This is a genomic window from Anabaena sp. CCY 9402-a (assembly GCF_963920945.1).
GTDB classification, from domain to species: Bacteria; Cyanobacteriota; Cyanobacteriia; order Cyanobacteriales; family Nostocaceae; genus Trichormus; species Trichormus minutissimus.
The window spans coordinates 1-46,150 of record NZ_CAWUDL010000053.1 but is presented as its reverse complement, the minus strand read 5'-3'; the positions used below and the strand labels follow the sequence as shown (position 1 = coordinate 46,150).

Annotated in this window: 37 protein-coding genes, 1 tRNA gene and 4 pseudogenes; 20 read left to right on the top strand and 22 right to left on the bottom strand. The window is 40.6% G+C overall.

Features of this window, described 5'->3' with window-relative positions; all coding sequences use genetic code 11:
* The first annotated feature begins 210 nt into the window (after nt 1–210).
* The gene (gene gyrA, locus ACM0OR_RS18975) at nt 211–2,718 is read left to right on the top strand and encodes a DNA gyrase subunit A (RefSeq protein ID WP_414578016.1); all 2,508 of its coding nucleotides are present in this window, start codon (nt 211–213) and stop codon (nt 2,716–2,718) included.
* Nucleotides 2,719–2,802: 84 nt separating this feature from the next.
* On the opposite strand, the pseudogene ACM0OR_RS18970 reads toward gyrA, so the two are convergent.
* The 3 genes and pseudogenes from ACM0OR_RS18970 to ACM0OR_RS18960 all read right to left on the bottom strand — a co-directional run.
* Nucleotides 2,803–2,946 (bottom strand): annotated as a pseudogene (locus tag ACM0OR_RS18970) (hypothetical protein); the annotation flags it as partial.
* A gap of 120 nt (nt 2,947–3,066) precedes the next feature.
* Nucleotides 3,067–4,023, bottom strand: coding sequence for an XdhC family protein (locus tag ACM0OR_RS18965; protein ID WP_414578014.1), 957 nt, complete (start codon nt 4,021–4,023; stop codon nt 3,067–3,069).
* 37 nt (nt 4,024–4,060) lie between these two features.
* Nucleotides 4,061–4,747 carry an SAM-dependent methyltransferase gene (locus tag ACM0OR_RS18960; RefSeq protein ID WP_414578012.1) on the bottom strand — a complete coding sequence of 229 codons (687 nt, stop codon included), beginning with the start codon at nt 4,745–4,747 and terminating at the stop codon, nt 4,061–4,063.
* 199 nt (nt 4,748–4,946) lie between these two features.
* Here ACM0OR_RS18960 and ACM0OR_RS18955 point away from each other — a divergent pair, with 199 nt between their 5' ends.
* The 3 genes from ACM0OR_RS18955 (at nt 4,947) to ACM0OR_RS18945 (ending at nt 8,374) form a co-directional block, all read left to right on the top strand.
* Nucleotides 4,947–5,159 (top strand): chlorophyll a/b-binding protein, encoded by a 213-nt coding sequence (locus ACM0OR_RS18955; RefSeq protein WP_190707791.1) that lies wholly within the window; start codon nt 4,947–4,949, stop codon nt 5,157–5,159.
* Nucleotides 5,160–5,217: 58 nt separating this feature from the next.
* A complete protein-coding gene (locus ACM0OR_RS18950) occupies nt 5,218–5,457 on the top strand; it encodes a hypothetical protein (protein WP_190707788.1) in 240 nt (79 codons plus the stop codon).
* 496 nt (nt 5,458–5,953) lie between these two features.
* Entirely contained in the window at nt 5,954–8,374 is a 2,421-nt protein-coding gene (locus ACM0OR_RS18945; protein WP_414578010.1) for a sucrose synthase, read from the top strand.
* A 47-nt stretch (nt 8,375–8,421) separates the two neighbouring features.
* On the opposite strand, the gene ACM0OR_RS18940 is transcribed toward ACM0OR_RS18945, so the two are convergent.
* The 3 genes and pseudogenes from ACM0OR_RS18940 to ACM0OR_RS18930 all read right to left on the bottom strand — a co-directional run bounded on the left by ACM0OR_RS18940 (nt 8,422) and on the right by ACM0OR_RS18930 (nt 11,442).
* Nucleotides 8,422–9,021: a peptidoglycan-binding domain-containing protein gene (locus tag ACM0OR_RS18940; RefSeq protein WP_414578008.1), complete on the bottom strand. Its 600-nt coding sequence runs from the start codon at nt 9,019–9,021 to the stop codon at nt 8,422–8,424.
* 522 nt (nt 9,022–9,543) lie between these two features.
* Nucleotides 9,544–9,832 (bottom strand): annotated as a pseudogene (locus ACM0OR_RS18935) (transposase); the annotation flags it as partial.
* Nucleotides 9,833–9,996: 164 nt separating this feature from the next.
* A complete protein-coding gene (locus tag ACM0OR_RS18930; protein WP_414578007.1) occupies nt 9,997–11,442 on the bottom strand; it encodes a glycoside hydrolase 100 family protein in 1,446 nt (481 codons plus the stop codon).
* 874 nt (nt 11,443–12,316) lie between these two features.
* Between ACM0OR_RS18930 and ACM0OR_RS18925 the strand changes: the two genes are divergently transcribed.
* Nucleotides 12,317–13,516 (top strand): Coenzyme F420 hydrogenase/dehydrogenase, beta subunit C-terminal domain, encoded by a 1,200-nt coding sequence (locus tag ACM0OR_RS18925; RefSeq protein ID WP_414578006.1) that lies wholly within the window; start codon nt 12,317–12,319, stop codon nt 13,514–13,516.
* A gap of 39 nt (nt 13,517–13,555) precedes the next feature.
* Here the strand turns inward: ACM0OR_RS18925 and ACM0OR_RS18920 are convergent.
* Both ACM0OR_RS18920 and ACM0OR_RS18915 read right to left on the bottom strand, forming a co-directional pair.
* Nucleotides 13,556–13,933, bottom strand: a pseudogene (locus ACM0OR_RS18920) (GxxExxY protein).
* 78 nt (nt 13,934–14,011) lie between these two features.
* A complete protein-coding gene (locus ACM0OR_RS18915; protein WP_323268363.1) occupies nt 14,012–15,241 on the bottom strand; it encodes a methionine gamma-lyase family protein in 1,230 nt (409 codons plus the stop codon).
* Between the two features lie 86 nt (nt 15,242–15,327).
* On the opposite strand from ACM0OR_RS18915, the gene ACM0OR_RS18910 reads away from it, so the two are divergent.
* The 4 genes from ACM0OR_RS18910 to ACM0OR_RS18895 all read left to right on the top strand — a co-directional run bounded on the left by ACM0OR_RS18910 (nt 15,328) and on the right by ACM0OR_RS18895 (nt 19,422).
* Nucleotides 15,328–16,146: an acyl-CoA desaturase gene (locus ACM0OR_RS18910; RefSeq protein ID WP_190705777.1), complete on the top strand. Its 819-nt coding sequence runs from the start codon at nt 15,328–15,330 to the stop codon at nt 16,144–16,146.
* Nucleotides 16,147–16,367: 221 nt separating this feature from the next.
* Nucleotides 16,368–17,438: a fatty acid desaturase gene (locus ACM0OR_RS18905; protein WP_414578004.1), complete on the top strand. Its 1,071-nt coding sequence runs from the start codon at nt 16,368–16,370 to the stop codon at nt 17,436–17,438.
* 184 nt (nt 17,439–17,622) lie between these two features.
* Nucleotides 17,623–18,690 carry a fatty acid desaturase gene (locus tag ACM0OR_RS18900; RefSeq protein WP_414578003.1) on the top strand — a complete coding sequence of 356 codons (1,068 nt, stop codon included), beginning with the start codon at nt 17,623–17,625 and terminating at the stop codon, nt 18,688–18,690.
* 177 nt (nt 18,691–18,867) lie between these two features.
* Nucleotides 18,868–19,422 (top strand): Uma2 family endonuclease, encoded by a 555-nt coding sequence (locus ACM0OR_RS18895; protein WP_414578001.1) that lies wholly within the window; start codon nt 18,868–18,870, stop codon nt 19,420–19,422.
* Nucleotides 19,423–19,493: 71 nt separating this feature from the next.
* Here the strand turns inward: ACM0OR_RS18895 and ACM0OR_RS18890 are convergent, their stop codons facing one another.
* The 6 genes from ACM0OR_RS18890 to psbZ all read right to left on the bottom strand — a co-directional run bounded on the left by ACM0OR_RS18890 (nt 19,494) and on the right by psbZ (nt 24,742).
* Nucleotides 19,494–21,095: a protein kinase domain-containing protein gene (locus ACM0OR_RS18890; protein ID WP_414578000.1), complete on the bottom strand. Its 1,602-nt coding sequence runs from the start codon at nt 21,093–21,095 to the stop codon at nt 19,494–19,496.
* A gap of 89 nt (nt 21,096–21,184) precedes the next feature.
* On the bottom strand, nt 21,185–22,450 hold the full coding sequence (locus tag ACM0OR_RS18885) for a glutamate-5-semialdehyde dehydrogenase (protein WP_414577999.1): 1,266 nt from the start codon (nt 22,448–22,450) through the stop codon (nt 21,185–21,187).
* 4 nt (nt 22,451–22,454) lie between these two features.
* Nucleotides 22,455–22,862: a hypothetical protein gene (locus ACM0OR_RS18880; RefSeq protein WP_190710362.1), complete on the bottom strand. Its 408-nt coding sequence runs from the start codon at nt 22,860–22,862 to the stop codon at nt 22,455–22,457.
* Between the two features lie 723 nt (nt 22,863–23,585).
* Nucleotides 23,586–23,657: transfer RNA gene (locus ACM0OR_RS18875), tRNA-Gly, on the bottom strand.
* 137 nt (nt 23,658–23,794) lie between these two features.
* Nucleotides 23,795–24,373, bottom strand: coding sequence for a 6,7-dimethyl-8-ribityllumazine synthase (gene ribH, locus ACM0OR_RS18870; RefSeq protein ID WP_323268356.1), 579 nt, complete (start codon nt 24,371–24,373; stop codon nt 23,795–23,797).
* A gap of 180 nt (nt 24,374–24,553) precedes the next feature.
* Nucleotides 24,554–24,742, bottom strand: coding sequence for a photosystem II reaction center protein PsbZ (gene psbZ, locus ACM0OR_RS18865; RefSeq protein ID WP_190710358.1), 189 nt, complete (start codon nt 24,740–24,742; stop codon nt 24,554–24,556).
* A gap of 177 nt (nt 24,743–24,919) precedes the next feature.
* Here psbZ and ACM0OR_RS18860 point away from each other — a divergent pair, with 177 nt between their 5' ends.
* Entirely contained in the window at nt 24,920–27,649 is a 2,730-nt protein-coding gene (locus ACM0OR_RS18860) for a CBS domain-containing protein (protein WP_414577998.1), read from the top strand.
* Between the two features lie 82 nt (nt 27,650–27,731).
* On the opposite strand, the gene ACM0OR_RS18855 is transcribed toward ACM0OR_RS18860, so the two are convergent.
* The 3 genes from ACM0OR_RS18855 to ACM0OR_RS18845 form a co-directional block, all read right to left on the bottom strand.
* Nucleotides 27,732–28,433 (bottom strand): Uma2 family endonuclease, encoded by a 702-nt coding sequence (locus tag ACM0OR_RS18855; protein ID WP_414577996.1) that lies wholly within the window; start codon nt 28,431–28,433, stop codon nt 27,732–27,734.
* Between the two features lie 147 nt (nt 28,434–28,580).
* Nucleotides 28,581–28,691 (bottom strand): hypothetical protein, encoded by a 111-nt coding sequence (locus ACM0OR_RS18850; RefSeq protein WP_414578018.1) that lies wholly within the window; start codon nt 28,689–28,691, stop codon nt 28,581–28,583.
* A 216-nt stretch (nt 28,692–28,907) separates the two neighbouring features.
* The gene (locus ACM0OR_RS18845; RefSeq protein WP_414577995.1) at nt 28,908–29,444 is read right to left on the bottom strand and encodes a hypothetical protein; all 537 of its coding nucleotides are present in this window, start codon (nt 29,442–29,444) and stop codon (nt 28,908–28,910) included.
* Between the two features lie 247 nt (nt 29,445–29,691).
* On the opposite strand from ACM0OR_RS18845, the gene ACM0OR_RS18840 reads away from it, so the two are divergent.
* From ACM0OR_RS18840 to ACM0OR_RS18825, 4 genes are all read left to right on the top strand, one after another.
* Entirely contained in the window at nt 29,692–30,018 is a 327-nt protein-coding gene (locus ACM0OR_RS18840) for a DUF6825 family protein (protein WP_190706570.1), read from the top strand.
* Between the two features lie 122 nt (nt 30,019–30,140).
* Nucleotides 30,141–31,826 (top strand): ABC1 kinase family protein, encoded by a 1,686-nt coding sequence (locus ACM0OR_RS18835; protein ID WP_414577993.1) that lies wholly within the window; start codon nt 30,141–30,143, stop codon nt 31,824–31,826.
* Between the two features lie 18 nt (nt 31,827–31,844).
* On the top strand, nt 31,845–32,564 hold the full coding sequence (locus ACM0OR_RS18830) for a Stp1/IreP family PP2C-type Ser/Thr phosphatase (protein WP_414577992.1): 720 nt from the start codon (nt 31,845–31,847) through the stop codon (nt 32,562–32,564).
* A 767-nt stretch (nt 32,565–33,331) separates the two neighbouring features.
* A complete protein-coding gene (locus tag ACM0OR_RS18825) occupies nt 33,332–33,529 on the top strand; it encodes an NblA/ycf18 family protein (RefSeq protein WP_190706559.1) in 198 nt (65 codons plus the stop codon).
* Nucleotides 33,530–33,981: 452 nt separating this feature from the next.
* Here ACM0OR_RS18825 and ACM0OR_RS18820 read toward each other — a convergent pair whose 3' ends face one another.
* The 4 genes from ACM0OR_RS18820 to mnmG form a co-directional block, all read right to left on the bottom strand.
* Entirely contained in the window at nt 33,982–35,541 is a 1,560-nt protein-coding gene (locus ACM0OR_RS18820) for a serine/threonine-protein kinase (protein ID WP_414577990.1), read from the bottom strand.
* A 359-nt stretch (nt 35,542–35,900) separates the two neighbouring features.
* On the bottom strand, nt 35,901–36,353 hold the full coding sequence (locus tag ACM0OR_RS18815) for a hypothetical protein (RefSeq protein WP_414577989.1): 453 nt from the start codon (nt 36,351–36,353) through the stop codon (nt 35,901–35,903).
* A gap of 206 nt (nt 36,354–36,559) precedes the next feature.
* Nucleotides 36,560–37,882, bottom strand: coding sequence for a hypothetical protein (locus tag ACM0OR_RS18810; RefSeq protein ID WP_414577988.1), 1,323 nt, complete (start codon nt 37,880–37,882; stop codon nt 36,560–36,562).
* Between the two features lie 227 nt (nt 37,883–38,109).
* Nucleotides 38,110–40,032 carry a tRNA uridine-5-carboxymethylaminomethyl(34) synthesis enzyme MnmG gene (gene mnmG / locus ACM0OR_RS18805; RefSeq protein WP_414577986.1) on the bottom strand — a complete coding sequence of 641 codons (1,923 nt, stop codon included), beginning with the start codon at nt 40,030–40,032 and terminating at the stop codon, nt 38,110–38,112.
* A 210-nt stretch (nt 40,033–40,242) separates the two neighbouring features.
* Between mnmG and ACM0OR_RS18800 the strand changes: the two genes are divergently transcribed.
* The 6 genes and pseudogenes from ACM0OR_RS18800 to ACM0OR_RS18775 all read left to right on the top strand — a co-directional run bounded on the left by ACM0OR_RS18800 (nt 40,243) and on the right by ACM0OR_RS18775 (nt 45,733).
* Nucleotides 40,243–41,394 carry an AAA family ATPase gene (locus ACM0OR_RS18800; protein ID WP_414577984.1) on the top strand — a complete coding sequence of 384 codons (1,152 nt, stop codon included), beginning with the start codon at nt 40,243–40,245 and terminating at the stop codon, nt 41,392–41,394.
* Nucleotides 41,395–42,084, top strand: a complete 690-nt coding sequence (locus ACM0OR_RS18795) for a hypothetical protein (protein WP_414577982.1) — start codon at nt 41,395–41,397, stop codon at nt 42,082–42,084. It abuts the gene before it with no gap.
* A 9-nt stretch (nt 42,085–42,093) separates the two neighbouring features.
* Nucleotides 42,094–42,930: a D-alanyl-D-alanine carboxypeptidase family protein gene (locus tag ACM0OR_RS18790; protein ID WP_414577981.1), complete on the top strand. Its 837-nt coding sequence runs from the start codon at nt 42,094–42,096 to the stop codon at nt 42,928–42,930.
* Between the two features lie 155 nt (nt 42,931–43,085).
* Nucleotides 43,086–43,661, top strand: a complete 576-nt coding sequence (locus ACM0OR_RS18785; protein WP_190706540.1) for a TIGR04376 family protein — start codon at nt 43,086–43,088, stop codon at nt 43,659–43,661.
* Nucleotides 43,662–43,756: 95 nt separating this feature from the next.
* A pseudogene (locus ACM0OR_RS18780) lies at nt 43,757–44,613 on the top strand (dienelactone hydrolase family protein).
* A 370-nt stretch (nt 44,614–44,983) separates the two neighbouring features.
* A complete protein-coding gene (locus ACM0OR_RS18775; RefSeq protein WP_414577979.1) occupies nt 44,984–45,733 on the top strand; it encodes an SDR family oxidoreductase in 750 nt (249 codons plus the stop codon).
* 173 nt (nt 45,734–45,906) lie between these two features.
* On the opposite strand, the gene ACM0OR_RS18770 is transcribed toward ACM0OR_RS18775, so the two are convergent.
* Nucleotides 45,907–46,029 (bottom strand): hypothetical protein, encoded by a 123-nt coding sequence (locus ACM0OR_RS18770; RefSeq protein ID WP_414577978.1) that lies wholly within the window; start codon nt 46,027–46,029, stop codon nt 45,907–45,909.
* Nucleotides 46,030–46,150: the final 121 nt, after the last annotated feature.

Below are 46,150 nucleotides of genomic sequence, written 5' to 3'. Positions count from 1 at the left end.
TATCTCCTATAATCCCTTCACAGTAAGCTTTTTATCTTTTATAGACAAGTCTAATGTATGTAGCTACTCGTCATCAAGGATGATACTACGGCTTTTTCTGCTCTGATAATCAAGATTGTGTTATTAATCCCATTTCATCCGTTATGCTTTGTTTGCTGCATTGTTTAGTAACACCGATTTTTGTGTAGTTCAATCTCAGGGAAAAAACTCATGGCAAAACAGTTAAACCTTCTCTCAAAGGGACAGGTAATTACAACAGCCCTGCACACGGAGATGCAACGGTCTTACTTAGAATATGCCATGAGTGTGATTGTGGGGCGGGCATTACCAGATGTTCGTGATGGTTTAAAGCCAGTGCATCGGCGGATTTTATACGCTATGCACGAACTTGGCTTAACACCCGATAGACCTTACCGGAAATGCGCCCGTGTGGTAGGGGATGTATTGGGTAAATACCACCCACATGGCGATCAGGCTGTTTATGATGCCCTCGTGAGACTGGTGCAGGATTTTTCTAGTCGCTACCCTTTACTAGCAGGACACGGCAACTTTGGTAGCGTTGATAATGACCCACCGGCGGCGATGCGCTACACAGAAACCCGTCTAGCATCAATTGGTCATGAAGGGATGCTGACAGAAATTGGCGAAGAAACTGTAGATTTTGCTGGCAACTTCGATAATTCACAACAAGAACCCACAGTTTTACCTGCACAGTTGCCCTTTCTGTTGCTCAATGGCTGTTCCGGCATTGCTGTTGGGATGGCGACAAATATTCCCCCTCATAATTTAGGGGAAATTGTTGATGGGTTGATTGCCTTAATTGACCAACCGGATTTGTCAGATGAAAAGCTCATAAATTTAATTCCAGGGCCTGACTTTCCCACTGGTGGGGAAATAATTGGTGATACGGGCATTCGCGAGGCATATATCACAGGTAAAGGTGGGATTGTCTTGCGGGGAGTCGCCACAGTTGAGGAAGTTCCCGGCGGTAGAGGTAGCAAGCGGCGAACAGCAATTGTGATCACGGAATTGCCTTATCAAGTCAATAAGGCCGGCTGGATTGAAAAAATGGCTGACTTAGTAAATCACGGTCGCCTACATGGTATTTCTGACATTCGGGATGAAAGCGATCGCGAAGGGATGCGAGTTGTCATCGAACTCAAACGCGATACTAACCCCCAAGAAGTTCTCCAGCATTTGTATCACCAAACCGCCTTGCAAACTACCTTTGGGGCAATCTTGTTGGCGATAGTTGATGGACAACCCCGTCAGTTAAGTTTGCGGCAACTTTTATTAGAGTTTTTGCAGTTCCGAGAACATACCCTCAACCGCCGTTACAACTATGAGTTAGAGAAGGCACAAAGTCGCCTGCATACAGTTATGGGGTTACTCAAAGCTTTATCCAATGTGGATGAAGTTATCGAAATTTTGCGACAAGCCGCCGATGGTAGCACAGCTAAAATTAGTCTGTGTAGCCGACTAGATTTAAGCGAAAGTCAGGCTGATGCTATTTTAGGAATGCCATTGCGTCGAATCACGAGTTTAGAACAGCAGAACTTACAGCGTGAGTTTGACGAACTCAGCACACAAATTGCTGTACTGGAAAACCTGTTGACCGATCGCAAAGAATTACTCAAGGCTTTGAAAAAAGATTTGCGATCGCTCAAAAAGAAATACGGCGATTCCCGACGTACTAAGTTAGGGGCTACCATTACAGAGGAATTACCAAAAGGCAAAAGTGCAGACGGACAAAAAAGCTCAAGCAAAGTAGAAGCAGAACCAGAATCAGCCGAACCTTTAGAGGAAGTGATTTTAGAATCTACTCACCGGGGTTATGTGCGTCGGATTCAGCTATCTGGGAAAAAGTCAAAATTAGACAACGGTTTAAATGATCACGACTTCATTATTCAAACCGAGTTGACCGACACCCACAAAGATTTATTAGTGCTGACCAATGGTGGTAAGCTCTACCCTGTCAAAATCGGAGATATTCCCCCCACTACAGGACGTTCACCACGGGGAACACCTCTGATTACCATGCTGACAAGTACAGCTCAAGGTACTCAAGAACCTGTGGTTAGTCGCTTTATACTCCCAACAGATTTAGGAACTCAGCAAATTGTTCTCTTGACTAAACAGGGAAGAATTAAGCGTCTGTCTTTAGAAGAACTTACTAACCTGACACGGCGGGGAATTACGATTATTAAACTCAAAGATGACGATGAATTGTTATTGACACAATTCACCAAGTCTGGGGAACACTTGATTTTAGCTAGTTCTGGGGGGCGGTTGCTGCGGTTTCCAGCTAATGACGAACAACTACCCATGATGGGACGGACAGCGATGGGTTTACAAGCATTACGCATCCTGAAATATCAGCACATGGTTGGCTGTGTGAGTTCATCAACAGCCACACACCTATTATTAGTAACGGAAGAAGGATACGCTAAACGCTTACCTCTGAATCAGTTAAAATCGGCTAACCGTGCCGATTTGGGGACGCAAGCTATAAAATTTGCGACTAAAACAGACAATCTCGCGGGGATGGTAACAGCGATCGCAACGTCAGAAGTGGCACTTGTGACGAATAAAGACCGAGTGGTACGAATACCTATAGATACTGTACCAATTTTGCCCAGAGATGCTAAAGGGGAAAGTATCCTGCAACTCAACCGGGATGAAAAAATTATTACTGTTTCTGAAGTACGTTCATCTTGAGGAGTGCTGTAAAGCCCTGCGGGCATAGCTGCGCTTAGAGCGGTAGCGCGGTGTTTAGGAATGAGGATAAAATAAGATCCATCATTACGGGGTCTCTCGCACTGCTGTATAATTCCATTGCGGCAAATAATCGTCAAATACAATCTCCGTCATCTGCTTAAATTCATCTGTGATCTTGCGACCTGTCTTGTATATGCCATCTAAGATCGTTGTAAACACCTGAAGCCCTGACTTTGCCTTTAGTTAAAGAAAACTCTGAGTATTTTTTGCTATCTCTAAACTGGAAGGCTTCATCTATTATTCACAGCGTATACCCAGTGAGGATTTACCTCATGAGAGCAGGAAATCCTAAAGTATATTTTCTGATAGCGATCGCCCAGTTCCACCCCGACGCACTTTAATTAATTCTGCACAGATGCTAACTGCAATTTCTTCTGGGGTTAAAGCCCCAATATCTAAACCAATGGGTGCATATATCCTTGGTAAATTACCCTGATATTGCAATATTTTGTAAACAGTATCAACGCGTTTTTTACTACCAACCATGCCAATATATTGTGCATGACAATGCTTTAATATTTCTAAAGCTGATACATCTTGTAAATAACCTCTAGTCACTAAAGCAATATATAAATTAGAAATTTGCTGAATATTTTCCAGAATTGAGGTGATAGGTTTTGCTAAAACTAATGAGGCATCGGGAAATCTTTCTGGGGTAGCAAAATCTAGGCGATCGTCTTGTATGATAATTTTAAAACCTGCTATCTTAGCCATCTTAACTAGGGGAATAGCAATATGTCCTGCACCAATAATTAATAGAGTTGGTGGTGTTAGTAAAGGTTCAATTAAAGTATGATTTTTAAGTTGCGGTAATTCGGGGATATTTGCTGTTTCTAAGTAGGGTTTGGCATTGATATTTAAAGGTGTAATAATTGCGCCTGGTTGCCCAGATGTAAGTTTATCGATAATCTCATTCACTAAGCTTAAACTAGCATCACCTGACCATAACTCCAACCATACCAACATTGTGCCACCACAAACACCTTGAATTTCTCGGTGCGGTGCGCCTGATAAATCAATTTCTACCAATTGCTTTTCGCCATTTTGTAAGACTTGCAAAGCTTGTTGATAAACTTTAGCTTCCCCAGCACCGCCGCCAATTGTACCGTAAGTTTTCCCGTCGGCGCAGATCATCATTTTTGCACCTACTTCTCTAGGGACAGAACCTTTGGTACTAGTGACTGTGGCTAAAACTACACCACCTTGTTTTAAAGCGGCTGCTAGTTGTTGGTAAAACTCAACCATGAAAACCTGATTGTTTTGTTATTGACAACTTGATAACTTACCAATTGATTTGCAACATTTGATTCCCATCTTTCTGAAACTCGTAAGCAACGGGTTTCACCTGCACTTTAAAACCTTTGCTAGATAGCTCCTGAATAACTGGCTCAAGGTATGGAGACGTTTCACCATCAAGCTTCAGTAAAGGGAAAATCCTAATTTCTGGAGCGACTCGCAGAAGTTCATGAATCGAATCCATGTGTAAATCCAGCGATAACTGTTCAGAATACAGAAAGAGCAAATGAGAACATACACATAATTCAAACTGATGATTAGCAAATTCTAAGCTTGGTAAAGATTGATTTAAATAACGCCCTACAGCTTTCCCCTTTTCATAATCCCATAAAAATTTTTTCATGGCGGCGAGCCGAGCCTCACCAAGCTCATCAGCATGATGAAAGTTCTTCCAGATATAGCGATGAGCGTTTTGCTTGACCTGTGAAACGACTGTCTCATAAGTTTCTCTCACACGCTGCTCAATCTGTGCAGCAGAAAACTCATAAATCGGATCAATAGACACAACAGAGCATCCTAATTCTGTCATTTCAGCGTTGAAGCTAGCTGGCCCATCGCCACAGCCCAAAATTTTGGTGTTCAAATCTGCCTCTGACAGATTAAACATCAATTTATACTCTTCTAGAGTTCTACCCCAAGGGACAACTTCATTGAGTTTCATTTGTGAACGCATAACAGGTTACTTCATATCTTGCCTGCTTTGAGTTTGAATGTTACCCCGCATCACCAGAGATTTTCAGATTTTCTGGATAATACGGTATCCCCAACCTATTTGCTACGGCTTTCATCACCAGTTTGTTTTGTCAATCCCTTGTAAAAAATATTTACATAATGTTATATTCAGTTACATAAGCAAGCAAAAGAAAAAAGACATGACAAGCAAAGGCTTCACAATGAACGAACTCGGTCAACTCAACAACTTTGCCATTGAACCAAAAGTTTATGTAGATCAAACCCCAAGAGCAGGTTTTACCGAGTACGCGGAGAAACTCAATGGACGCTTGGCGATGATTGGCTTTGTCTCACTTATTGCTGTAGAAATAATCACAGGAAACGGCTTGATTGGATGGCTGACAAACCTGTAACTAAGTTTGCAAGTCAATTTTGAATATTTCACTCAACAAATAAGAAAGCAATAAAACAATGAAAACTGACTTTGATTTTCCGACAAAAGATTTAATTGGAACTGTTGTATTTAGACCTGATTTCAACAACTTTGAAACTATCAATGCTAACCAAGCTTGGTCATTATTTTTCAGTGCAGGTCAAGATGATAAAGGACTGGGAGAAGACACTGAATTAGGCAGATTTTTCACCAACATTTTAATTGCGGTGGGAGTAACAGGAACTCTGTGGGCAACTTTTTTCAGCAATTTGGGGTAAAAAGTTGAGTTCTGCTTGTAAATTTAATAACTTTATCTGAAGTCTTGGTTCTTGTAACTAAGGCTTCTTTAAATATTTAGCGATCATTCAAAACAAAATGAAGAGAGAGTTACTGGTATCTTGCACGATTATCAATAAACTGGTGCAAGATGTTAGTATAAAACATACCTTTCAGAACAGCAAAAATTTATACTTCTAGCTTCTGGAAGCAAATGGGTTTATGAGGCTTCGCAATTTTCACAAATCACGTAGAATCGCCACATAATTTCTTAAAAATAGAAAATATACCAATAATTTAAATATGATCTATCTTTAGTTAGACAGAAAAATACTTATTTTTATTTATTTTGGGTAAAGAATAGCACGATTTAATACGTACAAAAAATACAGTTAGATTAATTTATCTGTGTTTATTTAAGTTTTCACGTGTCTAAATTATAGGGTTTAAGTTTACGCTACCCTAGAATGCAAAATCATCTTTAGGAGTTGACATACTATGTCAGAATTGATTCAGACGATCCTGGATAGTGAAGAAAAAAGTGATTTGCGGGGCTTTGTTAGTCAATTACGCCAAAAAGAGCAGAATTATTTACTGCGGAATGACATCTTGAATGAATATAGTGAATACTGCACCAAATTTGAGAAGCCAGAGACGTTTTATACTTCTTCTCACTTAGGAAAATTAATTTACTATACCCAAGAGATTATTCAAGAAGACTCAAATCTATGTTTCATCATTCGTTCCAAGATTGCTAGTCAAGAAGTTTATCGCCTGACAGCAGACTTAGATGTTGAGTCGATGACGGTACAGGAATTATTAGATTTGCGCGATCGCTTCGTCAATAAATTTCATCCCCAAGATGGTGATCTGCTAGAGTTAGACTTTGGCCCTTTTTACGACTACACCCCAGTCATCCGTGACCCCAAAAATATTGGTAAAGGTGTAGAGTTCCTCAACCGTTATCTATCTAGCCAACTCTTTCAAGACCCCAAACAATGGCTAGAAAGCCTATTCAACTTCCTCCGCCTACATCATTACAACGGTGTCCAGCTGTTAATTAACGATCGCATTCAATCACAACAGCAGCTGTCACAGCAAGTTAAGAAAGCTATCAACTTTGTGAGTGATAGACCCAACGATGAACCCTATGAACAATTGCGGTTGCAATTGCAAACTATGGGTTTTGAACCAGGTTGGGGTAATACAGCCTCTCGTGTGCGAGATACCTTAGACATTCTGGATGAATTAATCGACTCACCCAACCCCCAAACTCTCGAAGCCTTCATCTCTCGTGTCCCGATGATTTTTAGAATCGTCCTGGTGTCAGCACATGGTTGGTTTGGACAAGAGGGGGTTTTGGGTCGTCCTGATACTGGTGGTCAGGTGGTGTACGTCCTCGACCAAGCCAAAAATTTAGAAAAGCAACTACAAGAAGATGCTGTACTCGCCGGCTTGGATGGGTTAAACGTCCAACCCAAGGTGATAATTCTCAGTCGCCTCATTCCCAACAGTGATGGGACTCTTTGCAACCAACGCCTCGAAAAAGTTCACGGTACAGAAAACGCCTGGATTTTGCGTGTCCCTCTGCGGGAATTTAACCCCAATATGACGCAAAACTGGATTTCCCGATTTGAATTTTGGCCTTATCTAGAAACCTTCGCCATTGACGCAGAACGGGAACTGCTGGCAGAATTTCAAGGTAGACCAGATTTAATTGTGGGTAACTATACCGATGGGAACTTAGTAGCGTTCTTGTTAGCGCGACGGATGAACGTTACTCAATGCAATATCGCCCACGCTTTAGAAAAATCCAAATACTTGTTTAGTAACCTGTATTGGCAAGATTTGGAAGATAAATATCATTTTTCTTTGCAATTCACTGCTGATTTGATTGCGATGAATGCAGCCAATTTCGTCATCAGCAGCACCTACCAAGAAATTATCGGTAAAGCCGATAGTGTAGGGCAGTATGAATCTTACAAATGCTTCACCATGCCTGAGTTGTACCATGTGGTGAACGGGATTGAATTATTTAGTCCCAAGTTTAACGTCGTACCGCCTGGGGTAAATGAAAACGCCTATTTTCCCTATACACGTTTTGAAGATAGAGTAGAAAGCGATCGCTCACGGATTGACGAAATGCTATTTACTTTAGAAGACCCTAGCCAAATCTTCGGTAACCTCGACGATCCTCATAAGCGTCCAATCTTCTCAATGGCGCGTCTAGACCGGATTAAAAATATGACTGGTTTAGCAGAATGCTTTGGTAAAAGTAAAGAACTGCAAGAACATTGCAACTTAATTTTGATTGCCGGTAAGTTGCGGGTGGAAGAATCAGACGACAATGAAGAACGGGATGAAATCGTCAAACTTTATCACACTATTGACGAGTACAATCTGCATGGCAAGATTCGCTGGCTGGGTGTGCGCCTATCAAAAACTGATTCTGGGGAAGTGTATCGAGTCATTGCTGACCACGAAGGTATTTTCGTTCAACCAGCTTTATTTGAAGCCTTTGGTTTGACAATATTGGAGGCGATGATTTCAGGATTACCAACGTTCGCTACCCAATTTGGTGGGCCATTAGAAATTATTCAAAATAAAGTCAATGGTTTTTACATTAACCCCACTAATTTAGAGGAAACAGCCCAAAAAATCCTCGAATTTGTCACTAAATGTGAAGAAAATCCACAATATTGGGGTACAGTTTCTCAGCAAGCAATTGACCGAGTATACAGTACCTATACTTGGAAGATTCACACCAATAAACTGTTGTCATTAGCCAGAATTTATGGTTTCTGGAACTTTACATCCAAAGAGAAACGTGAGGACTTGTTGCGCTACCTTGAGTCTTTATTCTATTTAATTTACAAACCCAGGGCGCAAGCACTCCTAGAACAGCATAAGTATCGATAACAATTTCTAATTCGTAATTGTAATTAAAAATTACGAATTACGAATTATTATTGATATACCGTCAACGACCTCCAAGTATTTGGCCCGACTACGCCATCTACTCGGAGATTACGCTGTACTTGAAAGGCTTTAACTGCACTTTCTGTTAAAGCCCCATAAACTCCATCAACGGGAAGAGTATAGCCATTAGCAACTAATAATCTTTGCAAGACTCTCACTGCACTACCTGAATTACCAAAACGTAGATTTGGTACATTTCTGATAGACCTTTGAGAGCGTCTAGCAATAATAATTTCATTACGAATTTGTTGGGCTATAATACGTGGTTGACGCGGAACTTTTACCCTCACAGCCTGAAAATTTCGGAACTCATCTACACTATAAGCATCCTTGATTAAATCTGTTTTTTTAATCGGAGATTGTTGATTTCCAGGATTGAAAGCTAATTTAATATTTGAGGAACTTTCACTTGGTGGCACGAATTCAGGTGGCGTGATTTTTGCAGATGACACTAACTGATATGGCTCAACAGAGGTTGTTTTTTTCACGCCATTGTCAAGCTGAATTACAGGCTGCTTGGGTACAATCGACGGAGGGGTTGGCTTGATTGCTAATACACCCGTCATCAGCAGGACAATATCATTCATGGTAATTGATGTCACTATCACCCATATTTCCTTTGACAGAAAAAATTCATTAATTCCGGAATAGTGCTTACTTAAATCTAATGAGTTAAATTTTGAGCAACTGTAGAAAATTAAAAATCAATGAGTCAGGATTCAAAACATCTTTCCCTTCGGGCTTTTGAGTTCTAGATTCTTTTGATGTAGCAGAGTTTAAATTGCTTTGAGTGATTTTTTGATACTACAAATGACAGCAATTAATCAGTTAATCAACTGCCAAATTGCCTAAATGTAGAATTCTCTGATTAATGTCCTAATAAACTTAACAAGAATAATAAACTCTAGATATCAAAGAAATTATTCCACCTTAAGCGGTATATCCATATGTGTATTTTTTTGATTTGAGAGTTATAAATTACTTATGGGATCAGTGTGGTAATAATTAGTTTGAATAATTGCCAAAAATGTCAAAATTACTACTAAAAATAAACAGTTACTACGAAACTCGTTCAACACACTACAGTCAAATCCTGAATCTGTTAGCTATAAACCAAGTGCATATTTCCAATCAATTCGACTACGTACTGCATCTGCTGCTTGTCTATCTGTTAATCATAAAGGCACATTGCATGACTGTGATTAGTGCCAGTTTCCCTGGAGAGATTGCTGTTTGTCCGCACCTCGCTGGGAATAGGCTGGTAAACTCTCTATCCGCGTATAGCACTCTCAACTCGTCGTACATTTTCATGTACATATTTCCTTTTGGGAATGACGCACGCGCTATTTTTGCTGTTTGTTCTGGTATTTCCCATTGATTTAAAGGATGCAGTGTCATATTCCAATATCAGAAGATACAACCAGTGAAGTCTCTTCTTACTTACTGCTTATTGGCTTATTAGGGGGTCTGTCCCCCTATTCGCCAGCTGTATCCTTCAAGAAGTCGGGGTTATTGGCTTTCAGGAATGATTTAGATTGATAAACCAAAAGACACTATTACTATTATCGATATGGTTCTACACTGCTGATTTCAAATTCACAGGCGCGCGAAACTAATTCTGATGGCAATTTATCAAAACTGACTAACGATAAATAAGATTGGTCTTTAATTAGTTCTTTTGCTAATAAGAAACCAGCAATTGTCCAGGTTTGATATTTTCTAGATTGCTTTCCAATCAATCGTCCTTTCTTCCCATCATAATATTCTGGCCACTCATCTTCAAACAATCGTGTTTGGGCAATTTCAATCGCCTTAGTTGCCAAATAAGGTTTATTAGTTTTTATAGATGCTGCTGTTAACATCCACATCAAAACAGGCCAACTACCTGCATTATGATATGACCAAGGTATATTCTTAGGGTCGCATCCTGTGACAATTCTGTACTCTTCATTCTCTAAAGCTGGATAGCAGATTTTCATGGGCATATCTCCCACTAAATCTTCCCATCTTTCTTCTACAAGATTCATGATTGCTTGAGCTTGTTCTTCTGTAGCTAGGTCTGAAATAATCGCCATCAAGTTACCCAGTGAAAAGAACCGAGTATCTAACTGTGATGGGCCAACATTACCTGCTAAATAACCACCTTTTTTTGGTAGCCATTTATCTAATTCATAATAGGGAATAGAGTCTACATAGATGTTAAAAAGATTGACTGCTGTTTTACCGTATTCTTCACTTTTGAAGCGATAAATAGCATTGAGACGATTGAGATCAATCCAATAATGCTGACGAATATGGGCGCACAAAAGCGGTAAACGATTATCAATTGCTTCTACAACATCTTGATTACCTTTACAAATTAGCATCTCCCGTGCCGCACGCAACGCCGAATAAAATAGGACTTGCAGTTCTAGAGGGTGTCCATAGATACCCATGCGGCGGTCAATCATGCAAGCACCATCGGGAACTAACAGCGTAGGATACATATCAAAGCGATTAGCCAGACAGATTTCCATGATTAACCTAATACCTGTTTGGAATTCAGGTTTATAGGCTAAAGAAAAATCTTTTGTTGCTACTACATAAGAGTGCAATAGAATGATCCACCATAAACAAGAATCTACTGGTGTGACTCTAGCGATCGCGTGTTCACCAAAATCTGCTTCTAAATACTCTTCACCATGCTCTGATACTACTTTAAAACTCGCTGGTATCAAACCCCTACCTGGCTTATAAGCATCTAACTGTCTTTCTTTAGGTTGTAACTTTAAAGTTTCTTCTAAAAAGTTGCGGACAATCTCTGTTCTACCTTTGATCAGAAAAAGCAAAGCTGACGAAACAAAATCCCGAATAAAACATTGGTCGTAATTCAACGCCTCTACAGAAACATCATAGGCTGCTACTGTCCCCACAGGGCGACCTTTATAATATAAAATTGATTTTTCTAGTGCTTCCCAAGCAGATGCTTCTATATTTTCATCTGTTAGTAATTCGTTGATTTTCTGCATCGCCAGACTAACTCCATTGTGGGTATAAATTTTTGGTAGATGCGCTTTCTTCGCGATAATTTGTACTCTTGTTCAGCATAACAGAGAGAATTTTTGCCCTAGCAAAAATTCTCCAACATCAACAGCCCAAACTGATTATCTCAAGCTGTTACTATTTTGTATAATGCGTAATGAACAATTAATTCACTTTATAATCAGTTATTCTTGTGGTAATCTACAGCTAGCTGTGATTCCATACCCAAGTAATAAAAAGATTAATAAAGACAGTCAGATAAGATATATTTTTAGCTTATCCATAGCTCTTTTGTGTGAGCAGAGCTTGCCTTTACCAAACAAAAACATATCTCTCAAACTGTTTAAGGTTTAGATGAAGTGAAGTCTCAATGACTTCTAGTTATCTTTACTTAATTAGGATCTAGTGATCAAGATTATTTTTCCCCTACAAATTAATAATTTATAACTTTTTTTAAAAATTTGCAATACGAATAATTACAAAGTTGAAGTTTGTCAATACCTTTAAAGGATTATATATCTTACACTACAGAAATATAAACTAGTGTGATTACTGGACTGATATCACAAATAAATCATCAACCATCAAGCAATCATGGGGTTATAGAACAGGAGAGAGTTGTTTGCGATCGCGTCTGTAACATCACCATATTTCAGCTTATCTGCTAGCACACACCAAGCTAAAACTTTAACTCCGATTTATAAATTATTCTCTACTCTCTCCATAAGTCAGCATACCGGGAAAATTAATAATTTCAGATAAAAAGTCTTCCTAGCATTGCTTTTTCAATCTCCACCGCCAAGTTTATAACGACTGAAGGTATTGTAATAAAAGCGATGCCTTGATAAAACAAACATTTATATGACTTCTGTTGAATCTAACCAGCATAGAAAAGCCAAAGCCCTAAAACCTACCAGCCGTCGCCCTGCGAAAGAACTATGCAGCGAGTGCGGACTGTGCGACACATACTATATCCACTATGTCAAGGAAGCCTGTGCGTTTATCAACCAACAGATAGACACCCTAGAAGAACAAACACACACCCGTTCTCGAAATCTCGATAACCCCGATGAACTCTACTTTGGTGTGCATCAAGACATGATAGCGGCGCGGAAACAGCAGCCCATCGAAGGCGCACAATGGACAGGTATTGTTAGCAGCATAGCTATTGAAATGCTGAATCGTGGCTTAGTGGAAGGCGTTGTCTGTGTGCAGAACACCAAAGAAGACCGCTTTCAACCCATACCCGTAATTGCCCGCACACCAGAAGAAATCCTAGCGGCGCGGGTAAATAAACCTACGCTTTCTCCCAACCTTTCCATATTGGAACAGGTAGAACAATCAGGGATGAAGCGACTGTTAGTAATTGGTGTTGGTTGCCAAATTCAAGCCTTACGTGCTGTAGAAAAAAAATTAGGACTAGAAAAGCTATATGTCCTAGGTACACCTTGCGTAGATAACGTTACCCGCGCTGGACTGCAAAAATTCTTAGAAACCACCAGCCGATCGCCTGAGACAGTAGTACATTACGAATTCATGCAAGACTTCCGCATCCACTTTAAGCATGAAGATGGCTCAATTGAGAAAGTCCCCTTCTTTGGCTTAAAGACTAACCAACTCAAAGATATCTTTGCTCCCTCCTGCATGAGTTGCTTTGATTACGTCAACTCCCTAGCGGATTTAGTTGTGGGTTATATGGGCGCACCCTTCGGCTGGCAGTGGATTTTAGTAAGGAATGATACAGGGAAAGAAATGCTGGACTTAGTGCAAGACCAGTTAGACACTCAGCCTGTGATGTCTGAAGGGAATCGGAAAGAGGCTGTACAGCAGGGGATTCCTGCCTATGACAAAGGTGTAACGTTACCGATGTGGGTAGCAAAACTGATGGGTGTGGTGATTGATAAAATCGGCCCCAAAGGTTTGGAGTATGCCCGGTTCTCGATGGATTCGCACTTTACACGGAATTATTTGTTTGTGAAGCGGAATTATCCTGAGAAGTTGGAAGATCATGTGCCGGAGTTTGCCAAGCGGATCGTTGGGCAGTATAAGTTACCGGATTGATCACGCAGAGGCGCAGAGGCGCAGAGGCGCAGAGAGTTTTTAGAGGTTATTCACTACGCGGGAGATCCCGTCTTTGATGAGTGTAACGTTGAAGTTGATGAGTAATCCAACTCATTTATCAGCAAGGCGTAGATAGGTTAGTAATTGCTTTTTGTGTACTGGATGAACTGCTTCTACTGATTTTAATTCGACAATCACCTGATCTGCGACTATTAAATCAGCACGAAAGCCTTCATCCAAACGCACACCTTCATAAAATACTGGAATCACTACCTGTCTATTAACCGTTAACTTCCGTCTCCGCAACTCAAAATCCATAACCGACTCATAAACCGACTCCAGCAAACCAGGCCCCAAAGTCGTGTGAACCTTATAAGCAGCATCCACTACCATACCCGAAATCTCATTCTCAATCATTCCTCTTTGCACCTCACTTTCTGCGTCTTTGCGCCTCTGCGTGAGACAATCATAACTCATGTAGCCTGTGTAACAATCCTAAACCTTCCCCACAGCCTCAATCGCCGCCTCAAGAGCGATCGCCACATGAGTCCAATGAGTCCCCCCTTGGCAATACACTACATAAGGCTCACGCAAAGGCCCATCCGCCGAAAACTCCAACGTACTCCCCTCAATAAACGTCCCCCCAGCCATCACTACCTGGCTCTCATACCCCGGCATAGCATCAGGAATAGGGTCTAGATAAGAACCAATAGGAGAATTCTGTTGTATCGCCTTACAGAAGGCAATCAGCTTTTTCGCCGAACCCAATTTAATTGCCTGAATCACATCCCCACGGGGCGCAAGGGGTGCGGGATGGACTGGATAACCCAGCTTGTCAAATACATAACCAGTGAGATAAGTCCCTTTCATCGCCTCCCCTACCATCTGTGGCGATAAAAATAACCCTTGAAACAACAGCCGATTTTGGTCAAAGGTCGCCCCCCCATAACTACCAATCCCAGGTGCAGTCAGCCGACAGGCAGATGCTTCTACTAAATCAGCCCGACCAGCGACATAACCCCCAGCCGTGACGATAGTACCACCAGGATTTTTGATTAATGACCCCGCCATTAAATCAGCCCCGACGTGGGTGGGTTCTTGGATGTCGATAAATTCCCCATAACAGTTATCGACAAAGCAAACGGTGTGAGGATTTTGTTGTTTAACTAGATGTACTATTTTCTCTATATCACTAATTAATAAGCTTGGTCGCCAAGAATAACCACAAGAACGCTGAATTAACACTAAACGCGTGTTATCAGTAATGTTAGTGCTTAAAGCTTCCCAGTCTATAGTTCCTTGGGAAGTTAACTCCAATTGGCGATATTTTATGCCAAACTCAATAAGAGAGCCTTGGCCTTGACCCCGCAAACCAATGACTTCTTCGAGCGTATCGTAGGGAGAACCGACCACTGCTAGCATTTCATCCCCAGGACGGAGTACACCAAATAGGGCGCAAGCGATCGCGTGAGTCCCCGAAACAAACTGCACTCGCACAGCCGCAGCCTCAGCACCCATTACTTCCGCAAAAACTTTGTCTAAAGTTTCTCGTCCCAAATCATCGTGGCCATAGCCACTTACACCTGCAAAATGGTGCGCTCCTACACGGTGATTACGAAAGGCATCCAGCACTCTTTTTAGATTATGCTTGACCTGAGCGTCAATTCCAGAAAAAATCTCTAACAGTGCCTGTTCTGCTTGCCGCAGCTGTTCCAAGCTGTTCATTACTTCCTCGTTAACAAAAAAACTATAAATATGCGGATTTTGGGTTCGCGCAGATTAGGCTGAACAATTTCAATACAGGTTACTGCATGACAATTGCTACTTCAACAAAACCTCAAATCAATTGGGTTAACACCCTGTTTTTTCTTGGTCTACACATCGGCGCGTTGTTTGCCTTTGTTCCTGGTAACTTTAGCTGGGCAGCAGTTGGTGTAGGTTTATTCCTTTACTGGGTAACAGGTGGCTTGGGCATTACCCTAGGCTTTCACCGCCTTGTCACCCACCGCAGCTTCCAGACTCCCAAGTGGCTAGAGTATTTCTTGGTATTTTGCGGAACTCTCGCTTGTCAAGGAGGGCCAATTGAGTGGATCGGTACACACCGCATTCATCATTTACATTCCGATACCGAACCCGATCCACATGATTCCAATAAAGGTTTTTGGTGGAGTCATATGGGTTGGCTGATTTATCATTCTCCTTCTCACGCTGATGTTCCTCGGTTTACCAAAGATATTGCCGAAGACCCAGTTTATCAGTTTTTACAGAAATATTTTATTTTTGTGCAGATTGCTCTGGGTTTATTGCTCCTCTATTTGGGCGGCTGGTCTTTCGTAGTCTGGGGAGTTTTCGCTCGCATTGTTTGGGTTTATCACTGCACCTGGTTGGTGAATAGTGCTACCCATAAATTTGGCTATCGCAGCCATGACGCTGGTGATAACTCTACCAATTGCTGGTGGGTAGCTGTCCTAGTATTTGGCGAAGGTTGGCACAATAACCACCACGCTTTCCAATATTCGGCTCGTCACGGTTTGGAATGGTGGGAAATTGACTTAACTTGGATGACAGTTCAATTTTTGCAAGTGCTTGGTCTAGCTACTAACGTAAAAGTTGCAGACAAAAAACAATAAGTAATTTATGATTAGTCATTAGTTTTTCACCAACAACTAATGACTAAAGATTTTTTTTGGCAAATATTCTAGTCGATTCGGAAATAGTATGCAAAATCTAATTACATCTGTGTTTGTGTAACTTAGATTGCTATAATCCATAACGACCAATGTAAAGAAACTTTGCGGCAAGTTACTAGGATGTAACTTGACGGATGATTTTGTTCGTTTTTCAGGTTTTCATGACTACATCAATCATCAAGACAGAAGAAATTAGTAATAACCTTGGTAGTTCCGAACTAAGGCTGAAAGATATTATCAAAACTTTGCCAAAGGAATGTTTTCAGTTAAGTCGTCGTAAAGCTTGGACTCAAGTAATCATCAATGTTTTGCTGGTGGGTTTAGGTTATTACAGTTTGACAATTTCTCCCTGGTTTCTGTTACCAATTGCTTGGATTTTTACAGGAACTGCTTTAACAGGTTTTTTTGTTATCAGTCATGATTGTGGACATCGTTCATTTGCCAAACGTCGTTGGGTAAATGATTTGGTGGGACATATATTCTTGATGCCGTTAATATATCCCTTTCATAGTTGGCGGATTAAACATAATCATCATCACAAACACACCAACAAGTTAGATGAAGATAATGCTTGGCATCCCATCAGACCAGAGGTTTTTAACAGTTGGGATGAAACTCGCCAATCTGCCTTTGAGTTTTTTATGCGTAGACGCTTTTGGTGGGTAGGTTCAATTGGACATTGGGCTGTTGTACATTTTGACTGGCGGAAATTCAAAGCTCAAGAGCGAGCAGATGTTAAACTATCCGTTGCGGTAGTTGTCATATTTGCAGCAGCTTTTTTCCCAGTTCTCATAGCTACCACTGGTATTTGGGGATTCGTCAAATTCTGGTTTGTGCCTTGGTTGGTTTATCATTTTTGGATGAGTACCTTCACCATTGTTCACCACACTTATGCTGATGTACCTTTTAAGGCGGCGCATAAGTGGAACGAGGCGATCGCACAATTATTTGGTACTATTCATTGTGATTATCCTCGTTGGGTAGAATTCTTCTGCCATGATATTAACGTCCACGTTCCGCATCACATTTCTACGGCAATTCCTTCTTATAATTTGCGTCTAGCTTACAGCAGCATCAAAGAAAACTGGGGTTCTTATTTACATGATGAATTGAAGTTTTCTTGGCCGTTAATGAAGCAAATTACTAATCAGTGTCAATTGTATGTAACCGATGTTGGTTATCAAACTTTTGATGAATACTACGCAGAAAATAAACATTCTGTTAATAGATAACTCTAGTTTATAGAGTGCTGATTATTCCGAAAACTAATAGATATTCTGGCAATTTTCTATCTTAGTTATTGCTAAATAAATTGCCAGAATTATTTGTTGTTTGCAATTTGAATGCAAACAACACGAGGTGAATTTGAATCTAGCCTCAAACATTATCCGCTTTACATAAAAAACCAAGAATCCAGTGCAATCAACGAGCATTAACTTCGATAATTCGCATCTCAGTGAACCCTCTCAGGATACAACTTCACTTCCTTTTACTCTTCAGGATTTGAAAGCTGCCATTCCTGCAGAATGCTTTCAACCCAATGTCAGTAAATCACTGTTTTACTTCTTCCGTGACATTCTGATTATTGGTGTACTTTATGCAGTAGCTAATTACCTAGATTCTTGGTTTTTCTGGCCTATATTTTGGCTAATGCAAGGAACAATGTTTTGGGCTTTGTTTGTAGTAGGACATGACTGCGGACACCAATCTTTTTCTAAGCATAAATGGTTGAATGATTTGATTGGTCATTTGTCTCATACACCAATCTTAGTTCCTTATCATGGTTGGCGTATTAGTCACAGAACCCATCATAAAAATACTGGCAATATCGATAATGATGAAAGCTGGTATCCTGTGACAGAATCGCAGTATAAGGAAATGCCGTTATTGCAAAAAATAGGTCGATATTATGTATTTTTATTGGCTTATCCAATCTATATATTTAAGCGTTCTCCTAATAAAGAAGGCTCTCACTTTGTGCCTAGTAGCTCACTTTTCAAGCCCTCAGAAAAATGGGATGTTATTACTAGCACCGTACTCTGGATTGGGATGGCAGGCTTATTAGGCTTCCTTACCTATCAATGGGGTTGGATGTGGTTGCTAAAATATTATGCTGCACCCTACATTGTGTTTGTAATTTGGTTAGACTTGGTGACATTTCTGCATCACACCGAGGCTGATATTCCTTGGTATCGTGGCGATGATTGGACTTTTCTTAAAGGTGCGATTTCCAGCATTGACCGCAATTATGGTTTATTCAACCACATTCACCACGATATCGGTACTCATGTGGCACACCACATCTTCTTGAATATGCCACACTACAACTTATTGAAAGCGACTGAAGCGATTAAACCGATTATGGGTGAGTATTATCGCAAGTCTGAAGAACCAATTTGGCAGTCTTTGTGGCGTTCTTCCGTTAGCTGTCATTTTGTACCAGATACAGGCGGGAAGGTTTACTATACATCCAACCCTAAATAAATTTCTCTTCAGATTAGAAATCTGAAACTATACAAAAGTTCGCACAGCTTTACTTCTGGAAGTCCGGCTATGCGAACTTTTTTTTGACTCACAATACAATTTGCAGCTTGTCAGCTTATTCCCTGTCGAGAACTTAGGTTAACATAACTGTAAAGTTAAATTTATCTAAAAAGTTGTATGACTCTCACTATTGAAGATGTAGAAAGACTACAACAAAAGCTACAAGAAGAACAGCAGGACTATCAAATAGAACTGCAAGAGGGAAATATTCTAGTCATGGGGCCATCAGATATTGAGTCTAGCGAAATTGGGGCTGAGTTAATCAGGGTATTAGGGAATTGGATAAAACCTCATAAACTTGGGCGAATATTTGACTCAAATGGTGGGTTTATTATGCCAAACACTGATTTACGCGCTCCTGATATTTCTTTTGTAGCGGCCGAAAGATTAAAACGAACTGTCAGAGATTTTGCTCAGTTAGTACCTGATTTAGTTGTAGAAATTAAATCAAAAACAGATAGAGTTTCTAAGTTAGAACAGAAAGTCACATTATTTTTAGATTTAGGTGCAAGGGTAGGATTATTAATTAATCCAGATGAATTAACTGTGAGTGTATATTGTCCTAATGGTGATATGAAAGTTTTAACTAATGAGGATAAGTTAACTATTAATGAGTTATTTCCTGGTTGGGAAATTGCGATTTCTGAACTATGGCCACCTGTATTTGAGTAATTTTAAGTGTGTGTATTAGAAAAAATATACTGGAATATGATAATCATGCCTATACAATCAAAAATTGAATTTTATTTTTTACAAAAGTATTCCCAATATGAATAACCTGCTGTATTTGATTTTACTATTGACACTCCAGGCTCTTTTAAATTAACTTTTCTTTGTACTACACCTTGGGAGTCAATTTCTAATCTATCAAATTCATACAGAATATTAGTGTTACAATTAATACTACTACCCATAATCATTGCTTTGATTCCATCTTTATTTGGATACTGAAATATTGCTAGTTTATTATAAGTAAAAATTTTGTCTTCTTGTACGATTGAATTAACATCAATATAGTATTGATTATCAGAACCACCTGTTGTGATATATACCCAATTATCAGCAAAAGATACTTTTTCTCCATGTACTGAATTTAAAACTGATTGTACTCCTGGTAAACTACTTTTATTTGAAACAGAAGGCACTTGGCTAGTATCTTCAGAATTTATTAATTCAGGATTATTTTCTTGTATCTCAGTTTGTGTTGATCTTGCTACTGGCTGACTTGGGTTAGATTGGAAAGGTTTAAACAGTCCCCTAGATCCAAATTTAACTAAAATTAATATAATCAGACCAATAGCTGTTCCTATAAACTCAGCTATATGATTAGAAGATTTATTATTTTTAGGTTGTGATGATTGCAGTTGAGAGTTTGAAATAATTTGATGATGTGTATAATTTTGAGGTGTTTTTACTATAGTAGATGGTACGGCTGAAGCAGATGTGAAAGATGGATGTGCGGAATTATTAATATCAGATATACATTTCAAAATCATTTCAGCATTTTGTGGACGCTTTCCAGAAAAAGGTTCGATTAGATAATCAATTAACCCAGCTAATGACTTGGATACTTGGAAAGCACTGTCCCGCCAGATTAACTTACCTGTTTGAGAATCTTCAGAAAATTCATCAGGTGTTTTACCTGTAAGCAAATAAACAAATGTACGACCTAGCGCAAAAAAATCTGATTGTGTTACAGCCTTACCGTTTGCTTGTTCTAAAGGTGTATAGCCAAGTGAAATAATTCCTGTTATATTCTGTCCTGCTGCTTTTTGATAATAAGTGCGTGTTATTTCCCTTGCTGTACCAAAATCAATCAATACCAAATTCCCATCAGCCTTAAGCATAATGTTTGATGGCTTGATATCTCGGTGGAAAAAGTTTTGCTGATGTACCTCGTGCAAAATCTTTGTTAGTTGGGTTAGCCATAATATTGCTAATTTTTCATCAATGGGGCGTTTCTCTTTTTGTTCCATATACTGGTGCAAATCTAATCCCTCGATTTTCTCCATCACCAAACAATGCAGTAGTGATTGGCTATTTCTGGGTGAAAAGCTGAAATATTCTTCGGCTTTCGGTATTCCTGGATGATTTAGCTGACTTAATACTCGTGCTTCTTGTTGAAAAAGCGATACTGCCTTAGAATCATCTAACGTCAACACTTTTAATACTTTGAGGGTGTTATTTTGGCTGGCTTCAAAAGTTTTACCAAACCCTCCTTCCCCCAACTGACGAATCACTCGATATCGTCCTTGTAAAAGCAATTCTGAACCACAGGCTTGACAAAACAAGATATTGTCAGAATTTTGGGGCTTCGCACAGTGGGGATTGATGCACAGGCTCATAATTTTTGCTAGTAACAGATGTCTCCACTATCTTACTCTTACTTTTTGTAGCTTTAAATACCTAAATGAAAGAGCGATCGCCTGCTATCCTAAAACCGTCCATTCCCCTGAATTATATGTTTAGCAGTAGTCAGGGTTTCTAAACTAATGAATCCCCGACGGTGGCCTTTTTGGTTAGACATACCTAGAAATACTGAGTCTCCCCGTGAAGGATTACGAGAGAAACGCGGTGAAGTGTTAATGTATGTGGCCGCACTGTTAACCCCTAGGGCAAACTGGCGACTTTCTTGATAGGATTCAGTGGCAATCGAGTCAGCATGACCGCTACTGTATTGATTAATCCAAGCGATCGCTCCCTCTAGACTATCCACCAATTTAAATGCTACTGTCTTGGTTAAATAGGCGTATCCCCATTCATTGTCTTTCGCTAGCTGCAACTGCGGGAAGGCTTCTACTAGTTCTGCGTCGCCTTTGAGTTCAAAGCCTTTTTCTCTCAAACTATTCCACAGCACCGCCAAGGATGACGGCATGGCTTGGCGATGAATCAGCACTTTTTCAATGGCATTAACGGGGTCTGGTTCGCTCTCATGGCTATCAATAATCATCCAACGCACCATCTCTAGATTGCCATTCAGCGACCAGTAAAGATAACAGTTACCCATTGCTGACTTTAATACTGGACAGGTGGCTTGCCGCATGACTTGCTGTACCAAGCTAGAACGTCCGTAAGGAATGGCTAAATTTACATATTGGTCTTGGGTGACTAAATCACGAATTGAAGCCCCGTGTTCTGTTGTAATTAGTTCTATACAACCTGCTGGTAAACCAACTTCTGCAAGTGCGTGTTGTAACACTTCCGAAATAGCAGCATTAGAGTGACTAGCTTCGGTACTGCCTTTGAGGATGATACTATTACCAGTTTTAATACACAAAGCTGCCGCGATCGCGCCTAAATCGGGAAATGCTTCATAAATAAATCCTATGACTCCCAAAGGCATTAACTGGGAGTAACTTTGAGAGTCTTCCGGTTGATAGTCGGCGTTTCTCACCCGCCGTAACGGGTCTGATAGCTCTCCCAACCGTTGGAGAATTTCTACTGTTGTCTCTAATCTTGTGGGAGTTAGTTTCAGCCAATCTAAAATCAATTCTGGCACTGCCATTTCCCGACTAGCTTCTAAATCCAACGTGTTGGCTTCTAAAATGTCGTCGAATGAGTTTTCTATCGCCTGTGCCATTGCCAATACAGCGCGACTGCGGTCTGTTCCCTTGGTAGTGCTTAACTTTAGGGAAGCTTGATAAGCGCGTTTCGCGCTGTTTATGGGTTCGGGGAATTCGTCCACAGCTACAACGGTCATTGAATTATCGTCTGTAAGTAAGCCAGACCATGAGTGCTGGCAAAATTGCCAACAATACTGCCACCATAGCCCATGCAATCATGCTAGAACGATTGGCCAATTGCAGTGCTAATGGTAGCCATATAATCACTAGCACGAAAATAATCCCAAATGCTATAGGTAAATAACTTTCTCCTAATTTGGGGTGAACAACTCGCCAACTATTCCCTGTCCACTGCCAAGCACGCTTGTAGGGGTAGGTGGTAGAAAGCTGTTCTAGTACATGGCCATTATCTTCGACAACAAAGATTTGTTGACAGCGATCGCAACCAAATGCTTCTGTGAGTGTAATCGGAATTAACCTTCCCTTGCGGCGACAGGGACAGGGGTATTCTGTGTTAAAGTCGATTTTTTGTGGTTTTTGGGATTGCACAAGCTTTCTAAGCAATTCAAAATTCAAAATTCAAAAACCCAGTATCTATCAGCATCCTGGCTATACAGTGTATGCAAATTCAAAAATTAAATGTGTAACAGCTTAATAACTTGAGCATACTTGTACAACTTTTGAAAAACTTGGAGTTCTCTCTTTATTAAAGTTTTATAAAAATAGCAAGGTTCGCTGTATCATGGCACTATGACTAACTCAGGTTGCTTTTTTGCTGGGGTAGTCATCTTGGGGAAGAATTGCTGCATCTGTATTGTTAAACATCGATGGTAGTGGCGTGTTTGGTACTTTTTTTTAGCTTACGTGGCGAACACTCTTAAGACAACCCATTTACTAAAGCTGCACCCAAGAATAAACTATAACTATTTATTCAACATTTAGCTGTATTCTCAGTAGCTCTGGCTGAGTTTCAACTGAAGTCGCGTTGATTTCTACTCGAATCGAATTAGGAATAGTGCCTTTATCAAGTGGGAACTTTTGAAACACTCTTCAGCTTCCTTGACCTTACTCAGCACTCTTCATTAGTTGCCTCAAAGCTTTTTTGTCAAATTCACTGAAAATAGATAGAGTGCAACTTTCTACCTGTGAGGGTAGCTCTTCGATCAGCTTGATTCCAGTCTAGTACATACCTTGGTTTGATGTGTTGTGGCTCAAAGAATAAAGCTTTTTGCCATCTAAACTCAACATTAACTATGATCTTGTTGCCTTAAAAGCGGGTAACGCGATTCGAACGCGCGACATTCACCTTGGCAAGGTGACGCTCTACCACTGAGCTATACCCGCAAAACTTACTTTATTAATATGACAGATATATTTTGATTTGTCAACTATTTTAAAGTCTAATTTTTGAGTGCTGAGTGGGGACAGGGGACAGGTGACAGGAAAGTTTTTCTTCCCCTGCCTCCCCTGCCTGTCTTTTGTCAGCCTACTTCTTCTGACTCAGTGGTGAAGTTGCCGATGTTGTGACCAGAAATAGATGCTGGTAAGGATTGGGGATTGTGAGCGTAGGCATCTTTCAAATTAGAACGTAACTGCCGCATGAGGCTGGCCATTTCGAGAGCGTTCATAGCATAATCCCAGCCATGATTAGCCTTAATACCTGCCCTTTCTAGGGCTTGCTGCATGGTGTCTACTGTCAAGATGCCAAAAATTACTGGTACTCCAGTCTGAAAGCTAGCGGCTGCAATTCCCTTAGCTACTTCTGAGGATACATAGTCAAAATGGGGTGTTTGCCCACGAATGACTGCACCCAGACAAATTACTGCATCATAACGGTGAGAAAGGGCTAATTGACGCGCCACAAGCGGCACTTCAAAACTGCCAGGAACCCACACATAATCCACCTGATCGCCTTCAGGATTAGGATCGACACCGTGGCGTTTTAAGCAATCTTGACATCCTGCTACCAGTTTTGTGGTTACAAGGTCATTGAATCGACCAATCACCACTGCTAAACGCAAAGGTTCTGTTTGGGTGAAAGTTCCCTCAAAAACTGCCATGACTGCCTCTTATCATTAACTATACTTTTGTCAATATACATTTCTTCTTTAAATGTAGAAGAGCAGGAAAGCACAATTAGGTGCAGAGAACAAATAAACTTTGCTCTTTCACCTTGTTTGGTAGCTCTCCTGCCCCCTTCGTCTTGTTGCTATTTATCTGTACTATGGTGCAGTGCTGGCTTAGACTACAAAAAAGTTTAATAGCCCAACTAGAAGCACTAAAGCGATCCAAACCCCAGAACCAAGCCAGAGTAACTTTTTAGATTCAACCCAACTTTGGGGGGTAGCATAGGCTACAGGTACGCCTACAACTAATACAAAAGACATCAGAACCAGAGCTACTAAAGCAAATTGGAATATTATGGTCATTTTTACTTCTCCCAAGACAGCAAAATACTTAAGGAAATACTAAAAATAGAATATCCTAAAGGGCGACACTGACACTTCTCCTTATTTGTAAGCTAGCAGAAATTGCGTCACTATAGTCATTAGTTATTAGTCGCATTAGTTCTTTGTCTAAATACCAATGACTAATGACCCTTAAATATGGACTTAATTCTTTGTCACACTACAGCCGATTTTGATGCCTTGGGCGCAGCAGTAGGGCTAACTTGCCTATTACCGGGTAGTAAAATTGTGTTGACGGGCGGCGCACATCCACCTGTACGAGATTTTTTGGCACTGCATCGAGATGAGTATGCGCTGATTGAAAGGCGTTCGGTAAATCCAGAGAAAATTCGCTCTTTAACTGTAGTCGATACCCAACAGCGCGATCGCTTGGGTAAGGCGGCTGAGTGGTTAGATTTACCGCAACTTGACAATATTACTGTCTATGATCACCACCTCGGTCAAGTATCAGATATTCCGGCTACTCAATCTCATATTGCCCCAGTGGGTGCTACCACAACTTTAATTGTGGAGCAATTACAACAACAGCAAATCTCTTTAACTCCAGCCCAAGCTACAGCGATGGCTTTAGGGATTCATGTAGATACTGGTTCTCTAACCTATGACCAGTCTACACCACGGGATGCTCTGGCGTTGGCTTGGTTGATGCAGCAAGGAGCTAGTCTAGCAGTAATTTCTAATTACCGTGAGCCGGGTTTATCTCCTCAATTACAACGCTTACTCAAGGAAGCTTTAGAACAATTAGAATATCTTTGTTTCCGAGGATATACTATTGCTTGGGTAACTTTAAAGACAGATGGCTTTGTGCCAGGGTTATCTAGTTTAGCGTCACAACTGATGGAGTTGACAGAAATCGACGCTCTGCTATTAGCTGGTGAGGACCCTTTGAGTAAAGATGAATCCCGGTTGACGATGATTGGGCGATCGCAAATTCCCGGTGTTCATCTTGACCAATTATTTCAAACCTTCGGCGGCGGCGGTCATTCCCAAGCATCATCTCTGAATTTACGCGGTGTAGATGCCCAAAATATCCTGCAACAAATCCTCAACGGGATAAAAACCTCGATTCCTCATCCTCCCACCGCCAGAGATTTAATGTCCTCCCCAGTCCGCACCATTCGCCCAGAAACGACAATTGGCGAAGCACAGCGCATTTTATTACGCTACGGACACTCTGGGTTATCTGTGGTTGATAGCCAAGGGCAATTAGTAGGAATTATTTCCCGACGGGATTTAGATATTGCCTTTCATCACGGATTTAGTCATGCGCCAGTTAAGGGCTACATGACCATTAGTTTAAAAACTATTACCCCAGATACGACACTGCCACAAATTGAATCGTTAATGGTGACGTATGATATTGGTCGCTTGCCAGTATTAGAAAATGGGCAATTAGTTGGGATTGTTACTCGTACTGATGTTCTCAGAGAACTGCATCAAGCCCAGGGACAGAGTAGAGGGGAAGGACAGAGGAGATCAGAACATAGTGTTCAGCTTCCTAGTCTAGAACAATTACGCGATGGGCTACTCCCCGCCTTTGGCGATCGCTTAACTCCCCAACTTTGGCAATTACTCACCACCGCCTCCCAAGCCGCAGAACAACGGGGTTGGCATCTTTATTTAGTCGGTGGTGCAGTGCGGGACTTACTATTGGCTGAAGCCGCATCTGGAACTCTGATGATTACAGATATTGACCTAGTAGTTGATGGTTTTCATCAAGCCGCAGATGTAGGTGCAGGGGTGGAACTAGCCAAAGCACTCCAAGAAATTTATCCCGCCGCCCGGTTAGAGATTCACGGGGCTTTTCAAACTGCGGCTTTGTTATGGCACAAAGACCCCGAACTAGATTCTTTATGGGTGGATATTGCTACCGCTAGAACAGAATTTTATCCTTACCCAGCCGCGAATCCCGAAGTTGAAGCGAGTTCAATTCGTCAAGATTTATACCGCCGTGACTTTACTGTCAACGCCCTGGCTTTAAGATTAACTCCCCCTCATGCTGGGAAATTACTTGATTTCTTCGGTGGATTACTAGATTTACAAGCCAAACAAATTCGAGTTTTACACGCCAACAGCTTTATTGAAGACCCCACCCGCATTTATCGCGGTGTCAGGTTTGCTGTGCGTTTTGGATTTGATATTGAATCACGCACAGAAGAATATATTCGCTACGCCATTAATAGTGGTGTATATGACCGCACTGCCCAAACTAACACCAAAACCCCAGCCCTCCAAACCCGACTCAAAGCCGAACTGAAACATATCCTCGAAGCCCCTTACTGGGAATTGGCTTTAAAGCTACTTGACGACTTAGGCGCATTACAGTGCATCCATCCCACCCTCAAATTAGATCCTGAACTTTTACGACAATTACGTTTATTAGAACGCTGTTGGCGAAGATTTGATGCTCAAAAAAAATTAATTCTTTGGCAAATGCGCCTAGAAGTGTTAATTGCCCACCTAGCACCACAATATCGCCACAAAGTAGCGAAAAATCTGCAACTACCAGAAGATAGCATTGAGCGATCGCATAAATTAGCTGCTGCCAAATCTGACGTTACAGATTTTTTAGTGATATCTAAACAACCTAGTCAAATAGTGCAAGTGTTACGCAAGTATGATGTGGAAATGTTAATTTTGATTGCCATATCTAGTTCAAGAATAATTAGGCGGCAGATATGGCATTACTTGACAGTTTTATCTCATATCCAACCAATGTTAAATGGTAATGACTTAAAGAAATTAGGATACAAACCTAGTCCACAGTTTCGCCAAATGCTCGATGATATACTGGCAGCAACTTTGGATGGAGTGGTTCACAATCAAGAAGAAGCAGAAGATTTTTTAGCTAAACATTATCCTGTGTAATTGATGATTGTTGATAGTCGAGGCGATCGCCTATTTTTACCTTCGTGAGAAATCAACGATCAAAACAGGCAAATACAATCTTCTAAATTGTATCTGGATCGATATTTAACTCCCGCAGCTTCGCTGCCAAACGTGCTACTTGCAGTTGTGCTTGTTCTGCTTGTTGTTGTGCCTGTTCCGCCGTTTCTTCAGGTGTTGGGACTAGTTGTTCATCTCGTGTAAAAAACCGCAATAGTCCTTGATAAACACCCAAAGATAACCCTAGCTGATGACTCCACAAATGACCTTGTTCATTTGCTTGTAGAGGTTGATATTCTCCATCTACTAAATGAAATCCTGCAAATTCTTGCGTGTAAGGATCGAACCAAAAATAATCCGGTGTACGAAAAGTATCTTGATAAATCTCTTTTTTTAAACCTTTATCTATCTTCGCTGTTGAATCCGAGAGAATTTCTAGAATTACATTAGGATATTTGCCATTTTCTTCCCACACTACCCAACTTTTGCGAGTTTTTCGTTCCGTTCCTAGCACTACAAAAAAGTCTGGACCCCGGAAATATTCTGATTTGAGTTGACGCGGACTGTAGTATATAGTCAAATTTCCCGCCGCATAAAAATCATTTCTATCTCGCCACAGCCATTCTAGGCATTGCAAAAGTAAGATTATTTGTCGTAGATGTAGTTCTGTTTCCAAGGGAGGCTCATCACTATATAAATCACCAGGAGGAAATATCACATCTTTCGAGATGTCTGCTTGAGATTCTAATTCTTGGGCAATGGTCATAGAATCAATCCGGCATCAATTATTTCTGTGTTTATTTTAGCAGTGTTGAGTAGTCAACTAAAGAAACACAACATTATTAAAGTTGTTGCTTGGTTGTGCTGTCGCTTAATAAAACATACATTACTGATTTAGACATCATTCATTAGCTTATTTCAGAATACTCTCATAGAGTTGCTCACCAACGCTAAAAGTTGTTTGAGTAATTAAATCATCCATCACTGATTTCACATTACTAATTAATCCTATTTTTTTAGCAATTAAAAGATATTAGCTAATGATGTGATAGGCTGATGGGCGATCGCTTCTAACTCAATACCATTCAGTTAAGGAACGTAGGCGCAGCCTTATCGGAAAGTAGCCTAATTTTCTCAAGACTTTGTTGGGTTTCGCGATAGCGAAACCCAAGCTAGCTTTCCTCTTAACCCAATACCATTCAGGTTTTTTTGCTACTCACAATACTGAGGAAACATCTTCTTACTGACATTTATTAGCAGGATAAACATAGCCTTCAACCCTAGCAAAATAATAGCCTGCGGCTCTAGCGTCCTGTTCACCTTGTCTAGTAGCTGTGGTGAAGTTGTCCTCACGTTGAGGACTCCAATATAGCTTTAATGGCACTGTCCCAGGTCTTTGTTTGCTAAAAACATAACCTTCTACTCGCGCAAACGAATAACCAGCCTCAAGAGCTGATGTTTCGCCCTCACGTGTCCCTGTGGTAAAGTTGTCCCCACGCTGAGAACTCCAATATAATTTCAAAGGCACTGTTCCACGTTGCTGATTAGACAATGCACATCCTTCAACACGCACATATTTGTATCCTGCTTCAATAGCAGAATTTCCACCTACTGATGTTCCTGTTGTGAAGTTGTCTCCACGTTGAGAACTCCAGTACAGTTCTAGCGGAACTAATCCTTCTTGAGCAAGGACGGAACTGATACCACAGGCTATCGATGCACCTAGTATAGTAATGACCGTAGCAATTCTGATTCTTGTCTTTCTGAATGTGTTCACGTTAATAATCACTAATTATTTACAACTTGGACTTCCGTATCTATTGACTTATAGATTTTAAATAAGTCATTTATGCACTTCATAGATCAAGATTTCATTTTTTAACATCAAATACAATTAGTGATGGATTCAGATAACCCTAAACAACGTGAGCCGTAAATAACACTAAATCTCTCACTTCACAGCAGAAGCCGTAAAGCATACGGGCAAGTTATAATCTTCTTGCGGACGAACGTAACAAAAATTTATGAGTAACCCCCTTTTACAAGCCTTTTTTGTAGGCAGAGCCTTGGCTGAAGTAGCGAATGAACGTTTAGAGGTCGTTTTGACCGATGCTTTGAGCGAAATAGGTAAATTTGATGCTGAGGCTAGAGAGCAACTACGCCAATTTACAGAAGAAGTCATAGAACGGGCAAACCGTGCAGCGACTGCGGCCCAAGCCGGTCAAACTACTACAGGTAGTAGCCAACCTGGTGCTGATGGGGTTGACTTGCAAGCCACCATTGATGAACTACGTGCAGAAATTGCCCTATTGCGAAATGAATTACAACGTTATCGCAGCAGTTCTGTATAAATGTGTTCATTCGTCATTAGTCAAGAATTATTGACAAATGGCGTTTTGTGAAAAATAGTTTAAGGATCAGAGTGTCTTTTCTTCCAGGTTATTCAGTGAAAACCCAACGGTAAATTGTAGATATGGAAACTAGTTATTCAGATAGGGCATACCGTTGGAATCGGGAAAACTACTCCAGTAAGCGACGCTTCGTGGACATTTGGTCTTTTGTCTTGACCTTAATGTTCAAACTTTGGCGGTATAACAAATCTTGGAGTTATCCTGGCGGTGTCACTGAAGCGAAACAGGCGGCAAGGCGAAAAGCTCAAGCTGTCTGGATTCGCAATACCCTGCTAGACTTGGGGCCAACCTTTATCAAAGTCGGGCAGTTATTTTCTACCCGCGCGGATATATTTCCTAGTGAATATGTAGAAGAGTTGGCAAAGCTTCAAGACAAAGTACCTGCTTTTAGCTATGAGCAAGTAGAAAAGATTGTTGAGAAAGAATTAGGTAAAAAAATTCCCGAACTCTTTCAAAGTTTTGAACCAATTCCTTTGGCAGCTGCTAGCTTGGGTCAAGTCCACAAAGCTGTACTGCATAGCGGGGAATCCGTTGTAGTCAAGGCGCAGCGTCCCGGATTAAAAAAGTTATTTGAGATAGACTTACAAATTCTTAAAGGAATTGCTCGCTATTTTCAAAACCATCCTAAATGGGGCAAGGGGCGAGATTGGATGGGTATTTACGAAGAGTGCTGCCGCATTCTGTGGGAAGAAATTGATTATCTCAATGAAGGTAGGAACGCTGATGCTTTTCGCCGTAACTTTCGCGGTTACGATTGGGTGCAAGTCCCGAAAGTGTATTGGCGTTACGCCTCGCCACAGGTGCTGACTTTGGAATATTTGCCGGGGATTAAAATTAGTCAATATGAGGCGTTGGAAGCCGCAGGTATAGACCGCAAGGCAGTTGCTCGTCAAGGAGCGCAAGCATACTTAATTCAATTGCTCAATGATGGCTTTTTCCATGCTGATCCCCATCCAGGTAATATAGCGGTTAGTGCTGATGGCTCATTGATTTTCTATGACTTTGGCATGATGGGGCGGATTAAATCGAATGTCCGGGAAGGATTGATGCAGACACTGTTTGGCGTTGCCCAAAAAGATGGCACTCGCGTAGTCCAGTCTCTCATAGATTTAGGTGCGATCGCTCCCGTAGATGACATGGGGCCAGTGCGGCGTTCTGTCCAGTATATGCTGGACAATTTCATGGATAAGCCCTTTGAAGCCCAATCTGTGGCTGCGATCAGTGATGATTTATACGAAATAGCTTATAATCAGCCATTTAGATTCCCCGCAACTTTTACTTTTGTGATGCGGGCTTTTTCCACCCTCGAAGGCGTGGGTAAAGGCTTAGATCCAGAGTTTAACTTTATGGAAGTTGCCCAACCATACGCAATGCAGCTTATGACCAATATGAATGGTGCAGATAGCAATAGCTTCCTCAATGAATTAAGTCGCCAAGCCGTACAAGTCAGTACCACCGCTTTCGGATTACCACGTAGATTAGAAGATACATTAGAAAAACTAGAGCGGGGAGATATGCGCGTGCGAGTGCGCTCTATAGAAACAGAGCGGCTTTTACGGCGACAGAGTAATATTCAGATAGGCATGAGCTATGCTGTGATAATCAGTGGATTTACCCTTTCAGCCACAATTTTATTAGTTAATCATTATCTATGGTTAGCACTGCTGGCTGGTTTAATTGCCGCAGCAGTCTCAGTAATACTGATTCGACTGCTTCTCCGCCTCGAACGTTATGACCGTATGTATTAATTGTTGCACTAAAAAGCTATGAAACTTAACTTCACGGGTCTTAGCGATCCGGGACTTGTTCGTTCTAATAATCAGGATCATTACTACATCGACCCGGAAGGACGATTTTTCATTGTTGCTGATGGGATGGGTGGTCATGCGGGAGGAGAAGAAGCAAGTCGCATCGCCACGACAGTAATTCAAGAATATTTATTAGCTCATTGGGATAAACCTGATTCATCCGAAAAATTGTTAGAGCAGGCTTTATGGCAAGCCAATCAAGCCATTTTAGAGGATCAGCAAAGTCATCCTGAACGTGCTGATATGGGTACAACTGTCGTAGTCGTGATTTTGCGTGACTCGACCTGGTGCGCTCATGTCGGTGACTCTAGACTGTACCGTTTGCGGGAGTCACAACTAGAACAAGTGACCGAAGACCATACCTGGGTAGCTAGAGCCATCAAAATTGGCGACATCACCCCAGAAGAAGCACGGACTCATCCATTTCGTCATGTATTATCTCGATGTTTAGGTCGAGAAGACTTATCCCAAGTTGAAGTACAGGCGTTGGATGTTAAAGATGGCGATCGCTTACTATTATGCAGTGATGGTCTAACTGAAGAACTGGTCGATGAAAAGATAGCTGATTCTCTCCATGACATCCCCATATTGGATCAGGCTGCTGTATCTCTAGTAGAAGCCGCTAAAGATCAAGGTGGACACGATAATATCACTATTGTTATTGTGGCGATCGCATAACACAACACTTAAAGACTTCCAAATTAAAAAATATCCCCTATGTAGGGTGCGTCAGTAAAAATAATTTCTTGGTGCTTCTAGATTTTTTCTCCCTGACGTACCCTAATAACAGCCAATTTGGGATAATTTATTTTTTGAAAGTCCTTTACTCTTTGCTGAGTCAATACAATTCGGTTAGGGCTAAAAAATTAAAATGTGTAGTTTGATTTGAGGAACGCAGCTTGCTTATTACTCAGCACTCATCACTTTTCCCTGTTTTTTGATAGCTTCAGGACTTTTGTAGTAAATATACTCAGCATTTTGTTCAACCTGAGCATTTTTCCTATTTACAACTTGATACAAATATTTTTAGCAACCAAAATTCCCAACTGGCGGCTGAAATTACACAATTTAGTTGATTGACATGTTGCACATCATAATGTAAGCAGAATATAATGCGATCTTAATACCCTTCACGTTCACTCTTCTATGAAAATCTCCCTCTAGGGAAAGTTTCCAGATAAAGGAGGGAAATGAAGGTAAAGAAGGATATTCCCCCTACCTAAAATTTACCCCAAACTGCCCAGGCAGACTTGGGTTATATGTCAGTAGGTTCTATTGCAGCACATCCCAACAAAAATCTCCCCTCTGAGGATATGGGCAATCTGTCAAAATAGTTGTTATCTTTCTTAATACAGAGAATCGGTAACAAATCCCAAACAAGCCCTATTTTTATAGGACTTCTGTTACCCAAATCAACTTTACGCGTTGTCTTTTAGGAGTATACTATGAACCAACCAATCCAACTTTCCTTGGAACAGCAGTTTAGCATCCGCTCATTTTCCACTCAAGTACAGAATATGAGTCATGACCAAGCCAAAGACTTTTTAGTCAAGCTCTATGAGCAAATGGTGGTGCGCGAAGCAACTTACCAAGAGTTACTCAAGCATCAGTGGGGCTTAGATTCTGGTTCCACTTTGGCATAGAGCAAGTTGTGTGTCGCAGTGGGCGACCTCCTTCTCTTGCTCACTTCCAAGGAGGAAAGGAGCTGGTGATGCTGGGGCGTCAACTTCAAGATTAAGCTAAATCACTTCTAGGATGCCATCCATCAAAACTCGATAATACAGTTGTTTGACTGTTAGCTCTGCGCTTACATAACTTAGTTTTGGTTTATTTATCAAACCATTAACCAGCAATTTTGTAAATATGCTTACTACTGAGTGAATGAGTAATTTCACTTTTGCTTACTAACACTTACATTCCTACGTGTAAAAAGCAGAATGAAAATTTACTTGTATTTGACTAAGCACTTGCTTTTTCAGCCTGCACTGATGACTATTATATTTATTCCCAATAATACTTACAAGTAGATATATATATTCTTGATAAAAGTTTACATTTTTTGATATAAGTTACATATAACCTGTAAAAATATTTACTAACCAGAGATATCAAATGCAGACTCCGTGTCAATTGCATCTAACTTGGCCAAAATTTGCGGTTTAATTTTTTCATATTCCCTTTTGAGCAAATTCTTACTAATTTGGGGATCAGCCCCAGACACAAAGGTTTTGGCAGCCACCATCCACTGTTGCAGTCGTTGACATTGAGCAGAGGCAATACTAGCAACTAGGACATGAGAACAAGTATTTGGTGATTCCCGCGCAAACAATAGCAAACGATAGTAACCTGTTTTGAACATTAATTGCACCATCTCTTGACCGAGACTAGTTTTGAGATCCAGGTAATAAGGTAAGCATTTAGCTCCATGTTTGCGATTGTAGAGAACAGTAATCCACAGCATCATGGGGTGGGGAGCAGTTATAAACAAAAATTGATTGTAACGGCTACAGACCAGACGTTGAATAATTTCTTTTTGTGGTAGCATCACCCATAAGGCTGGTATAACCTCACCATTGATTTGGATAGGTTGAGGAAAAACAATGTCAGCTATTGGCTTATTTTTCGGCCAAGAAGTTGTCACAGTAATTTCATTTTTGGCTGGAGCTAAGTTTAATGCCCTATTACCGTTTATCTTCTTTTCAGATTCAGCTTTAACCGTGACATTATCAGTAGATTGATGATTTTCGTGTTGAATGGGGCGTTTTTGATGTTGCTGTTCGATAGATTCTAAAGCTTGGAGTATTTCACTAATACTTTGGGGGCGATCCTTTACTATTTTCGCTAAACAACTCATCACTAAATTTTCGACGTCTTTAGGAATAAGCAAGCTAGGACTGACTTCAGTAAAAGTACGTGGTGCTTGATGGTGATGAGCTTTATACCATGCGCCAAAAGAATGGGTTGAGACCATGAGTGGCATTTTGCCTGTCAACATTTCAAACATCATCACACCCAAACTATAAATATCTGAGCGATTATCTAGTTCTTTGCCTTCCATTTGTTCAGGAGAAGAATAGGCCAGTGTCCCCAAATAGTATTTTGTGTGATCGCCGTTGGCCTGGAGTAATTTAGCAATACCGAAATCTAAAATCTTGAGCAATTCCCCAAAACTGGGGTCTTGAATCACTAGCATATTGCTAGGTTTAATATCACGATGAATAATTGGGCAGACTGAGCCATCAACTGGAATACCGTCATGAGCGCATTTTAAACCCAGGCAGATTTGACGTGTCATACTCACAAACCGGGTTAAAGATAGATGTTGCTGCCGGATTATCTGGTTGAGGCTTTGTCCTTGTAGATATTCCATGACGTAGTAGGGGGTATTATTTTCATCTACGCCATAGTCCATGACTCTCACAATATGAATACTTTTTTGTCCTAGTAAGGCACAAGTTTTTGCTTCTCGCTCAAACCTGTCTTGCAGTCGCATCTTTTCATTGTGTATTGACAATGCAAGAAACTTGATAGCAACAGGTACACCTCCCAATAAAATATCTTTGGCACGATATACTCTACCCATTGCACCCGTACCAATTAATTCCTGTAATTGGTAGCGTTTACTAAGAAAACGGCCAATGTTGGGGTCTGACATAGAAACTTCGACTCCAATGTTTAACAAATGTGAATTACACCTACCTATGCGGTAGGTGTTAAGTGTTGGGGTGGAAAAGTGCAATTAAATAATGGGGTAGATGTATCCTGATGCTTTGCACTTGGGTTTTGATGTAGTGTTAGTTTGCCCAGTTTTTATAACCCAGATAACTTAAGCCAATAAAACTCAGACATAAATATGTTATTCATGACCTAGTATGCTGAGTATAAATGTACCTTATTATACCATTTCTCTGAAACAACTAATAATACTAAGTTACGTTCAAACACGCTCTTACTCCCTACTCCCAGCCCAAGTTACTATCTTTGAAGGTAACTCAGTCTAAATTTAACTTCTAACTAATTATTGGTCGGCTGAAGCTTTAATCTGGCTTCCATTGTACTGATTAAAGAATGACCAGCCATGATACCACTACTGAGGTAATATGTATCGTCCGCAATTCGGTGCATCGTTTCAAAGCCGCTACGACGTTGCCGATCGCTCATTACCCAATAACGTTGTATGATTGCTTCTAAACCCATCCAACCTTCGCCTTCAACCTGACCTAACAGACTATGCTGGAGTAGAAAAGTATATTGAAGTTCCCCTTCATGCAATCGCCCCTTGTATTGTAAAGAGATATCAGGGCGATCGCTACCAGGAAAGATGAGTTTTGTTGCCATAGTAAACCAGTTATCTCGATTCCAAGCCACCAAGGTCATGCCTTTAATGCTGATTGGCATTCCATTACGTTCTAGCCAATTGCCTTGAATTAACCAGCGTCCTGGCTCTAATAAAAAAGTGTGCGCCACCTTGTATATTCCTTGCCTTAATCGAGTAGTCCTCAGACTACAAAGATATATTTGGAATTACAAAAATGTCAGGTGGAAAATAGGGAGAAATGAATCAATTCAAAATTCTTGCATGAAAGACAGCCACCCACATTCGCGCAGCGTCCCGCAGGGAGGGGTGGGTTTTCTAGCTAGGGCTTGCAGAATAAACAAAAAACCTAGATAAATTACAACTTCTGTCCTGCAAAAATAGACCGCACTTCACCATTCCGCCGGACTATAGCTTCACCGTTATTGACATCTACTAATGTCCAACCGCTAGAGCCAATACTTTCACCGATGTTAACGCGACGACTGACACCGTTAGTTTGAAATAGTGCCACAGACTTATTACCCAACTCTAGCAGTCCTTCTAGAATGTGGGTGGGAGCAGGGGAAGTAACGGTAAGGGATGCAACCTGTACTGCTTCCCCGTTATTCGATGGTCTTGGTAAGCTAGCACCGAAGGGAACAACAGGTAAATTAGGCAGAGAATTGGGTGACTGTTGAACTTTGATAGGTGCATTTCGCACAGCCACAGGTTTCATGTCTGAGCGCACAGCCGCAGTTAACATATTGACTGTGCTGGGTTTAGCAGCTGGTTGCACTTTATTTAAGGTGTGATTAACTACATTTGGTTGGCTTGCAACTGGGGCTGGTGGTAAAGGTGAACCAATACCGGGAATTGGTGGCAGTGCAGAGCGCATTGGTGAGGGTGGTTGGAAAACTGGAATATAGATGCGCTCAACAACGTTTGTAGTTCGGCTAGATGCTGGTGGTGTATTGTTAGCTGTTAGGGGTGATGGTAGATTACCGATAGGCTGATTATTAGATAAAGCTACAGATGTTGGGTGAGAAATCACTCGATTTGCTAGTTGGGAACGAACGGCACGTTGAGTAGTGCCATCGTTTTTGTCGATGATGGCTAATGCTCCCATCATGTAATTGACTAACTCAGCCTGGACATCTGGTTTTGCAGGTAATTGTGACTGGGGTACATAAATAGTGGGTTGGGTGAGTTTAGATGTTAGGAGAACTAACACCCCAGATTGCACTATATATAATACGCCTGCGATCGCCACACCGATAGTTGTACCCCCAATCAGCAGTTTCCCCAAGGTCAGTTTCGCTGTTTGGGTAATTTTACTGATTGAGTTGATCTGAGGCTGATCAACTACAACAGTGCTGACTTGCTTGTTTTTGATAGCTGTAACAGTCTGTACTGAATGCTTAACTGTATTTGGTAGGACAATCTGCGGTACTTCAACAGTTTGCAGATGGTCATACTCTAAAGTTGTTTGCTGGGATGTATACGACCAGTCACTGGCAGATGCAGCAGCTGGGCGTAGTGGTTGCCTATTGTGGAAATTGACCTCCAGTATGTCGTCAATACTGGCAAAAAGCTCATCCATCAAGCCATCAGCATAGAATTCTATTGACCAAGGCTCGTTAACAATCAAGTCTTCTGATAGTTCGGGGACAATGAGATGGGTGCTAACTTCTCGTAACATAAGCAAGTTGTAGGTGGTAGTTGCCAGGATGGGGCAACACCGCCCCTTTTACCTGGGTATCAGGATTTTCAAAATATTCAATCTCCCGTCCAAACTAGACGAGTTGATTGTTGAGTGTATGAAATTCAACTCCAAATTGGGGATCGTAGATGATGCCAGGGTTGAACTCTTGTCATCTATCTTACCCATCTCCCCCTCTACTATACTCACCCTTCATAAAGACAAAGTTAAGATAAAGCTGCAAACCCTGATTGGTTCTTAGATTGACGCAATTCTAAAAAAATTAATAAGGCGTTAACATCAGCAGGATTTACACCACCGATACGGGCTGCTTGACCAATTGTGAGGGGTTGTACCTGATTGAGTTTTTCCCGTGCTTCTTTAGAAAGAGTGTCAATTTTTGTGTAGTCTAAATCCGCAGGTAGCTGGCGGTTGGATTGACGGGCAATCTGTTCGATTTGGCTTTGTTGTCTAGCCAAATAACCAGAGTATTTAATGTCAATTTCTGCCCCTTCTCTTTCCGCTTGGCTGAGGCTGGGGTTGCCAAGTCCATATTTATCAAGGTCTACATAATGAAATCCGGGGCGACGTAGCAAGTCGGCTAGGGTAATCGAACCTCTGATGGTTTGTTGAGTATCAGAGGCGATCGCTTTACCGATTTCATCGTGTTCTTTGACTCTAGTAGCGTACAGCCGTTCTTTTTCAGCCGTAATCTGTGCCTGTTTGTTGGTGAATAGTTCCCAACGGCGATCGTCAATTAAACCAATTTCCCGTCCCAAAGGTGTCAACCGTTGGTCAGCGTTATCAGAACGCAGCAATAAGCGATACTCTGACCGACTAGTTAACATTCGGTAGGGTTCGCGTAAATCCTTGGTACACAGGTCATCCAGCAAAGTACCGAGGTAACTTTGCTCACGGGGGAAAATAATCATTTCCTGACCGCGCACAAACCGCGCCGCGTTAATTCCGGCTACAATTCCTTGGGCTGCAGCTTCTTCATAGCCTGTTGTGCCGTTAATCTGTCCCGCACAGAATAACCCCGCAATCTTTTTCGTCATCATTGTGGGATAACACTGGGTAGCAGGCAGATAATCATATTCTACTGCGTAGGCTGGACGTAACATTACGCAGTTTTCTAATCCGGGGAGACTCCGTAACATTTGCAGTTGCAAATTTTCGGGCAACCCTGTGGAAAACCCTTGGATATATAGTTCGGGAATATCTCGTCCTTCCGGTTCAATAAAGATTTGGTGGCTTTCTTTATCAGCAAAGCGGACAATCTTATCTTCAATACTGGGGCAGTAACGCGGCCCTTTGGCTTCCACCCAACCGCCGTAAACTGGCGATAGGTGCAAGTTTTCCCTAATTAAGCGATGGGTTTCGGCTGTGGTGCGGGTCATATAGCAAGGCATTTGTTCCCGTTCTACCCATACTTCGGGGTCAAAACTAAACCAACGAACTTCCGCATCCCCTGGCTGGTGTTCCATTTTGGTATAGTCCACCGATCGCTTGTCTACCCGTGCAGGTGTACCAGTCTTGAGTCTCCCGGTTTCAAATCCCAAGCGATTCAAGGTTTGGGTTAATCCCTCTGCCGCAAATTCTCCGGCGCGTCCAGCCGCCATTGACTTGTTCCCCACCCAAATCTTGCCACCGAGAAATGTACCCGTAGTTAAAATTACGGCTTTGCACTCAAAAGTCACGCCAAAGTAAGTTTCTACCCCAATAACTTCATTGTTAGCACCCAAAACCAAGTCTGTGACCATCCCTTCCCGGATGCTCAAATTATCTTGGTTTTCCACAATATTTTTCATCACAGCCGCATATTCTCGCTTATCAGTTTGGGCGCGTAATGCCCATACTGCCGGCCCCCGTGAAGAGTTGAGGATGCGCTTTTGTAGGTAGGTGCGGTCTGCCATTTTGCCAATTTCCCCACCTAAAGCATCTATTTCATGGGTTAATTGGGATTTGGCAGGGCCACCCACAGCCGGGTTGCAGGGTTGCCAAGCGATTTTATCTAAATTTAATGTCAAAAGCAGGGTACGACAACCGAGGCGGGCAGTAGCAAGGGCTGCTTCGCAACCGGAGTGACCTGCACCGACAACGATGACATCAAAGGCATCTTGAAATTCAACGGACTTGTGCATGGTCATAAGTACAGGATTAGCAAACTGAGAGTTACTACTAATGTTAACTTAATTCAGTGATTGTATCGATGTATATGTGTTTCTATGTCAAAAATGTGTAGATTAATCAGTATCAAAAAAACCACATAATATATTTTAATAATTATTAAATTATAGCTAAAATAGACATATAATTTTATTGTCTAGCAATGTCTATATATTTAATTCAAGATAAACATGAAAATCAACGAGCTAACCTATTACGATCATGAACTAGAATGGCGTTTTGAATCGATTAAATTCTCTAAATTTAATCTTTTAGTAGGTGTATCTGGTGTTGGTAAAACGCAAATCCTTAAATCCATCATGAACTTGCGTAAAATAGCTAAAGGTGCTTCATTAAATGGTGTCGAATGGGATGTAAATTTTACATCTGGCAATTATGAGTATAGATGGATGGGTGAATTTGAAACAAAGAAAATAGATAAATTTGTTTTTATTGAAGAACAAGAAGATGAGGATTCAGAAAGTACAAAATTCCTAATTGTGCGAGAATGGTTATATTTAAATAATCAGGTAATTATACAAAGAAGTGAAAATAATATCCTTTTTAAAGGGGAAAAGTTACCAAAATTATCCCCATTCAAAAGTGCTGTAGAAATATTAAGTGAAGAAGAAGATATAGCCCCTGTGAGCAGAGGATTCAGCAAAGTTTTCTACAGTGACGAATCAAGAGTTACTGCTTTCTCTTTAGAGGATGTTTTTCACTCAATATTTAGTAACAAAAAATCTAATGAAGAATATTCTTCATTAGATAAAATTAAAGATAGCCATTTACCTATTCAAACTAAATTGGCTCTAGTTTATAATCATAACAAAAATATATTTCAAGAAATAAAAGAACATTTTATAAACATCTTTGAGCAAGTAGAGGATATAAAAATAGAACCCGATAATGATGAGGAATTACCTAAGATTTTGTCAGAATATCCTGTTATAAAAATTAAAGAAAAAGGTGTAAATAATTGGATAACTCAAGAACGTATATCTTCAGGAATGCTGAAGACGCTAATACATATCAGTGAACTATACTTATCTGCTGAAGGTACTGTAATTTTAATTGATGAGTTTGAAAATAGTTTAGGAGTTAACTGTATTGATGTTTTATGTGATTTATGTTCTGAACAAAGACAATTACAATTTATAATTACCAGTCATCATCCATACATTATTAATAACGTGAGTATGGAACATTGGAAGATTGTGACTCGCAGAGGTGGAATAGTAACTGCTAGAGATGCTCAAGATTTTAACCTAGGTCAATCTAGACATCAAGCATTTATGCAATTAATTAATCTGGATGAATACAGGGAAGGAATTACTGCCTAAATGAATATCTACTTTCTTGTAGAAGGTAAAAGCACTGAACGAAAAGTATATCCTGCTTGGCTCGCACATCTTTTGCCAGAATTACAACGCGTTAACAACTATAATAATGTCGTTAAAAATAACTATTATTTATTTAGTGCTAACGGTTATCCTTCCATAATTTACGATCATCTACCTAATGCAATTGCAGATATTAACGCCAATGGTAATTATAGTTATCTTGTAGTTTGTTTAGATGCAGAAGAAGTGACAGTTGAATATAGAGAAAAAGAAATTAGTGAGTGTTTAATTTCTCAAAGCTGTACTTTAGAAAATACCCAAATAGTCGTAATTGTCCAAAACCGATGTTTTGAAACATGGTGTTTAGGCAATAAAAAAATTTATACAAAAAATCCAAGTGATAATCCACTATTAACATATGCACGGTATTATGATGTATCGGTTAATTGCCCTGAATTAATGGGTAGATACTCAGAATTTTCTACTCATGCTAAGTTTCATGAGGCTTATTTAAAAGAATTATTCAGAGCGAAAAATATTAGTTACTCTAAATCCAATCCTGGTGATGTAATAAAATCATATTACTTAGAAGAGTTATTAAAAAGAGTGCAAAATGAAACTGGACACTTACCTAGTTTTCAAACCTTTATACAATTTTGTAATATGATAAAAGGTAAACTATTAAGCTAATTTATTCTCATGATATCCATATCAAGAAAAGTAGTTTTTATTTCTATATTTATAGTGATAATTTATATATTAGTCGCTAGTAAAATTATTCATCATCAACAGTCAAAGTTTGCAACATTAAATGCGTGTAATACAGCTAATTCTCCATCTTGTATTCATATTGAGCAAGCACCCATATTACCCACACCTAACTCTAACATTCCCCAGACTGCCCAAGAGCGTTTTTTGAGTGCGATCGCCAATAATTTAGCTACCATTCCCCAGCCTGGTAGTTATGAATATATTTTGCTCAAAGCATATGGTGCTGCGTTTATAAATAGAGATAAATTAGTTACATTACCATCAACAGTTCTGCTAAATAACGAGGAGGAAACACAGACATTTCAAAATAGTTTAACAATGGTTAAAGTTAATGGTACAAATGACTGTTACTTACAAGCATCAGCCACCGCAGCATTAAATCAGGCGCGTTCTTTAGGAAATATTTCCCTAAAATCAGGCTATGGTTCTGGTGATTGTACTCGCAGTTTTGCTACTAATTTCAGATTTTGGAATAAATATGCTAACCAAAATACATTAAATCAAGTGAAAGAAGGAAGAGAAACAGCAATTCTCGGTGTTGTTGCACCACCAGGAACATCACAACATCTTTGGGGATTAGCAATTGATTTGCGGGTATCTCATCTAAAACAAAGACAAATTCTCAATCAAAATGGTTGGTTTCAAACCGTCGCTAAAGATGTACCACACTGGACTTATTTAGGTTTAACTGAGCAAGATTTACTAAATTTGGGGTTAAGAAAGCAAGTAGAAAATGGGATTAGCTATTGGGTGACACCACTTTGAATAATTCATAATTTTTAGTTCGTAATTCGTAATTATGAGTTAAGGCTCTAGGGTTAAAAACTGATGGCAATTTTGCTAAATTACAATTTGCTGTTGTAATAGGATAAGAATTACTACAATAAAATAGTTACACACCTAACTCTGGAGTTCTAATAGTGGGCTTATTTGATGATTTTAGTCGGTTTCTGGAAAACCGTTTAGAGGAATTCTTGCGTAATAATCCGCATCTGGAATTAGAGGCGTTGTTAGAACAGCTGCGACAGCAAGAGGAAGATACATTGAAATTGATTGCAGATTTACAATTGCAAGAGAAGCGATCGCAAGAAGATATTCTCTCCACTGCACAAGAGATTCAGCGTTGGCATATCCGTGTGCAGAAAGCTAAAGATTCAGGTAGACAAGATTTAGCGGCGGCGGCACAAGAGAGAGAAGCAACTCTATTGCGTGAAGGAAATCAGCTTTGGGGACAAATGCAAGGGCTGAAAGAACGTATCGCCCAATCTCAAGAACTGTTGCATAAAATTCAAGTGCGGCGACAGGAAGTACAAACCAAAGCAGCAGAAGCACAAACAACACGCGCTAAAGCCCAGACGCAACAGCGCATAGAAACTAACGGTTGGTGGAATACAGCTAGCACCTCTAGCAGTGGGTTGGATGACTTAGAAGAAAAGTTTCGTCGGTGGGAAACTGAAGATGAATTAGAACAGATGAAGCGCAATTTAGGAAAATAATCTGTATAGTCCAAAACTTAAGAATGAAGGACATTTCCGAAATTTGCTCCTTCATTACAAATAAGACTAAACCTAAATAATTTAAGGAAAAGACGATGAAAGAGATCACCCGGCGCAAATTTATTGCCACTGCTACCTTAGCAACTGGTTTTGCTTTGGCTGTACAACCCATTTCTGCCCAAGTCATTACTACTGATGCCAAAGAGTTAGTTGCAGGTGCAGTGAAAATTCCTGTCCAGGGTGGTGAGATCCCAGCGTACAGAGCTTTACCTGCAACTGGTGGGAATTTTCCGATTGTGCTGGTGATTCAGGAAATTTTCGGTGTACATGAACATATTCAGGATGTCTGCCGTCGCTTTGCCAAGTTGGGTTATTTAGCGATGTCTACGACAAGTCGCTTCGCGCCTACGCACCAGAATTATTTGCTCGTCAGGGCGATGTCTCCAAGTTAAGCAATATCGATGAAATTCGTCAGGTGGTAGCTAAAGTACCAGATGCTCAGGTGTTATCTGACCTGGATGCCACCGTAGATTGGGCTATCAAGTCTGCTAAAGGTAATGCTGATAGATTGGGGATTACAGGCTTTTGTTGGGGTGGTCGCATGACTTGGTTGTACTCAGCATATAATCCCAAGGTTAAGGCAGGTGTAGCATGGTATGGCAGATTAGTTGGTAATTCTACGGAATTAACACCGAAGCATCCCGTCGATATTGCCTCTAATTTGAAAGTTCCCGTTCTCGGACTTTATGGAGGTCAGGATACAGGCATTCCTCTGAAGACGGTGGAACAAATGCGCGATGAGTTGAAATCCAGCAGATGCAAATCCGAAATCATCGTTTACCCCGATGCACCCCACGCCTTTTTTGCCGATTATCGTCCTTCCTACAGGCAGAAAGAAGCGAAAGATGGCTGGCAACGCCTCCTGGCATGGTTTAAGCAGCATGGAGTTTAATACCAATTCGCCAAAATAGGGCAACAGATGAGAAAATAATATAAATGCTCATGCTGGAGAATCAAAATGTCAGGGGTAGATCATCTCGACATCAAAGAAAGTGCAGAAGAACTCAAGCAGATGCTCTCGGTCCAAAAAATAGCAAGAGACATAAGAAAAGTTAATTAATCAGCCGGGAGGAGAGCCAAACTTTTCGGTCTATTGACATTAGTCCAGGTAAATTGATTTTTTATTACTTGTGAGAAAATCGGGTTTTTCTAGGTTTGATTTTGAACAATTATGTGAGAAGATTGAGCGCAGACTTAAACAAAGCTTAAACCTATTGTTCTTGAATGTGATGTAATCCCTATTTCAACAGGAGTAACTTACAATGGGGCAGAGCGAACTGAATCATAAAGTAGCCTTAATCACTGGTGCAAATAAAGGTTTAGGGCTGGAAATGAGCCGTCAACTTGGGCAACATGGAATAAAAATTCTTATTGCTGGACGGAATCTAGAAGCAGCCCAAACAGCCGCAGATAAGTTACAAAATCAAGGAATTGATGCAGAGGCACTTGCTCTTGATGTTGGTGACAGTAATCAAATTCAGTCTGTAGTTCAAAAAATTGATGAACAATTTGGTAAACTTGACGTTTTAATTAACAATGCTGGGGTATTTCTAGATGGAGACTGGTTAACCAGTAACGCTAGTTCTGTTTCTTTAGATACTATTCGACAAACATTTAACACCAACTTTTTTGCTTTGGTAGAACTGACTCAAGCATTACTACCGTTAATCTTAAAAAGTCCTAATGGTCGAATTGTGAATATGTCAAGTATTGAAGGTTCTTTAACACTTCATGCTGACTCCAACTCCCCAATTTATGATTCAAAACCATTTGCATATAATGCTTCTAAAGCAGCAGTTAATTCATTTACAGTACATTTAGCCCATGAGTTACGTAACACACCCGTAAAAGTTAATAGCGCACATCCTGGTTGGGTAAAAACCGAGTTAGGTGGTGAAGGTGCAATGATGGATATTGCAGAAGGCGCAAAAACCGGAGTCCAATTAGCCCTATTAGAAGATGATGGGCTAAGTGGAGGCTTTTTCCATCTAGGTCAACCAGTACCTTGGTAACAAAAGCTTAATGAGCAAATATGGATGCTGTCAAAGCAGCATCCATCAAAACCTCCGGGGTACTCCCGCCACATCCGCAAAGATTGGCGGTGAGAGGGATAGGAGCGCTGATGGAGTGGGGTTCAACGATTTCTACCGAGAATTTTTGCTGTTTCGCTGACGCTTTGACCGTATCATGTTTTCAGCAAGTATAGTGCTTGAACTTTTTCTTTGACGCTTGCTATTTTTTGAACCAACAGCATCTGCTTGAGTTCTTCTGCACTTTCTTTGATGTCGAGATGATATACCCCTGACATTTTGATTCTTCAGCATGAGCATTTGCATTTATATCTGTTGCCCTATTTTGGCGAATTGATATAAGTCTAGGACTTACGCATTGACAAAAAACATCATCTATAGAACCTAGGGATGCTAGAT

Excerpts from the sequence above, each read along its gene's own strand:
- gyrA (WP_414578016.1), top strand. The coding sequence starts at position 211 with ATGGCAAAACAGTTAAACCTTCTCTCAAAGGGACAGGTAATTACAACA.
- ACM0OR_RS18965 (WP_414578014.1), bottom strand. The coding sequence starts at position 4,023 with ATGGTTGAGTTTTACCAACAACTAGCAGCCGCTTTAAAACAAGGTGGT.
- ACM0OR_RS18960 (WP_414578012.1), bottom strand. The coding sequence starts at position 4,747 with ATGCGTTCACAAATGAAACTCAATGAAGTTGTCCCTTGGGGTAGAACT.
- ACM0OR_RS18955 (WP_190707791.1), top strand. The coding sequence starts at position 4,947 with ATGACAAGCAAAGGCTTCACAATGAACGAACTCGGTCAACTCAACAAC.
- ACM0OR_RS18950 (WP_190707788.1), top strand. The coding sequence starts at position 5,218 with ATGAAAACTGACTTTGATTTTCCGACAAAAGATTTAATTGGAACTGTT.
- ACM0OR_RS18945 (WP_414578010.1), top strand. The coding sequence starts at position 5,954 with ATGTCAGAATTGATTCAGACGATCCTGGATAGTGAAGAAAAAAGTGAT.
- ACM0OR_RS18940 (WP_414578008.1), bottom strand. The coding sequence starts at position 9,021 with ATGAATGATATTGTCCTGCTGATGACGGGTGTATTAGCAATCAAGCCA.
- ACM0OR_RS18930 (WP_414578007.1), bottom strand. The coding sequence starts at position 11,442 with ATGCAGAAAATCAACGAATTACTAACAGATGAAAATATAGAAGCATCT.
- ACM0OR_RS18925 (WP_414578006.1), top strand. The coding sequence starts at position 12,317 with ATGACTTCTGTTGAATCTAACCAGCATAGAAAAGCCAAAGCCCTAAAA.
- ACM0OR_RS18915 (WP_323268363.1), bottom strand. The coding sequence starts at position 15,241 with ATGAACAGCTTGGAACAGCTGCGGCAAGCAGAACAGGCACTGTTAGAG.
- ACM0OR_RS18910 (WP_190705777.1), top strand. The coding sequence starts at position 15,328 with ATGACAATTGCTACTTCAACAAAACCTCAAATCAATTGGGTTAACACC.
- ACM0OR_RS18905 (WP_414578004.1), top strand. The coding sequence starts at position 16,368 with ATGACTACATCAATCATCAAGACAGAAGAAATTAGTAATAACCTTGGT.
- ACM0OR_RS18895 (WP_414578001.1), top strand. The coding sequence starts at position 18,868 with ATGACTCTCACTATTGAAGATGTAGAAAGACTACAACAAAAGCTACAA.
- ACM0OR_RS18890 (WP_414578000.1), bottom strand. The coding sequence starts at position 21,095 with ATGAGCCTGTGCATCAATCCCCACTGTGCGAAGCCCCAAAATTCTGAC.
- ACM0OR_RS18885 (WP_414577999.1), bottom strand. The coding sequence starts at position 22,450 with ATGACCGTTGTAGCTGTGGACGAATTCCCCGAACCCATAAACAGCGCG.
- ribH (WP_323268356.1), bottom strand. The coding sequence starts at position 24,373 with ATGGCAGTTTTTGAGGGAACTTTCACCCAAACAGAACCTTTGCGTTTA.
- psbZ (WP_190710358.1), bottom strand. The coding sequence starts at position 24,742 with ATGACCATAATATTCCAATTTGCTTTAGTAGCTCTGGTTCTGATGTCT.
- ACM0OR_RS18860 (WP_414577998.1), top strand. The coding sequence starts at position 24,920 with ATGGACTTAATTCTTTGTCACACTACAGCCGATTTTGATGCCTTGGGC.
- ACM0OR_RS18855 (WP_414577996.1), bottom strand. The coding sequence starts at position 28,433 with ATGACCATTGCCCAAGAATTAGAATCTCAAGCAGACATCTCGAAAGAT.
- ACM0OR_RS18840 (WP_190706570.1), top strand. The coding sequence starts at position 29,692 with ATGAGTAACCCCCTTTTACAAGCCTTTTTTGTAGGCAGAGCCTTGGCT.
- ACM0OR_RS18835 (WP_414577993.1), top strand. The coding sequence starts at position 30,141 with ATGGAAACTAGTTATTCAGATAGGGCATACCGTTGGAATCGGGAAAAC.
- ACM0OR_RS18830 (WP_414577992.1), top strand. The coding sequence starts at position 31,845 with ATGAAACTTAACTTCACGGGTCTTAGCGATCCGGGACTTGTTCGTTCT.
- ACM0OR_RS18825 (WP_190706559.1), top strand. The coding sequence starts at position 33,332 with ATGAACCAACCAATCCAACTTTCCTTGGAACAGCAGTTTAGCATCCGC.
- ACM0OR_RS18820 (WP_414577990.1), bottom strand. The coding sequence starts at position 35,541 with ATGTCAGACCCCAACATTGGCCGTTTTCTTAGTAAACGCTACCAATTA.
- ACM0OR_RS18810 (WP_414577988.1), bottom strand. The coding sequence starts at position 37,882 with ATGTTACGAGAAGTTAGCACCCATCTCATTGTCCCCGAACTATCAGAA.
- mnmG (WP_414577986.1), bottom strand. The coding sequence starts at position 40,032 with ATGACCATGCACAAGTCCGTTGAATTTCAAGATGCCTTTGATGTCATC.
- ACM0OR_RS18800 (WP_414577984.1), top strand. The coding sequence starts at position 40,243 with ATGAAAATCAACGAGCTAACCTATTACGATCATGAACTAGAATGGCGT.
- ACM0OR_RS18795 (WP_414577982.1), top strand. The coding sequence starts at position 41,395 with ATGAATATCTACTTTCTTGTAGAAGGTAAAAGCACTGAACGAAAAGTA.
- ACM0OR_RS18790 (WP_414577981.1), top strand. The coding sequence starts at position 42,094 with ATGATATCCATATCAAGAAAAGTAGTTTTTATTTCTATATTTATAGTG.
- ACM0OR_RS18775 (WP_414577979.1), top strand. The coding sequence starts at position 44,984 with ATGGGGCAGAGCGAACTGAATCATAAAGTAGCCTTAATCACTGGTGCA.
- ACM0OR_RS18770 (WP_414577978.1), bottom strand. The coding sequence starts at position 46,029 with ATGTCAGGGGTATATCATCTCGACATCAAAGAAAGTGCAGAAGAACTC.